Origin of the sequence: Agrobacterium salinitolerans (assembly GCF_002008225.1) — a bacterium.
In the GTDB taxonomy this organism is placed as follows: Bacteria; Pseudomonadota; Alphaproteobacteria; order Rhizobiales; family Rhizobiaceae; genus Agrobacterium; species Agrobacterium salinitolerans.
The window spans coordinates 228,767-286,437 of the sequence record NZ_MRDH01000037.1; the positions used below are offsets into that span (position 1 = coordinate 228,767).

Here is a 57,671-nt window from a genome sequence, read left to right on the forward strand (position 1 = left end):
GTGACGATCCTGACACGCGGATCGGTCATGGCTTGCAGCAGCCGCTCCGGATCCTCAGGAGCGACGATGGTCTCGAGGATGGAACCGACAATCCGCAGCGTCTCGTTCTCACCGTCACGCAGGCAGAATGTATAGAGATTGTCCTGTGGCGCGATGGCATCGCGCGTATCGGGGCTGCGCAGCGAGGCAGCAACAATGCCCCAGCCGGTTTCGCCCCGCGCCAGGCAATCATCGATGAACACGGCCTGATGGGCGCGGTGAAAAGCGCCAACGCCGAGATGCACGATGCCCGGTGTCACCGCTTTGCGATCATAGGCGGGCAAAAGGACGTCGTTTGGCAGATGCGGCAACGCAAGGGACGAGAGGCGTTCTGTCATGATCATTTATCTCCGTATCTCAGCCGAATTGCAGGCCGCCATTCATGTCAACGACAGTGCCGGTCATGAAGCCGGACAGCGGCGAGGCGAGGAAACGTACGGTATGGGCCACCTCTTCCGGCTGGCAGAACCGCCCGACGGGAATGGCTGCGAGTTGCCGCTGACGGTCTTCCTCAGACAATTGCTCCATGATCATCGGCGAAACCACATAGGCCGGCGCGACCGCATTGGCGGTAACGCCGAAGGGCGCAAGTTCGCGGGCGGAGGAATAGGTAAGACCGACCATCGCCGATTTCGACACCGAATAGGCCGTGCCCGCCGTCAGTCCGCCGGACTTCCAGGCATAAGACGAGATGTTGATCAGCCGCCCCCAGCGGTTTTCCTTCATGGCGGGAACGACGGCCTGCGTCAGCAGCAGGGCGGCATCAAGATTGACGGCCATCAGCTTGTGCCATTCGTCAAGCGTGGTCGCGGCCAGTTTGTGCGGCGACAGTACGCCAGCATTGTTGACGAGAATGTCGATGACCTCGAAACGATTGGCGACATCTTTCATGACGGCCTGGAGTGCCGCCGCATCACCGAGATCGACGGCAATGGGGTCACAGGCGTTGCCAAACCCCTCCGCGAGCGCTGTAACAGCCTCAATATCGCGATCGAAGGCGAGCACCCTTGCCCCTTGCGCCACCAGCGCCGCAACCACGGCGCGGCCGATGCCGCCGCACGCGCCCGTCACGAGCGCGGTCTTGTGTTTCAGTTCCATTCCGTCTCCTCCACGTCCACTATCAAATGGACAAATGCTTGCGCTCTTCTTCGGGCAACTGTTCGTAGATCACGAAAACCATATCCAGATGCGTCACCAGCGCCCTTTCCGCGGCGCCGGCATCGCCCTGGTCGAGGGCGTCGACGACCGCCAGGTGCTCCTCGATCACGGCGGGCAGGCGCTCCGGTTTCGCCCAGTAGCGATGGAACCGCGACAGCGTCACCTTGGCGGCAAGGATTGCCTGCCATACGCCCTCGCGGCCGGAGAATGTGCCGAGCAGCCGGTGAAACGCCTCGTCGGCGTGGAAAAAGCCGTTGGCGTCGTTGGCGGCGATGACCCTTTCCTGCTCGGCGATGACATCCCGCATCGTCCGGCTCATCTCTTTCGTCCATTTCGGCGCAACTTCGCGCAGCAGCGCCACTTCCAGCGAACGGCGGATAAAATGGCTGTCCTGGATTTCACCGAGCCTGATCGGTGCGACGAAGCTGCCGAGCTGGGGATAGACATCCACAAGCCCCTCTTCAGACAGGCGCTGGATGGCGGCGCGCACCGGTGTGCGCGACACGGAAAACTGACGGCAGATCGAGTTCTCGCTGATCGGCGCACCCGGCGCCAGCCGCACTTCGACAATGGCCTGACGCAGGGCCGCATGAACCTGATCGGCCACGGATCCATAGCGGTTAACCACAAGCTCCACGCTTTCGATTCCAGGGCCCGAGGCCTCCTGATGGCCCCCGCGTCCGGCAAAGCCGGCATTGGTGTTTTTCGTCATGAACGCTCCCCCTTTTGAAAGGCCGTCGTGAAAATCTGATTGCAACTTGGATACAAGTATACTAGTGTCCATGGTGCTTACGCAAGTCGGCTGTTGGGAGAAAAAGCGATTAAGGGAGGTTCCAGTCGCTTTTTTTAAAGAAACAGGCCGTTTCATGGAGGAGAAAAACATGACGCATTTCATGCGCAGCCTCGTCGCTGCCGCAATCATCGGCGCTGGAGCCTGCGGTGTTGCGCAGGCGGCGGACGCCAGCAAGGTCGCCCTCGTTCCAGGCGGTCCGCACCCTTACTTCGCCGCCTGGGAGCAGGCCGGTAAGGACGCCGCCAAGGACTTCGGTCTGGCGGGCGCCGACTATAAGGTGCCGCAGAAATGGGAACTGGCACAGCAGAACCAGCTTCTAGAAAGCCTTCTGAGCCAGGGTTATAACGGCTTCCTGATTTTCCCCGGCGATCCCGTCGGCGCGGTCTCCACAGCCGAGGAACTGACCGGCAACGGCGCAAACGTGATTGCCGGCGCCGGCTGCTTCAAGGACCCTTCGCCTGCCGCTTTCTGCCTCGGCACCGATACCGGCAATTCGGCCTATCTCGGCACCAAGGAACTCATCAAGGCAATGGGAACGGGCAAAAAACGCATCGCCCATTTCACCGGCTTCCTTGTTGACCCCAACACCCAGCTTCGTATCGATGCCGTGAAGAAGGCGGCTGACGAAGGCGGTGCCGAGGTCGTTCAGGTCATCGCCGATATCGACGCGCCGGAACCGGCCGAGGAAAAGATCAATGCCTACCTCGCCGCCCATGCCTCGGAAGTGGACGGCATCGTTACCACGGCCTGGGTTCCGGCGGTCGTTGCTTCCAACGCGCTGCGCAAGATCGGCGACAAACGCATCCACATGGTCGGCATCGACCACGACGAAGTGGTGCTGAAAGCGATCAAGGATGGTTTCGTTGATGGTACGATGCTGCAGAACCCCTATGGCCAGGGTTATGTCGGCTCCTTCGCTTTGAGCAAATTGCAGTCCGGCTGCAAGGTGAAGGCGGACGCGCCGTTCAAGTCCAACGCACTGACGACCAAGTTCATCGATTCCGGCACGGCGTATGTCGATGCCAGCAAGGTCGATAACTATGTCGATGCCATGCGCGCCGAGACCAAAAAGCTGCTTGCGAACTTCGATGCGACGTATCTGAGCTGCAAATAATCAGGCTTTTTAACACCTGCCGGGCGGGCCGCGATCACGCCCGGCAATCCCGCACCGCCGAAAGCACGCCTTCCGGCGGCGGCGCAACGTCAAGGCGGACCGCCGAGGTCTGCGGGCCAAACAAATACCGGAACATTCTCATGACCGTGAACGATAGTTTGCTTACAAAAGGCGTGCAGGAGACAGAGGAACGCATGGGCTCGCGCATTTTGCAAAGCCGTTTTTTCCTCACCAATGAATTCGGCCTCATTCTGCTGATCGTCGTTTTCGCCATCATTTTTGGCGTGGCAGCCAGCGGCTTCCTTTCGCCTTTCAACCTGTTCACGCTCGGACGCAGTGCCGCAATCAACATCATGATCGGCCTGTCGATGATGGCGGTGATCGTGACCGGCGGCCTCAATCTTGCCGTTGGAGCGATCGGCGTCTCGGCAGCCATGGCCTGCGGTTATCTGATCGAGGTGCTTGGCATGCCATGGCCGCTCGCTGTCATTGGCGGTCTCGCCACAGGTGCAGCGCTCGGCTTCATCAACGGCTGGACCGTCATTCGCACGGGGCTGCACAGCTTCATCATCACGCTTGCCACCATGAGCATCTTTTTCGGGGTGATGATCTTCCTGACGCGGGCCGAGGCCTATCGCGGCCTGCCGCCGATCTTCGCAGCCTTCGGAAAGATGAAGCTCGCGACCTATTTCTCGCCGCTGCTTCTCGTCACGCTCGCAACTGCCCTCGCCCTGTCCTTTCTCTACCGGCGCACCGTTCTTGGCCGCGAAATGCTGGCGGCAGGCGCACGCCCGGAAGCGGCGGAACTTTCCGGCATCCGCGTCGACCGCATCTTTATTGCGTGTCACATGCTGTCGGGCCTGCTTGCCGCACTTGCTGCCCTGATGCTGGTGACGCGCACGGGCGCCGCCATTCCTTCCATGGCCGGCCAACTCGGGCAGGACTGGCTGTTGCCGGCCTTCCTGGGGCCTGTCCTCGGTGGCACGCTGTTGCAGGGCGGCAAGGTTTCGGTTCTAGGCACCTGTCTCGGCGCACTTTTGGTCACCATGCTGACCAGCGGCCTGCTGCTGCTCCAGCTCGGTGAATTCTGGGTCCAGACATTTCTTGGCCTGCTGCTGTTGCTGGCGGTTTTGATGGACAAGGCGCGGCGAAGCTATCTCGCCCGGCGCAATCTGGCTTGAGGACTGGACGATGACGACCGACAACACCCTTCTACGCCTTGCCAGAACCGACTGGTTCGGCCCCCTGCTTGTCACGGTGCTGGCAATTGTGCTGATCCGTGGCTTCAGCCCCAACTTCCTGTCTTCCTTCAACATCCAGATCCTGCTTCTGGCCATTTCGGTCAATGCGCTCATCGCCTTTTCACAGATGATCATCATCGCCATCGGCCAGATGAACCTCTCCGTCGGCGCAATCGGCGGCCTTGCGGCAATCTCCTTTGCAGGACTGATGGAGGTCTGGGGGCTTCCGGCACCGGTGGCTGCCATTGCCGCCGTGCTGATCGGCATTGTCTGCGGCATGCTCAACGGCCTGCTGATCGCCATCACCGGCATTTCCGCCTTCGTCATAACGCTGGCGACCCTGTCGATCTACAAGGGCATCAACCTCGGCATTACGCGGGCGGAGCCTTTCTATGGCATACCCGAGTCGGTGAAAGACTTCGGTTCGGCCCTCATTGCCGGGCCTATTCCGTGGCTCGCAGTCCCGACCATCGCCATCGCTTTCGCCCTGTGGTTCATGCTGCGACGCCAGCCGATAGGCCGCTTCATCCTTGCCATCGGCGGCAACAGCCATGCGGCGGAGCTTTCCGGCATTTCGGTGCGCATGACGGTGATCGTGGCGCATGGTATTTCCGGCCTTCTGGCATCGGTAGCGGGCATTCTGCTCGTTTCCCGTCTGCAGATCGGCCAGCCTTCGATCGGCGATGACTGGCTCATCCTGTCCTTTGCCGCCCCCGTCATCGGCGGCGCCGTGCTGGCCGGCGGGCATGTCAGCGTCGGGGCGACCCTGCTCGGCGTCGTCATCGTCGCCATCATCACGCAGGCACTGGTGTTGTTCTCCATCGATCCGTTCCTCGTGCAGGTGGTGCTGGGCGCACTGATCCTCGCCGCCGTCGGCATCAACCGCCTGCGCGAAACGCATCTCGGCAAAAAGACAGGGAAGGCCTGACATCATGGACAAACAACCCGTTTTTCAGGCGCGAAACGTCGAAAAAGTCTTTCCCGGCGTCAGAGCTCTCAAGGGCGTCAATCTTTCGCTGCAATCTGGCTCGATCCATGCCCTGCTCGGTGAAAATGGTGCCGGGAAGTCCACCCTGATCAAGGTCATCACCGGCGTCCATCATCAAAGCAGCGGCCAGATTCTCATCGATGGGCAGGAAGTGCGCTTCGGTAATCCGCGCGAGGCGATTGCCCGCGGCATCGGTGTCGTCCATCAGGAACGTAACCTCATTCCGCGCTTCTCGATTGCCGAAAATATCCACATGGAAAAGCTCGGCGCGCATTATCTCAAACCCATCGACTATGCCGCCCTGAACCGCGACGCGCGCCGCTGGCTTGAGGCACTCAATCTGGAAATCGATCCGGCAACACCGGTATCCGAGCTTTCCGTTGCGCAGATGCAGCTGGTGGAAATCGCCAAGGCGCTTTCACTGCAAAGCCGTGTGCTCCTCCTCGATGAGCCGACGACATCGCTGACGCCGAGCGAAACGGACAATCTCTTCCGCATTCTGCGACGCCTGCGCGACGATGGCGCAAGCCTCGTCTTCGTCAGCCACAAGCTGGAGGAGGTTCTCGACATCTGCGACCGGGTGACGGTGCTGCGGGATGGCGAAAACGCCTGCGAAAGCCGCTCGATGGAAGGGCTTGGACGTCAAGATCTCGTGCGACTGATGATCGGGCGCGCCGAAAGCGGCGGCGGCTGGTGCAAACGCACGGTCGAACACCATCCCATGGTGCTGGAACTTGAGGGCGTATCGACCGCGATCGGTCACCGCGATGTCAGCCTGTCCGTGCGCAAGGGCGAGATCGTCGGCCTTTACGGGCTGGTCGGCGCCGGTCGCACTGAACTCGCAAAATCGATCATGGGCAAATTCGCGGTCACGGCCGGCGACCTGCGTATTTCGGGCCGGCCGGCACGCATCCGCTCCGTTGCCGAAGCGATCCACGACTACGGTGTCGGTTATGTCAGCGAAGACCGCAAGGGCGATGGCCTCATTCTCCAGCACTCCGTTCTTGCCAATGCAGGCGTTCCCATCTGGCGCAAGCTCGCGAATGCGCTCGGCGTGCTGTCGGATGGGCGCATCCGCTCGGCGGTGACGCCTTTCCTGAAAAAGCTCGAAGTAAAGACCCCAAGCCTCAGCCAAACGGTCGGCAATCTATCGGGCGGCAACCAGCAAAAAATCAGTGTCGCCAAATGGCTCGCCGCCGACGTCAAACTGCTGATCGTCGATGAACCCTCCGTTGGTATCGACATCAAGACCAAGGCCTATCTGCATGATCTGCTGCGCGAGCTGGCAGATAGCGGCACCGCCATTCTCATCATTACCAGCGACATGCCGGAAATGGTGGCACTGGCGGATCGCATCGTCGTGATGGACCGTTACAGGGTGAAGGGCATCGTCGAAAACAACGGCATCTATGCCGATATGAGCCAGCACATCATGGCACACATTCACCATCCGCAGGAGAGCGAGGCCGGCCTCCTCACGGCATAGACGCTTCGCCGAAGACTTACGGTCGGCCCTGTGTTTCAGCCCCCGGAGGTGGGCGGCTGCGGTGCGCGCCCGCTTTGTGTAACGACGCGGACCTCGATCGCTTTACGAAGCCCTTGAAAAGGCGCTGTCATGACAGCCGCGATCGCAACCCTCACAAAACTTTGCTTGTTCATCCCGCCAATAGTGCCGGGCTTTCATTTGCCAGACGCAGCGGACTGGATTAGACGAATCCCGTTACACCGTGGAAACCGGCGACTTAATTTCGCCATCACGCCCGCCTTTTTGAAAGCCCGTTCGGGATATCTGCTTCTTTTCGAAGTTTGAGGAAAACAACATGGCCAATGCGACCACCGCCGACAACAGCCGCACGCTCGCCGCTCTCGGCGTCACGGCGGGAATGATCTTCACCGTCGGCTCCGCCCTCGGTTTTCAGCATATTGGCGGTTATACGCCCTGCGCGCTGTGCCTGCTGCAGCGCGATCCCTATTATTACGCCATTCCGCTGGGTATCTTGGCCATTGCGACCAGCATCTTCAAATTGCCGGTTCAGATCACCCGGTTGCTGCTTGCCCTTATCGGTGTGGCGATGCTGATCGGCGCCGGGCTCGGCGTTTATCACGCCGGTGTGGAATGGGGTTTCTGGGAAGGACCGATCACCTGCGCCACCGGGGCGCCTTCCATCACCACCAATGCCGGCGATTTACTGGGCAATCTGAACGCCATCAAGGCGCCTTCCTGCAACGACGCCGCCTTGCGGGTGCTCGGCCTTTCTTTTGCGGGCTGGAATGTCATCGCAAGCGTTGCACTTGCGGCAGTCGCCTTTTTTGGCGCGAGCCGTAAAAGCCGGTAAACGGAAAACCGCGTTGCAGTCCTTAAAAGATCAGGGCTGCAGCTCGGTATCCCAGTAAAGATAGTCCATCCAGCTTTCGTGCAGATAATTGGGCGGGAACAGTCGCCCGTTATTGTGCAAATCCTGAACCGTGGGCTGGAAGGGCTTCTGCGCCGGGAACATGCCCGCCTGCTTGGGAAGCTTGCTGCCTTTTTTAAGGTTGCAGGGAGAGCACGCCGCAACGACATTGTGCCACGTCGTTTCACCGCCGTGCGCGCGGGGAATGACGTGGTCGAAGGTCAATTCGTCCCGCGTGCCGCAATACTGGCATTCGAACTTGTCCCGAAGGAAAACATTGAAGCGTGTAAAAGCGGGGTTGCGGGTGGGCTGCACATAGGTCTTGAGGCTGACGACGCTCGGCAGCCGCATGGAAAAGCTGGGGGACGACACCGCATGATCATATTCTGCAATGATGTTCACACGGTCTAGAAAGACGGCCTTGATCGCGTCCTGCCAGGACCATAACGACAAGGGATAATAACTCAGTGGCCTGTAGTCTGCGTTCAGAACGAGCGCCGGCAGGGCCTGTGGTGAAACTGCAATCGTCAAGGGCTTCTCCTGAGCGATTCGGCATCTGCACTTGTATATTAGGTCCGTTGTTACAGGATTGTGAAGCCTATAAATGCAGCGGCGAAGAGCTTAATTTTTGAGCCCTGAAATGGCGTTTTTCGCATTCCTGACGATCAAGCGGCACGGTGGAGCCTCCTGGCCAGGGACACCGCGGGCCGATGCGGCAGGGAGGCGATTCGGGCCTTTGCCAGACACAAATCCTTCTCACACCGGACGCACTATCGGTGATATGATTACCCCCGACGGACCAATGGAACATCAATGCGCGCCCGGCATGGCAAATGTGCGGCGGCGTCCGTCATTTCGTCAATGGAGGAACGGTCATGAGGTTGGGCAGGCGGCAAGCGGCAGCATTGCGGGGCAGCCTCGCGGCCGGCGTGCTCGTCGCCGTGATCGGTCTCTTCGCGTGCGCCCATGCCCAGCAGTACCAGAATTACGAAGTGACGCCGGATGGCCGCGGCGGAGCGCAGGGAACGATCGGCGGGCGCAATTTCGAAATTTACCGAAATTACGACCGGCCGCCGGTAAACCGCGCCTCCCCCGATACACGGCGTGAACTCAGGCGCGCTGTCCCGCAGCAAACCTGTATCATCGACACCGAGGGTAGAACCCGCTGCAGGTGAGCGCGAGCCCAATTTTCCGACTGTTTCTAGCACGCTGCAACAAAATTAGATTTCGTTAAAATGCAATCTATCGACTTAAACGGCCCGCAAGAATGGGTCGCTATGGTGCCAGGCATAAGAGACGACAATTGTGCAGGGGCAAGGACATGGCGAAGAAAACAATCCGTCTGGCAAAGATCTTTGCCGTCGCTGCCAGCGTGGCGGCAAGTATTGCGACAACGGCATCGGCCGTCCAGCTCGGCGGCCTCACCCAGAAACCCGGCGCATCGCGGCCTGGCCAGTTCATGACCACGAGCCGCCCGACCATCGCGCCCATTGCCTTTGCGAAATTCTGCGAGAGCGCCGCCGACCAGTGCCTCCGGATCGGCGACCGCGATATGGTGGAACTGAGCAAACAGAAGCGCGCGGAACTCCAGCGCATCAACGCCGAGATCAACACGTCGATAATCTATGCCAGCGAACAGGACGGCGACGACGACTGGAAACTGAACCCGGCAAGCGGCGACTGTGAAGATTTCGCGGTGACCAAGCGGCAACGCCTCCTGCGCGCCGGCTGGCCCTCAGGCGCGTTGCGCATCGCAACGGCGCGCACGACGGATGGCACAGGACACGCCGTTCTGGTCGTCAGCACCAGCCAGGGCGATCTGGTGCTTGATAACCGCACCAATGTCGTCAAGCCATGGAAAGCGGTGGATCTGAAATGGATCAAGATCCAGTCGCATGAGAACCCGCGCATCTGGCTGAAACTCTAGACCGTCAGTCCTGCACTCGTGGGCTTCCTTCGTGGGGGCTTCGACACGGGCTTTGACGCAGGATGCGACAGCCGTTTCCAACGCCCTTGACCTTGTGCGGCAGAGACAGTATCGGCAGCTATGCCCAAGGTATTCAACTGGATTCGCGGTCGTAAGCAACCAGCCCCCCGCGACGACCGGAGGCGGCGTAGAATAGACCTTGGCGACAAGCCGGCCACTTTCCCTATTTACGCCATTGGCGACGTGCACGGCTGCCTCGATCTGCTTTTGCAGGCGGAGCGGAAAATCCTCGCCGATCTGGGACCCGAGCCCGCACCCGCGCTGGTCGTTCTCCTCGGCGACTATGTCGATCGCGGACGGGACTCCCGTGGCGTTCTCGAACATTTGCTGCAGCCCCCGCCCGCGCCGCTGCGCCGTATTGCGCTTTGCGGCAACCATGAGCAGCTCTTCCATGATTTTCTCGAAAGTCCGCAGCAGAATATGCACTGGCTGGACTTCGGCGGCCGCCAGACACTTCTGTCCTACGGGGTCGATATCGACTATTTCATGAATAAAGGCCGTCTCAGGCTACAGCCTTTCAGGGATGCGCTGCTAGGCGCGATCCCGCAGCCGCATCGCCAGCTTTTATCCAGCCTGCCCGTCTATGCCCGCATCGGCTCCTATATCTTCGTGCATGCCGGCTTGAGACCGGGATTGCCGCTTGATGCGCAGACCGATGAGGACATGCTCTGGATCCGTGAGCCTTTCCTCTCACAGGGAGCCGGACTCGACCTGCTCGTCGTCCATGGACACACACCAGTGGAGCAACCGGAGACCGGCCCGCAGCGCATCGGCATCGACACCGGCGCTTACACCACGGGCAGGCTCACCATTCTCAGGCTCTCGGATGCGGGCCTGCACCTGATCGGCTAAGCCTCGGTCAGATTTTCACCAGCGGCTCGCGCTCGTAGGTCTGGTGGAGCATTTTCACGAAAGAAGGCGCCACGGGCACGCGATGCGGCCCCAGAGCTTCGACCGGAATGCCAGGTGTCAGGGAATTCATCACGACCGCGCCCTTGATATCGCCGAGATCGGCGGGACGGATCAGTTGCTCGCGCTGAGCGATGCCGAGCGCGTCGAGCTGGCGGCGAATGATGCTCATCGTGATACCAGCAAGGAAGGCGGCCCTTGGCCAGACCACCGCCTCGCCATCCCAAAAGGCCATATTCCAGATGGTTGCTTCGCTCAGATATCCCCGCGCGTCAACAAAGGCCGCATCGTCATATCCACCCTCGACGGCCTTGCGAAGGAAATAGGTTTTTGATGCTTCACCCACATGTTTGATCGTTGCGAAGGGGCGTTCATGGTTGACGAGTGCCAGACGCAGGGATTGTTTCGGATCATCAAAGGCAGGCGTTGTGCGAACGAGAATGGCGGGGTCGTTCTCTGCTCCCGTCCGAGTGAATTCCCCACTGCGCGAAAACAGGGTAGCCGTCAGGGACAGGGCCGGCGGGCCTGCATGGATCGCTGTCCGCAACCGGTCGCGCACCAGATCATCCGGCAGGGCTCTGCCGAAAAACTCTTGCGACGCCGATTTCAGTCGGGCGAGATGCAAATCCAGCCCGCGCGCGGCGCCGTCCCGCACCTGCATGGCGGTGAAATGCGCAAAACCTGCGAAGGCCAGAGGTGATAAGTCTTGTGCGGTCGCCGTCCGGCCATCGAGTTCGGTACGAAAGTGGGATTTTCCAGTCATTTTCAAGCTCCTGAAGCGTGTTTACATATTGGAGCGTCTTCCCTACAGTCTGACAGCGCTGTCAGAGTCAAGGGCTGAAAATGAAGATCGGCGAACTCTCCCTGAAAACAGGTGTAAGCATTAGAATGCTCCGCTATTACGAGGCCGAAGGCCTTCTCACGCCCGGCCGCACGAAGGCCGGATATCGGGACTACAGTGTCGCCGACGTCGATACCGTCGAGCGCATCCTTCTGCTCGGCAATGCCGGCATGACCCTCGCCAATGTCAGGGAGTTCCTGCCCTGCTCCCTTGATCAGCGGCAAGCCTTCCAGCCATGCGACGAATTGAAATCAAAACTGCGGATGCAGATCGGCAGGGTTGAAGAACAGATGAACGGACTTTCCAGGAGCCGGAAGCTGCTCACAGACATTCTGGCAACCTTCGAAAAATCCACTCCGGCTTCAGGCCGCCGGTAAGTCTCTGTGTCAGCGATGGCCATCCCCGCTTTACGGAGCGGGCGGCGGACAGTCATCTCCACCGCCACATCAGTTAACCGGGGATAAGGCCGATCCTCAGACACCATTAATAGCTTCGAGCCAGATACCGACGGCGACCGCGCCCCTATCGAGATGACCGACCACCCACTCACCGAGGTAACTTGCGCGCCCGAGCCGTGGCTTCATCGAGGCTGCCGCCTCTGCGCGCTGCATCGTCGACTTGCAAGACCGACAACGAAAAACCCGGCATATCGAGGGCCGAAGGAAGGTGCCGGCCCAGGCGCGTTCCACGACGACACCTTTCGCCTCCAGCAGCACGACCGCCGACCGTGCCCACGATAGCGAGTTCCATCGGCGGCGTTGCCCCTAGGCCATTGACCAGCAGCGCGACGCGATCGCCGCCAGCGAGCTTGCCGTCGGCCTCGATCGTTTCGATCACCAACTTCACGAGCGCGTCAGCCGAGGCGATGGGCATCCGCTGCACGCCCTGTTCACCATGGATTCCGAGCCCGACTTCAATCTCGGTCTTACCCAGCACGAAGCCCGGCTTGCCGACAGCCGGCGGCGTGCAGGAGCCCAGCGAGACACCCATCGAAGAGAGCTTGGGCCGGCGTCCCGGGCGATGCCGGCCACCTCTTCAAGAGCAAGCCCCTTTTCCGCTGCGGCCCCGGCGAGCTTGTGGACGAGCACCGTTCCCGCAATCCCGCGGCGGCGATCGACGGGAACCGTATCCTTCAAGGCAACGTCGTCGGCGACGACAACGATCTCGACAGGGATTCCTTCGGCTCTCGCCAGCTCCGCCGCCAAGCCGAAATTCAGCCGGTCGCCGGTATAGTTCTTGACGATGACCAGCGCACCGACATAACCGGCATGGGCAGGCTCATGTCCGCTGCCGCCGCCCGAAAGCACCGCCACCCTGCGCTTCTCCGCCTCGGGCAGCCCGGATCGAATGACCACGTTCCCATCCGGAAGCAGAATGGTTTGCGGGCTGAGCGCCACGACGCCCTCCAGCATGTCCCGGACAACGGTGGATGGATCGTTGATAAGCTTCTTCATGCCTTACTCCTCGATGCAGTGCGTCGGCGGGCGGGCGGTATTCTGGCATTTACGCGCGCTGGAAAACGCGTAGATGCGGTTTGAACAGTGAACAAGCATGGTCTCCTCGCCGATTGCAAGCGTCGGAAATGCACGGCAAAGCTTCAAGCACGAAACAGGACTGGCCTCCTCACTGAGGTAATTGTCGGCAGACTTGTGGTCAGCCCGCTTCCGACATTGTATAGAATGCCGGTGATCCCTTTTGTTCCCGCCGGGCTTCCCGAACGCGAAGACAACACTGAAATAACCAGACGCAACCCACCACCTGATCAACCTCAACAACCAGCATCAAGGAAACACATGAGCGCTGCGTATTATACGTCGGCCATTGCGGTCGCTGCTGCGGCAGGGGTGGTTATCAGGCCGTTCCGGTGGCCCGAGGCCGTATGGGCCGTCGCAGGAGCGCTGCTGATCCTCGCGCTGGGCATTTTGACTCCTGCGGAAGTCTGGTCAGGGGTGATCAAGGGTCTCGACGTTTACCTGTTCCTGACCGGCATGATGTTGCTGTCTGAGCTTGCCCGGCGTGAAGGTCTGTTCGACTGGGTCGCCGCCGTTGCGATCTCTTACGCCAGAGGGTCGGCGCGGCGCCTCTTCGTGCTGATCTACCTGATCGGCGTCGTCGTGACCGCGCTTCTCTCCAACGACGCAACCGCCGTCGTCCTGACGCCTGCCGTTTATGCGGCCTGCCGTGCCGCCAGGGTCAAGGATCCGCTTCCTTACCTTTATATCTGCGCCTTCATTGCCAATGCGGCGAGTTTTGTGCTGCCGATCTCCAACCCTGCCAACCTCGTCATTTTTGCCGGCGGCGAGATGCCGCCGCTGTCCCGCTGGCTGGACACGTTCCTGCTTCCGTCGATTGCGGCAATTCTTGTCACCTTTCTTGCGCTTTACTGGTCGCAGCGCCGTGTTCTCGCGGAAGACACCGTCGCGGATCGGGTGGAACGCCCGACCCTCAGCCTGCCGGCGAAACTGGCGGGCGTCGGCCTGCTGGCAACCGCCGCCGTGCTGCTGTCAGCCTCTGCATTCCACATGGATCTCGGCCTTCCGACGTTCCTCGCTGGCGTAATCACGACTATCCTCGTTCTTGCCATCGTGCGGCAGAACCCGGTGGAGATCATCAAGGATGTGAGCTGGGGTGTGCTGCCGCTCGTTGCGGGCCTGTTCGTCATCGTCGAAGCCGTTAGCCATACGGGCATCACCGCCGTGGTCGCCGAGCAATTGAAGGCGCTGAGTGAACATTCGCAGGCACAGGCCATTGGGATCGGCGGCGTCGCCGTCGCGCTTTTTTCCAACCTCGTCAACAACCTACCGGCTGGTCTTTTCGCCGCAAGTGCCGTTCAGGCTGCACAGGTGCCGGACAATGTCACTGCCGCTGTTCTGATCGGGGTCGATCTGGGACCGAACCTGTCGGTCACGGGCTCGCTTGCAACCATCCTTTGGCTGTCAGCACTCCGGCGCGAAGGCCTGCATGTGCGCGCGCTGGACTTCCTCAAACTGGGCGCCCTTGTCATGACGCCGGCCTTGCTGGCGTCGCTTGCAACGTTGCTGCTCTGACACGCGCATGAGGACGCCGTGAGAGGGCGTGAAGCGGCGCCGTAACGCCGCTTCCGGTCTCCTATCGGACTCCTCGTTGATCTTGTCGATCAGCTGCATGAGGATGTCCGAGCACGCCTTCATCGGCTCGTCATCGGCACATTTGACATCGATCTTGCTATCGCCCTGCTCGAGGCGGAAATTCGCGCCCTTTGACGGCGGTTGTGGAGGCGACGCATCGGGGCGACCCATACCATCCGCCGGACCGGGCGGCGGCGGCTGTTGGGCAAAAGCGATGAAGGTGGATGCGCCCGACGAAAGCGAGGGCGCGGCTGGCAAGAGGGTTAAGGCCACCATCAATCGTATCGACATGCAGATGGACAGCCGCAAACTCGATTTCGGCATAAACGGCATGCCGGTCGAAAATGGCGACAACTCGATCAAGGTCGATGAGGCAAGCCTCAAGGGCTTTGACTGGAGTTCGTCGATCAAGGCAATTTCCGAGCTCGCCGGGCTCGATGATACCGAGATCGAGACCTTTCCGTTCAACCGTCTGACACCGGAACTCGGAACGATCCGTGTTGGCGGCATCAATGTCGATGTGGCCGCGCCCGAAAAATCGGACGAGGAGGCAAACGAGGAAACGAAAGGCACGCCGGAGCGCGTCAAGTTCACACTCAAGAAATGGGGCTGACAAAACCCTTCAACGGCATTCCGACCGACATTACGATCCGGCAGGACGATCTGACTCTTCCCATCCCGGCGGACTCGTCGGAGGAGGTTCTTGTTGAAGCGCGCAAGCTGGGCATCGAGTCGTTCACCCTGTCTTATGGCCTTTCCGCGGGTTGGGACGAACCGAACAACAATCTGATGATCCGGGAAATCTGCTTCAGCGGCAAGGATATTGGCAGCGTCAATTTCTCCGGTCTCGCGAACGGGTTTACGGAAGAATTCTTCTCCTTCGACATCGGTCGCGCCCAGGCCGCACTCTTCGGGCTTGCCGGCAGCGAGGTGAAACTCACGATCAAGGACGAAGGTTTGAGGGCCAAGGCGATCAAGCTTTATTCTTTGGAAAACCACATGAGCGAGGCAGAGGTTCGCGCCAACCTGACATTGGTGGCAAGTGCCCTGCTGCAACAGGTCGCGGCTGAACAGCCGAAACTGCAAAATGCGGTGGAGGCGCTCGGCCGCTTCATCAGCACACCGGGAACGCTGACGGTCACGGTCAAATCGACAGGTGCAAATGGCCTCGGGCTTCCGGTTTATGGGACGCGCCGTTTCGTGTCAGGTTGCCGGTTGCCGCCATCTCTGCAGGGCTTCCTGCCCGGCCTCGGTCAGGCCGTAGACTCCCCGATCGAGCCGTTCGAACCAGCCATAGACATTCGCGAGCAGGATTTTGCCGGCATCCGGGACGCTGGACCTGATCTGGCGTACGCGCAAGGGGCCTGATGCCAACGCCTCTGCGCAGCCGAGTGCCTGCTGGCGATAGGCGGTCATGATCGGCGCGCGTGTGCTGCCGCCCACTGCCGGATCGCCACGCCGCCTCTGGTGTTCGCGCATCAGCCGGGAGCGCCGTTTCGGATTGGTGCGCGGCATGGGGGTCACGGAGCCGACGAGAATGCTGACATCGCCGGCATCGGAAATACCGAGCATGCCGATCCCGAGCCTGCGGCAGAGATCCCGGTAACGTTTGTCAGCCTCACGGCCCCTGCCCTTGGCCGAGACCCGCGCCGCGATCCAGACCTCATCTGCGACAGCCGCCCGATCGACAGCCTGCAGGATAAGTTCCAGATTAAAGCTCAGTTTCAGCTCACAGATCACGACAACAGCCGGGTCGTCGTCGCTCAGACCCACAAGGTCACAACCACCAACTTCACCCTTGACGGTGTAACCAGCCTTTTCAAGAAAGCCTTTGACGGGCAGATAAAGCGACGTTTCCATATACCAGCGGGTTCAAGTGACGATCCGGCCCCTGAATACATCGATCCGCCCACCAAGAACAACCCTTTGACGGGCGCAGCGACGGACATCACGGATTATCGGTCCCCTCGGCGGGAGACGGCATCCAGCGGAAAACTCATACCTTATTCAGGCTTCCTGCCGGTCAGAATATTATTCAGCACCGTCATTTGCTGGCGGTTCCACTCAATCGCGTCCTCGAAGGCTTTGTTTCCCAGTTCCTGGCGCTGTTCCTGGCTCGCGGCCAGTTGCAGGATTGCGTCGGCAAAAGCCTGATGATCGCCATCGCCGACAATGACCACGCCGCGCCGGTATCGTTCCGAAAGTCCCCTCGCACCTGTCCGGGTGCTGATCGTGGGAACACCTGCGGCGAGAGCGTCGAGCAATTTTATGTTGATGCCCGTTCCAAGCGTGATGGGATTGATCGAGAGTGGCGCACGGGTGAAAGCTTCTTTCAGGCTGTCCACACGGCCAAGTTTGACAACACCGTCCCTATCCCCGATCTTGCCGCATATGCTGCCAGCCACGACCAGGCGAATATCCGGCCGTGTCGCCCTGACGATCGGCAGGACGTTGTCAATGAAGCCCGTCAGGGAAATGATGTTGGCGTCATTGCTGGAACCAAGAAATAGGAAGTCGCTCGAACTGAGGTCTTCCACTCGTCCGTCAAGATCGAGAATATGGCTGACGGTTGCAACAGCTGGCGGCTCTTTGCCGAGCCGCTGCCTGAACGTCCGCTCCTCCTCTTCCTGGATGGCGATAACCACATCTGCACGGCGGAAAGCCTTGCATTCCTTCTCCGGCGGAACCGAGAACCAATAGCCGTATTTGTTGGCCGTGTTGATGAAGGCCTTATGTCGGTCCGCGAAGGAATCATGGGTGTCGAGAATTCGCAGCACATCGTCCGGCAAACCAACAAACGCCCGCGAATGAAAGGCATATTCGACAATGACGGCATCGATGCCAAGTCGACGCTGAATATCCCTCACCTGCCGGCCGATTTCCGGGTAATAGAACTCGTCGAGATAATTGTAAAAACCGCTATCGCGGCCCAGAAGCCGATGAACCTTTCGGACCGCCCGGAAGGCTTTATGGCTGAACTTGAAACCAAAATCCGCGACAAATCGGGTTTTCCAGCCTTCGCGACGCCGGGTTATCTTGTGGAAACATGCGGGGGTAAATTCGGTGGCATGGGCCTCTTCCTCAAAATCCAGCACCATCGGTGTGTCGACATAAACGAAATGAACCTCGTGACCAAGCGCCCGCACGGAGCGAGTCAACTGGAGTATTCTGCTGCGATTTCCCTCGCTGGCAGGTACCGCCGGAATGGCTGAGATGAAAGCGATTTTCATACGTTGATCAACGTTCTCTGGAAAAGGTTTCGAATAATCTGAAGTTGTTTTTTGACAGGCCGAGTACGTCAGGCAATTTCTGTCGTACCCGTTCACCAATGTTGTCAACCTGATCGACGAATTGCAGCAAGGCGTCTCTGAGACCCTGATCCGTGTAGAAGGCGGACGGTGACAGCAATTCGGATGTCGCCAAACCAAAATGCTGATATAGCCCTTCGAATTTCCCCTGATATGCGACGCATATCACAGGGACGCCTTTCCCCAGCCCGGCTATGGCCAGATGCATTCGGCCACTGACAATTCCATCAAGCTTGCCAGCGATGCCTTTCAGGACCGGGGCTGACCACTCGCCGTCCAGATATCGAACCCGATCTGCCAGTGAATCAGGCACGAGAGCGGCGACCCCCTGAAGACACAACTGATCACCAAAACCCTCACGGTAATCATGTGGAATAAGCAACCAGCACACTGGCCGCTCATCAGCGACAAACCGCAGCGCCTCCGCTCCGCGTCTGATGATCGTATCGATCTGGCTCCGGTCCGCATCCTTGAAGAGCATGGGATGAAGGTTGAAACCCATCACCCTGTAGCCCTCGGCACGCTTTCGCGCGATCCAGCTGCTCGTCTCTTCATCAGGCTCCGACGAAACGAGACTGAACGCCGAATCAGCCACCAGCGCCGCATTTGTCGTCGCGAAGGATTGCAGGCGGGCAAGGGAGACGGGGTCACGCACATTGATCGAAACACGCGGATGAAGCGCGCTGTAAAACATCGAAAGAGCAGGATGGGGCGTTTCGTTAAAGCTGAAGCCAAGGATTACATTTTTGATTCCAGCCGCTGCCGCCAAGTCCGCAGCAGCCAGCAGTTTTGCGCTGACCAAGGCGTTGTAGTAGCCGTCCATAACGTCAGCGCCAACGACAACCACACAATCGTATTTTCGCGTTTTGAATTGATGCTGCAACGCACTGACAAAATCAGGCCTTCCAAAAATATCGACAGGAAAAAAGCCGCGCGCTTTTAAAATATCTGCGCATTCCAACCCGTTAACCATAACATCGACGTCGACATCTTCGTTTATTGCGCGGGCGTGTTGCGCAACCGCGGTAATCATCGCATCATCACCGATGGAGCCAAAAACCGTCTTGGGATCGCAGGCCACGATTAGAAGACGCCTAAGAACAATGCTCTCGGGCCGCGCGAATCGCAGCTTACGCTTCTCCTTCTGCAAAGCCCGAAAGAACTCGTCCATAGTGGGTTCCCTGTTGCGGCGCTCGTTATATTTGACCCATTCCCGATGCAGCGGTGCGGGGATTATCTTTTTGACGAGCTTACGCATGCGCTTCCTTTCGTGAGAGCACTTTGCTCATGACGAATATCAGGGCTGATCGAGCCTGTGTCCGGGCGAACAGCGCCATGAGTGAGAGGTAAGTGACAATAAACGTGGACCCCAGCAGGAGGCCGGACATGAAATCGCCCAGACCCAAACCGGCGACTTCAGGGCGCATCCATTGAATCAGCACAAAGCACAGGCCGCTGGAGGCAAAACTCGGCAGCAGCACAAGTGCTATGCGCCGGAGTGGGACGTTGAGCTCGCGGGAAACAAAAAAGAAGGTGAAGGGCGTGGACGCGAGTTGTCCGAAAACATAGACCATCACGAGTTCGCCGATATTGTGTGTCGGTATCAGGAGAATCATGAGAATTGTTGCAATCGATTTGACGGTGCCGGCAATCAGCACCTTGTTCGGGCTGCCGCGCGCGGAGAGAAACGGACCATTTTGAAACTGCACGCATTGCAGGGCGCCAAGAAGAAGCAGGGGCCGCGCGATCTCATCTGCCCCTTGCCATTGTACCCCGAACAGAACGCGGCAAATCTCCGGCGCCACCGCGGCTAAAAGCACGAAGGCCGGTGTCGAGACAATTGCAGATATCGCAATCAGTTGCTTGTAGAGTTCCGCCATGCGCTCGCGCTCATGCGAGACGCGGGACAGGACCGTCAACGAAACGTCATAAAGCGCCGATTGAAGCAGCTGCATCATGAGCTGGTAGAGGCGGCTACCAACAGTGTAAAGCCCGAACACGGCGACGCCATAACGTCCCAGAATGATAAAATCGATCAGGCGCGTTGAAGCGAATTCCACAATACGCAGGCTCAGCGCCGAGGAACCGAAACGAATCAACTGGATAAAAGTGTCGAGTTTAAGGGTCGTTCCCGGAAGCCAGTGCGGCTTTCGCCATAGCCAGACGAGATTGACGACGGTCGCGACATAGCCCTGAACCACCAGGCTCCAGACGCCCATGCCCGTGATCGCGAAAACAATCGCCACCCCACCGCCGACGATGTTCGAGATGAAGGTTCTGATTGCCAGCGGTTTGAAAGCCAAAGCACGGCGATAATTCACCTCCTGAAACATCGAAGCCGTGTTCAGCGGCAGCAATATGCAGATCGCCACGATGACCGGCGCCAGCCCTTCGACCTCGAACCAGCGTTCCAGTTCCGGTGAAAACACGCAGACGGCGATAGCCAGCAGCGTTGCGACCGTGACCGAGGCATAAAAGGGCAGATTGACGTCGCCGGGTTCCAGGTTGCGTTTCTGCACGATCGCGTCCGCGAATCCGAACTCCGACACCATCTGGATCAACATCAGCACCAGCCCGGCGGTGGCGACCATGCCATAATCGGTAGGGCTGAGAAAACGGGCCAGAACGATGAAGAGAATGGAGGTGAAAAGCTTACCGCCCCAGTTCTGGACGATGGACCAGAAGACACCCGTAACGGCGGCGTTGCCTATCGACGTAGCTTCGGACATCAATCCACCATCCGTAAACCCGGCCGAGTCGACGCACCATGCGCAACCGCCGCAAAACAGTCGACGCCCAGGCCGTGAAAGCGGAGGCTGCCCTTATTGCTTCCCGCCATATGCCCTCTCCTTCAAAGAAAACCGCGGCAACGGACCGGGTCCGTTGCCGGTTAAGATGCACGCAGGGTTCGGCTTTGCCTGCTGCTCGTCAGGACGTCCTCATAGAGTTTCACATAATTTTCGCCGACCCGACGCGAGGTGGATTCCTCGACGATGTTTCCGAAATCCGCCTCCGTCGGCAATTCTTCGCGCGAGAGCGTCAGCACGCGGCGGATACGGGCGGCAAGGTCGGTGGCGTTGCCCGGTTCGAACAGCCAGTCATGGTTGGTCTCGCCGATCAGCTCCGGAATGCCGCCGGAGGCTGCGCCGATGACCGGCACGCCCATGGCATAAGCCTCGTAGATCGTGCGTGGCGAAGGCTCGGCCCAGAAGGAAGGGACGATGAGCACATCGATCTCTTCGAGAAACTCCTTCGGTTTCGCCCAGCCGACGAATTCGATCGGCAGATCGCCGGCCTGAGCCGTGAAACGCTCGATCGAATCGTCCATCGCATGGCCGGCGACCAGACAGCGCCAGTTCCCGTGACCGATTTCCCTGAAGGCATCGACCATGTTGCCGACGCCTTTTTCCGTATTGATACGGCCGATATAACCGAAAGTCAGCGGCCGGCCAGTGCGGTCGATCTGCCGGCGGGCGACCGGATCGCCCTCCGGAACCGTGCAGGAATAAAAGATAACGCGGCGCAGGTTTTCCGGGATGTGACGGAAAAGCCCGTGATTGACATGCGTCTTGAGGATTTCAGTGCCGACGCTTGCGACAGCGCTGATATAACGCTGGGTGAATTTCTTGGTGAAATTCACCGCCTGACAGCCGAGATGGATGTGCTCGCAGGGCTTACCGCCCTTGAACATGGCGGCATTGCCGCACAGGAGATCATATTCGCAGATCGTGTGAACGATCGGAATGCCGCGCTTATGCGCCGCCCGCCACACCAGCGTCGTCACATCCAGCAGCGAATGGGTGTTGAGAACGTCAGGCTTGAAATCGTCGAGGACGGCCTCGAACTGTTTTTCGACGTCGAAATTCCACTGCTGCTTGAGCTTCTGCATGCGCCGCTGCTGCGGCGAATATTGCGGCCAGTCCTCAAGCCAGAAATCGTTATTATGGAACATGCGGTAGACGGAGACGCCGTTGCGCATGGTTTTCGGTTCGGCCTGCCGCTCGATACAAGCGGCGCCGACCGTATGTCCCATGGAGACGAGTTCCTCGGCGAGATGTTCGACCGAACGCTCGCATCCACCAACGATATGCGGCGGATAAAGGCTGCTAAGATGGAGAATTCTCATGCGGATACGCTCTGTTTTCCTTCATCGAAAATCTATGGCGTCCATCCCGGGCTCGTTTGTCTCCCTTCATTCCAGGAGACTAGTGAGACATCTGCAAAAATATAAAGAGCCGGAGCAGAACTAATGTTTGAAAATATGAATTACCAAAATCTACTTTTCAAAAAGCACGGGAATCGACGCTATTTCAAGTGATTTTTTTTGCGGCGCGGCAAAAGCCATGCGGTGTTGCGAAAAGAACCGACCTCGTGTTACGGTTTAGCCACTTTAAAGTGCAGGCAATCGGCAATCGGTTGCGTTGCAGGCAATGATTTAACTGAAATTCATAATATCATTTTATTTCAAAGAGATGGATTTTGGGCGGCCGCAAATGCCAAGATTTCCGGACCATTTTGATATCGAGACCGGGCAACCGTGACCGCCATTCAAACGGCGACGCCCATGTGACGGCGTCTGTCTTATCGTTTCTCAAGGAGGCGCAGATGAATGGAAGAACGCCAGCCACGATGGGTGGCCTGACGCGGCGCAACCTGCTTTCAGCAGCACCCCTTGCATTGGTCGCCGCCTCGGGTCTTAGCGCTACTTCGGCAAGGGCGCAGAGACTTGCTTCGGCCGGTACCGAAGCCTTTCTCGACAGTGTCGGGGTGTGCGGTCACTTCACCCGCCCCACGGGCGTCTATCCGGAACGGTTCGACCGGATCGTGCCCGAGCTCGAAGCGCTGGGCGTCCGGCATCTGCGTGACGACGGGCTCATCGCCGCGAGAGACAGTCGCGACAGCCCCGTCTTTCGGCGGCTGCGACGGATCGTGGCGGCTGGCGTTCGCCTCACCGTCATCTGTTACGACAATCTCAACCCTTACGTTTCCACGCCGCTCGACAGACTCACGGATTTTTACGATTGGTGCGATGCGGGTATCGATATTTTCGAAGGCAGCAATGAACCCAACCTGACGAAGGACCCGCAAAATGCTCCGCGCATTTCGGCGGAGCATCAGGCGGCGCTGCACGACACCATCCGCTCGGTTCCGCGCCTGAGTGCGGTGCCCGTTGCGGCGCCAAGTTATGTCCTGTCGAACAGAGCGCTGGCGCTGGACCTGAAAAATGCCTGCGATTACGGCAATATCCACCCTTATGCCGGGATGGAGCATCCCGAAACCACCGGTCCGGGGGCGCTCTCTAAATCCGTCGCCGCTTCGGCGCATATAGCGGCCGGCAGGCCGGTGCTCGCCACGGAAATGGGTTACCATACCTCTCTGCAGACCAGGACATTTCATTTCCCCGTCACCGAAGGCATCAAGGCGCGCTATATGCCGCGCATGCTGCTCTGGTGTTTCATCAGCGGCATCCGCCGGTCCTACATCTATGAAATGGTTTCAAGCTTCGCCGCCGATGAGACAAACCCGGAATCCTCCTTCGGCCTGCTGCGCCATGATCTAAGCCGCACCCCCGCTTACGGGGCCGTTCGCAGCCTTCTTTCCCTTTGCAGGGCGGAACGGCAGACCGGACCGGCGGAACGACAGCTCGATTTCCTTACCGCCGATTCCCAAAGGTTGACCCTGCACCTTACAAGACCGGACGGTGCTCTGCTCGTGCCTGTCTGGCTTGGAATTTCCGGCTGGCAGTGGCCAGCCCGCATCGAAAACCCGCCCGCCGAACGGGTTGCCACATTTTCGGTGGCCGGCCAGCATAGTCACGTTATCGCACACCGTTTCCGCGATGACGGCTCCGTGAGCCAGCAGACAATGACGCAGGAAAGCGGGCAATACCGGCTTTCCGTCAGCGACCAGCTTACGGTTCTGGAAGTCTTCTGACTGATGCGGAGGAAATGCCGCATCGCAAAATTGTGTGTATCGCGTCGCGCCATTGCATGATAGCCTGCTTGAATACTGGACTTCCGCCCCGCAGAAGCGGGTGCGATATAATACTAAATATATCTTTATTTTTATAGATTGACGATGATGAAAAATTTTAAGAAAGCGCCCGCTGCCGGCGCGCAGCGTCTCGATGTCCTTCAGCTAATGCGCGCCGTTGCGGCAACCATGGTCGTTGCGCTGCACGCGGACGTGAACTGGCCATTCACACTTTTTCCATTGCATCTGCTGAGGCTGGGAGGCGGTGTCGACCTGTTTTTTGTCATTTCCGGCTTCGTCATCGTTTATGCATCCCGGCCCTATTTTGCCGCGACGGGCGGTCGTTCCGCATTTCTGCTGCGCCGGTTCCTCCGCATCGTCCCGCTTTACTGGTTTGTGCTGACCCTGCGGCTCGCCATGGCCGCCAGCGTGACCATTATCAGCGCAAAGGCCTTTCCGCCACTACAGTCGATCCTCACCTCCTACCTGTTTATTCCCTATGACAGCATGGGTTATGGCGACGCCTATCCGTTTCCGCTGATCGATCTCGGCTGGACGCTGAATTACGAGATGTTCTTTTACATCGTTTTCGCAGCGTTCATCTTCCTGCCGCTGGAGCGCGCGGTTTTCACGACAGCCGGCGTGTTGTTTGCCGCCGTCATGATCGGCTCCGCATTCGATCTCGGCCTGCCGTTCAGCTTCTGGTTCCAGCCGATCATTCTCGAATTTGTCGCCGGCATGTTCATCGCGGTCCTCTTCCTGCGAGGCGTTCGCCTGCCGCCCCTGCTCGGACTTGCAACGGCCCTGTGCGGCATGGCAATCTGGATGCTCACCGATCTGAACAGGATAGGGTTCAAGTGCGATCCGGGCTGTTATTCGTTTTCGCGGCTGCTGGTTTTCGGCGGCGGCGCGATTTTGCTGATGTCGGCGGCGACCTTGACCAGAAACATCTCCCTGCCCCGTTTCGCCCAGCCGCTGGCGAAACTCGGCGATTCATCCTATGCGCTTTACCTGCTACACCCCTTTATCTTCCGGGGTTTCAAGATCGCGCTCGGCGGCGTGACGTTCCCGCCCGAATGGGGCAACCTCGTTTATCTCGTCATTGTCGTCAGCACCGTCGCCATAGCCCATGTCTTTCACGTCCTTGTCGAGACGCCGGCCAATATCTGGCTGCGTGACCGGCTGATAACGTCACCACGGAAAGTCGCCGTGTCATGAACAAACCGAAACAAGGCAAGGGCAACTGTTAACAATAGCTGAGGGTTTCCGCAGCAAGTTTATTTAGTGCTTGATCCTTTGCTTGGGCTGTGCGATTTAGAAGGAAATTTTAGATGTTGGGTAAACTTGCCTGGCATTGGATGTATTTAAAGTCGTATTTTAAAAGATTTGGAGAGTTGGATGCCCCGCATTCGTAACGGCTCGATGCTCGTTGGTGCGATGTTCATCGCCAACATGGGTCTGTTTTCCGTTGTCGCCAACGCACAGAACGTGGAAACTGCACCGCAGCAGACGCCCTCCGTTGAGAGCGGGGCAACAGGCGGGCCCGTCAAGGCCGCCGATGAAACCACCGCCGCATTTCTGAACCGCGTCAACACCAGCAATCCGGACACGGTTTCGATTGCTACGGCGGAACTGTTCAAGCAGTCTCCGACGCAGGGGATGATCAGTGATCTGATCACCATCGCCTCCAGCACGGATGCGGCAACGGCCGATGTAACCGGAAAAGTGACGAGCGGATTTCCGATCATCGCCGTGTCCACCAGCGCAGCGCAGTTCTCCGAACAGCTTTCCGGCCTCATCCTGAGTGACTCCGGCCAGCTGCCCACCATCGTCGCACTGGCCCAAAAGGTCGGTAACAAGGACTTCTCCGAAGTCGTCGGCGAAGGCTTGGCGCTTGCCCATGCTACCGCAATGAGGAACGGCAATACGATACTGGCAGCCGCCATTCAGTTGCAGACAAAGGGCGCAAACGTGCCCGCCGATCTTCTGATCGCCTTTAGCGAGAATATCCAAGGAACGGCTGCCGGTCCGGCCGCCCCTGCGGCTGCCGCGGCGACGGCATCGCCGATCGGCGGAGCCGGTTCCTCGCCGGCAAGCGCCAACAGCATCGGCGGTTCGGGAACGGCGGGCGCCGCAGATGGCACCGCACAGGCGGGCGGCGGAAGCGCACCTGTCGGCGGCGGCGGTAGTGGCGGAACGACAGGCAGCACCGGCACGTCCTTTTTCACCACGATCAACAATTTCTTCTCGACCGGCAGCACCACCACGCCTGTCAGCACAAGTCCCGTTTGAGTTTGGCTTTGTCGCCTTTCCCGCGGGGAAGGCTGCCGCCAGTTCTGTGATGCAACCGTGACTTGGCGGGCGCTGCGCCCGCCGAAAAGAGCGAGGCTGACAGTTGTTGCAAAGGCACGATCCCCTGACGATGGCTGACTACGATAAAGGCGGGCTGACGTCCGAGTTTATCGATATCGACGCCGTTCTTGCAATGATCCGCCGACAATGGCGCATCGTGCTTGCCGCGGTCGCAGTCGCCGGGGCAATCGGCCTCGCTTTTGCGGCAACGGCCGTTCCGATCTATTCGGCGACGGCGACGCTGCTGATCGACCGCAATAACAGCCAGATTGTCGAACAGCTTTCGACGATTGGCGGCGTCATAGAGGATGAAGCTTCCATTCTCAGCCAGGTCGAGGTTCTGCAATCGGAAACCATCGGGCTTGCCGTCGTCGATAGTCTCAACCTCACCGAAAACCAGGAATTCAGGGCAACACGCGCATCACTTCTAGGCTCGATATTCGGCACCATCCGCTCACTCGTCAATGTTTCCCAATGGTTCTCGCCAGCGAAGAAAAAAGAGGCGGTGGTTGACGATGGAACCCTGAAGAGAGCGCTGTCGGACCAGCTGCTCAACGGCCTCAGTGTCAAGCGCATCGGCCGGACCTACGCGCTGGAACTCACCTATAATTCGACATCGCCGGTTCTCGCCGCGCAGATCGTCAATGCCGTGGCCTCGGCCTATCTGCTGGACAAGCTGAATTCCAAATACGAGGCGACGAGGCGCGCCAGCGACTGGTTGTCCGACCGTATTTCGGAGCTGCGCCAGCGGGCGCTCGAAACCGATCTGGCCGTGCAGAAGTTTCGCGCCGAACATAATCTGATCTCGACCGGCGTTAACGGCCTGCTCTCCGATCAGCAGCTGGCGGAATCCAACAGCGCGCTGATCCTGGCGCAGTCGGAAACGGCCAGGGCGCGGGCGCGGGTGCAACGCATCGAACATATTCTCGCCACCGACGATGTCGATGCGGTCGTTACCGATATTCTCGACAGCTCGGTCGCCAACGATCTGCGCAAAAAATATCTCGAAGCCTCCAAGACTGAGGCGGAAATTACCAGCAGGCTCGGCAGCAACCACATTCAGGCGGTACGTCTGCGCAATGAAATGCAGGAATACCGCCGGCTGATGTTCCAGGAAATCAGCCGCATCGCGCAAAGTTACAAAAGCGATCTGGAAGTCTCGGAAGCGAGGGAAAAGTCGCTCGCCGAAAGTGTCGCCAAGGCGACCGACATCAGCAACTCCGCCAGCGAGACACAGGTTCAGCTGCGCGAATTGCAGCGTGAAGCCGAAACCTACAAGAACATGTACCAGACCTTCCTGCAGCGATATCAGGAAGCGATGCAGCAGCAATCCTTCCCCGTGACGGAGGCGCGGGTGATTTCCAAGGCGATGCCGCCCAGAATCCCGAGCAAGCCGAACAAAACCATGATCTTGGCGCTGTTCATGATCATGGGCGCCGCAGCAGGCGGCGGCATTGCCGTGTTCCGCGAATTCCGGGATCGTTTTTTCCGCACCGGGGAACAGGTCCGTGATGTTCTTGGGCTGGAATTCCTCGGCAATACCCCGCTCATCCAGAACAACAAGGCCATAATAGAAGATCAGGAAGGCGGCCATCCGGCCCTGACGCGCCCCACCAGCGTTGCGCGCTATGCGGTCGACCATCCGCTCTCCTCTTTCGCCGAAACCCTGCGCAGCACCAGGCTTGCCATCGATCTCGGCGTTCCCGCCAAAAGCGGGGCCCGGATTGTCGGCGTCGTCTCGGCCTTACCGAGCGAAGGGAAATCCACGATCTCCATCAACCTTGCGCAGCTGCTCGCCGGGCAGGGTGCGCGGGTCCTCTTGCTGGACGCCGACATTCGCAATCCCGGCGCAACGCGCGCCATGGCGCGTCACGCGAGTGAGGGCCTGCTCGAAGTCCTGCTGGAAGGCCGCAGCGTGCAGGACGTGCTGCTTCATGACGAAAAGACGCGTCTCGCTTTCCTGCCCACGGTGGTCAAACAGCGTGTCCCTCATTCTTCCGAACTGCTGACCTCGGCGCAAATGCACAAGCTGCTGGCCGAAGCGAGCACGGCTTTCGACTATATCATCGTCGACCTGCCGCCGCTCGGGCCGGTGGTCGACGCCCGCGCCATGGCGGGCCGGATCGACGGTTTCATCTTCGTCACGGAATGGGGCAGAACCGCCCGCCGGGCGGTGCGGAACACGGTGGAGAATGAGGTTCATATCCGCAAGAAGTGCCTCGGGGTCATCCTCAACAAGGTGGACACCGAAAAGCTGAAGCTTTACCGCGCCTATGGTTCAAGCGAATATTATCATTCGCGCTATACACGATATTACCATGATCAGGCGTAACGGCGTGACGCGCCTGCGGAAAGCCCTCGCGGTCGTACCGGTTCTCGTCATTTCCATCTTTGTCCTGTCCGTCGCCGCCCAGGCCTTTTCGCAAAGCCGGCGTTTTTCCGATATTGTCGCATTGGCGCGGATCGCCGACGACAATAATGGCCTTGCGCCTGATCTCCTTGCGGAAACAATCCCTGAACTTCAGCCCATCGTCACCGAAAAAATCTGCCGTTCGGATATCGTCAAAGCCGGTCTAAGGCTCGTTCTGGCCGATCTCGATGCGAATGGCGTCGATCCGGCATCCGATTCCGGCGCGGCGCGTCTCGGCTTTGCCGAGACCTTTATTCGCCATTCGCTCTTTTGTTTTCCCGCAAATGGCGATGTCTGGCTGCGTCTTGCCATGGTTCGCTCGCTGCGCAACGCCTCACCCATGGAAGTCACCGTGCTGATGAACTTCTCCCAGCTCTACGGGCCTGCCGATGCCAATCTGATCCGTGGGCGTTTCGTGATGTGGCGGCAATTTCCGAAGAACACCTTGCCCGAGGCCGAGGCGGCCCGCGAGGCGGATACGGCCGTCGTCTGCGGCAAACAGGGGGAAATCCTGCGATGGACCCTGGCGGAGGTTTGTCCAAAGCCAGTACCAGCGGACACAAGACGCCCCGCGCCGCCGTCATGATCTGAAACGATGAAACGGCTGAGCCTCGTCGATATTCGCGGCATAGTTACCACAAACAATTCCGACAAAGCCCAAAGATATGTCGCTCACCGAATCCCGATCAGAACCGCTCCCCTCCTTGCAGACCCCACCGGTGGCGGTTCGGGACTATGTCCGGCCGGTCGCAATAATCGCGTTCTGGGCAATATTTCTGTTGGCGCTTCTCAATCGCGGCGCAACGGAAATCGAAAGTCGCATCGTTGTCACGATGGCGATCTATCTCCTGCTGGCGCCGGCAATCCTGCTGTTCGGGCCGCCAAAGGGCGGTGCAGGCAAAGTACTTACGGCGGCCTGTCTTTTATTGGGAGCGCTTATCGTTCAGGTGCTGTTGCAAGCCTCCTCCATGCCTGGCATCGCGCGCCCCAACCCGGCATGGTCCATCGCTGCCATGTTCATGCAGAATGCGCCAGCCGCCACAATCTCACTGACACCGGCGGATGACCGGATCGGCCTCATGAGCGCCGCCCTGCCCTTCGGCGTCTTCATGACGGGCCTCGTGATTTTCGATAGCGACGAGCGCGCGGCGAAGACGCTGCGATGGTTCGCAATCGCCGGTGGCTGGCTCGCGCTGTTTTCCATCGTGCAATTCGTGCTTTTCCCCGAAGCTCTCGGCTTCATCCAGAAGCGTTTCTATCTCGGCAGCCTCACCGGCCTTTTTGTCAATCGCAATACCGCCGCGACCTTTTTCGGCCTCATCCTTATCACGCTCGCCGCATTGTTACATAAAAGCCTCCTCGCTCCGGATTGGGTCAGGGTAAAGGCGCTCGTGGCAAATCGCCTGACCGTGCCGGTGGAGCAAAAACAGCTCATCCGCAGGGCCGCATTTCTCGGTGTCCTCGCAGGCTTTTGTTTCATCGCATTGATGTTGACGGGATCGCGTGCGGGGATCGGCTCAAGCCTCGCAGCGCTGATTTTACTGATCCTGCTGATTGTGTTCAACTCTCCGGCCAGAACCGGGCGCAATGGGGCCTCCAGCCGGCGCAGGCAGCGCGGGACGAGACGTCGCGCCGCGCTGCTGATTGCTGTCGCCATCGCCCTCTTCGCGCTTTTCGCCAACCGGGTGGCGCTTCGCATGGAAATGCGTTTGGAAGACGATATGCGCTTTTGCTACATGCCGGGCATCGCACGCGTCATCGCCGACAATTGGCCACAAGGATCAGGTCTGGCAAGCTTTACGGAAATCTATGCGCCCTATCATGTGGCGCGATGCGGGGTGGACGCCGTCGTCACCCATGCCCACAATGTCTACGCCGAGGGATTGCTGACACTCGGCGCAGCCTTCCCGTTTTATCTCGCTTTTTTTGTGCTCATCCAACTGGTGATTTTCATTCGCGGGGCGCTGAAACGCAGAAATTATCGTTATGCCTCTCATCTCGGCCTTGCCGCACTGCTGCTCGTCCTGCTGCATTCAACGCTGGATTTTTCGCTGCAAGTTCCGGGCTTTGCCATGGCCTATGCCGTTTTCCTCGCCCCGGTCGTCACGCTTTGCCTGAACCCGCCCGGAATGGAGCGGGAAGGCCGCAAAAGGCGCAGACAATTTCCAGACGATGCCGCAATGCCGGCGCCGGACCGTTCAGGTCCGACAGTACAAACGCCGCTTCGTCTGCAATAACGGATTTAACGAATGCAAAACAGGTTTCGTGATCTTAAAGGCGCAGGAAATTGAGCATGCGGATATTGCAGATAACCTCGCTATTTTCTCCGGATCGGGTGGGCGGTGCGGAAATATTCGTGGAAGACCTTGCGCGTGGACTTGTGGATAAGGGGCACACGGTCGCGGTGGCCGCCATCTCACGTGAAGAGCAGGCAGGGGAACAACGCGATGGTTTCACCATTCACCGCCTCGGGCATACCACGCCGTTCTTTATCGGCGACTGGGGGCAGCAACCGGAATGGAAACGAAAATATTATAAGATCGCCGTTCAACTGGATCTGCGCCTCGTTCGCAGGCTTGCGCGTGTCATCGATGATTTCCGGCCGGACGTGGTCAATACGCATTCGCTGTCTGAACTGACGCCGCTGATCTGGCCGATGATCCGCAGGCGTAGCGTTCCGCTGGTTCATTCGCTGCATGATTTCACGAGCATGTGCACCAATGGCTCCCTGTTTCATGACGGGCATATCTGCGACGGCGGCAGCAAAAAATGCCGTGCGTTTTCTTACCTACACCGGCGTTGCCAATGCGCGGTCGATGCTGTCGCCGGCGTTGGTCGCGATATCGTCGAACGCCACATGCGGGCCGGTTTTTTCACCCATATACGGGAAAACCGCCGCGCGGTGATCTGGAACGCCATCTCACCGCCAGATTCGCCGGAACCGCGCATTGCCCGCACACCCGGCAACCCTCTGGTTTTCGGCTATCTGGGCCGCATCGAAGCACCGAAAGGGGCTGACTTGCTGATAGAAGCGTTGCGGCTTTTGCCGCCGCAGGGCTGGCGCGCGGTCATGGCAGGGCGCGCGCCGGAAGGTATCGAGATCTATCAACAAAAGGCAGCCGGCCTACCGGTCGAATTTCCGGGCTATGTGGAGGCCGATCATTTCTTCGCCGGCATAGATTGCCTCATCGTACCGCCCCTATGGCCGGAGGCCTTTGGCCGCACCGTCGCTGAAGCCATTCTGCGCGGCGTACCCGTCATCGGCGCAAATCTTGCGGGTGTCGCCGAACAGATCGGCGCGGACAGGCCGGAACGCCTGTTCACCCCAGGTAATGCCACCGAACTGGCCGCGCGCTTGGCGGAGGCTATACGCAATCCCGCCATGCTTGCGGAAACGCTTGAGACCCGGGAACGAATTCGCCAAGGCGTTGAGCCACGTGGGGTCGTCGCGGCCTATGAAAAGCTCTATGCGGATGTGTGCAAAACCGCATGATCGTGACGACGGCGTCCCTCCTCAGGCGGCTTCTTGCTTGAAGAGTTGCGCGTAGCTCTCCGCAGCCTTCTGCCACGAATATGATTTGCGGTTTTCATAACCCGCCTGACGGAGATTTTCTGCCAGCTCCGGATTATCCAAAAGTCGCTCAAGCGCGATGACGAGGCTTTGAGCATCCGACGGATCGAAAGTCAGGGCGCCTTCGCCGGCAATCTCCGGTGTTGCCGAACGATTGGAGCAGACGACCGGGCATCCCAGCTGCTGCGCCTCCAGCACCGGCAGACAGAAGCCTTCATAGGTGGAGGGGACGCAAAGGCAGGCTGCGTGACGGTAAAGTTCGGTCAGTTGCCGGTCATCTATACCGGAAAGCCGGATCAGCCGGGCCTGCAACTGCGGATCGTCCAGCGCGCCGGCGATTTCCTCCGCCTCGTCACGGCCAACATGCACGATGCGCAAATCCGGCCATTTTTTGCCTAGTATGGCAAAGGCTTTGCCCAGGAGAGCGAAATTCTTATTGGACGTCGCGTTTCCGACCGCCAGTATGTAGCGTCCGGGAACAGGCGGCACCGTGTCGAAAGCCCCGGGATCGACATTTAGCGTGCTGTCGGAATGAATGGTGATGCTCTTACCGACAGCGGCGGGATAGAAACGCCCGAGATCCTTCCGCGTCGCTTCGGATACGCAGACGATCCGATCCGAACCGGCCATCATCAGCTTGAAGATGAAATCAGTCGTCAGGGTCGCCCGCCAGCCGATCTGTTCCGGAATGGTTTTGAAATAAAGATCATGAACAAGGGTGAGACGCCGTTTGCCGCCGAGGGGACTTCCGAAAGGATCGGCATTAAAAAGCACATCGATGCCATGCCGGCGGCAGAGCGCGGGCAGCGTCACGGCCTGACGCACCACATCGAAAACCATGACGCGCGGCCGTGGGGTCTCGATGAGCTGCAACCGGCTGTCGCGCAGGTTTTCAGGCAGTTGCGCCCGCATCCAGGGAGAGCGCAGAACATAGTCATCGGTCGTCTGTTCCAGCAGCCGCTCCAGCAGACTGAAGGTCACGCGGGCCACACCGGAGGCCTTGCCGCCATATTGGCTCGGCATGTTTATGAGAATGCGCATCCTGGCCCTTCCGCCTGCCGGCATTGCCTGTTCCTGTCGATCGCCGCGCGAAACCTCACGCCGCCTCCGTCAGCAGCGCTGAAACGGAGCGGCAGGTTTCCTCCAGTGAGAAACGCTGGCTCACATCCTCCCGCCCCTTTCGCGCCAGCCTTTCCGCCAGAGCCGGTTGCGACAGTATGCGGCCGATCGCCGCTGCCAGCGCCGACGCATTCCCCGGCGGCACAAGAAGGCCGGTTTCGCCGTCACGGATGATTTCGGTAACACCGCCGCCGCGCGTGGCGACAACCGGACGCCCGCACATCATCGCCTCCACCACCACCCGGCCGAAGGGCTCGGCAACAATCGAGGTATGAGCAACCACATCCATTGCCGCCATCAATTCCGGCACATCCGGGCGGAAACCGAGGAAACGGACGCGGCCTTCGAGACCGAGACGGGACGCCTGTTCGCGGATTCGCGCTTCATACGCTTCCTGCCCGAAAAGCGCACCGCCGACGATGACCGCCTGTACGCCCTCCATCGCCGCAATCGCGTCCAGAAACACATGTTGTCCCTTCCATTCGCTCAGCCGGCCAAAAAGGCCGACAAGCGGTTGCGGACCAAGGCCCAGTTCCGCACGCAGCCGCGCGGCCGCGCCGGGCTCATAAATCCTTGCTTTCGCGGGGTCGAAGCCGTTGTAGACGATGCGAACCTTATCCGCCTCGCCGCCGGCCTCGATGAAAGCCCGGCCCGTCTCCTCGGAGTTGACAGCAACCAGCCTGGCGAAAAGGCGCGCAAATGCCAGCGAGGCCCGGCGATTGGCGGCGCTGAAAGCGGGATCGGTGACAATATCGTGTAAAATCCAGACGAGCGGCCGACGGCTGAACGTCGCGGCCAGCGCACAGACAAAAAGCGCCTTTTGCGAGTTGGCGCAGATCACATCATAGCGCCTCGCCTCCCGGCTCAATTGCCAGGCAACCGCCACCACGTCGGCCGCTCCGCGCAACAGCGCGCCGAAAGACGCATCGCGGCGTATAGACAGCATTTTTTCTCCAGCGGACAGCATGACCGGAGTCCGCCCCGCATCAATGAGATCATCTGCGGCCGCACCGCCACTGAGAAAACAGGCGCGCCAGGAGTGCGGGCCCGCCTTGACGAGGTCCGTCAGAAAAAGTTCGGCGCCACCCTTCTCTCCGGTATGGCTGACGAAAAGAGCCGATGTCATGGCGTCTCCCCCGCCGGATGGGAGGACCCATGACGCATCCGCCTGTAATTGCGGGCACGAACTGACGACCGGCAAAAACAACGAACCTGCCCGAAAGCAACAGGAATATCCTCACCGAAATCTGCGGAAAAACGCATACCGATAGTTAAAAACAACTGAATCAAAGCCCATTTTATTAATAAAATTCAATAATACCAATAGTAATTAGAATAATATTCTATTTCTATATTTCGAGCCAAATCAAAGAAAAATTTACGACGCTCTTTTTCATGCGCTGTTTTCTGTTTCGCCCCCCGCATTTTTCCCCGGGTCTCGCAGCGGGATTATTCTAAGGCCAGACCAGGAGAGCGAACAATGACACCGCCCGGATACAACATATGCATATATATGGCGCGAACGGAAGAGGTGGCCGCATGATCGGCTTAACGCTCGGCATAGGTTCCCGAAACATGGGCGACGCCGGTCTTTCCCTGACCGCGTTCTCGCCCTTGCGGGCCCGTCTGGCGGTCGGCCAGAATGCCGCGATCTTCGTGAACGGCGACAGCACCGCCCATGCCGAAGCCGGACCATTTCAGCAATTTGCGATGATGCTCGGCGATCTGCACGATACGACTGTTGTGTTATACCGCTGGGCGGAATGGGAGACGAGCGCCGCCACCGGACCAAAAACCTATGCGGCCCCGGTTACGCTGCGCGCCGGCAAGGGAGCGACGCTGACGCTCCATCTTGCGACGCTGCCCGGCGGCATGGCGGGGTACATGCTTGCGGAACAACGCTCGGCAGCGCTGGAGATTCCCCGTCCCGACCTCTGCATCATGCATCATGGCCACAATATGCAAACTTTCGAAATGCCGGGCAGCATTTTGAGCTCCGGACGAGCCGCATTGTTCGGACCACTGGGAATGACCGAATGGAAATGGCCAAATGCTCCTCAACTCATCACCACGCAGAACCCGTGGCGTGATGGCACGGGTTACGACAAGGTCTATCAGGCGATCCTCGACCTGGCCCGTTCCCATCCGAATCTCACGCTGGTGGATACGCATGCCGTATTTATGGCGAAGGGCAAGGACGCCGCCCTTTATCGGGACAATATTCACCCCAACGAGGCGGGTTCCTGCCTGGTAGCCCAGGCCCTGCTCGATTCCTATCTGAGGTCGGCACGCGATAACAGCTTCCAGACACCTTGCTGGCCAAGGCTGCCCGCCGCCAATCTCATCGGCAATGGTGATTTCACCGATTGGACTGGTTCCGTCCCGACGGGCTGGGGCATGACTTCGCCAGGTTCCGCCACCCAAACCACCGAAATCGTCTTCTCCCCGTCCTTTGCAAGCAGCCTCGCCCTCTATGCAAATGGCAGCCAGACGGCAGGGCTCACACGTTATTTCCGCAATGCGGAGGCCGTCGCGATGATCGGCAGGACCGTTTCCTTCGCCGTACTTTATAAAAACAACGGAAAGCAGCGTCTGCCCTACATAACGCTGGTTGCAAAAAGCGGCGGCGCAGTCCGGACGATCGTTTGCTCCGCCCTGCAATTTGGAGGGGCCAACATCTCCGGCAATAGCGGCTGGATGTGGGCGATCGCCAACGGGATTGCCATAGACCCCGACATCAACCCGTCGGGGTATGCTTTTTATCTGCGAATCCTTCCGGCATTCGGCACCGGCGCGCCCGGCTCGAATGAGCCACTTCATATTCAGCGCATCATCGCCGTCGAAGGGGATTTGCCGAAAGGCAATCTGATCTCATGACGAAACGATAAAATGTCTTGCGTGGCGGCGCCATCCAGCCCACTAATAGTCGTTATATTATATTCATTGCCAGGCGGTAGAGCTCTCCTATGGACAGTCGAAATCCGCTCACAAAAGATAGAGACTGCTGATGAGAAGACCAGCAAATCATGCGGCGTCGCGCCAGCCCTCTATACCGGGTTTTGTTTTGGCAATGCCGCTTTACCCGTCAAAAACGATCAATATTCCCGGCGTCTGTCTCGCGATATTCGTATTTTCCATCGGTTTCTTCATTCAATGCAATGTGTTGACCAGCAATCTCGGCCTGCGTTTCCTCAATATTACCGACATGCTGGTGCTGATGACGCTGCCCGTCCTCGCCCTGCTTTACATTCGCTGCCTGACGCTGTCGATTATCCTGTTTTATCTTGTTCCGCTGACGATGCTGTTTGTCCTCACGACGCTGTTTGCCGACGCGCGCGGCGATGGCGAGTTTTATACAACGGCGATGACCTATTTTTATGCCGTCTATTTTCTGTTCTTTGCCTATATGCTGTTCAAGGAAAACCTCCTCGAACTGTTCTGCTGGGGCATATTTGCGGGGTTCATAGCGGTGACGATCCTGCTTTTCCTGGACACCGTCATCCATGACCAGCTCGCCTCGCTCGGATTGTCCTTCATGTTCGATGAGGCAGGCGTCCTGGAGCTTGCGGCAAAAGGTGAAGTGACACCGTTGCTTTTGCGCGTCGAAAAGGCAGGCGGCATCTGGCCCGTCGGCAATACAGCTGGACCGGCCTTCGCGCTGGCCGGAGCAGCGGCGGCCTATCTCGCCGAACGCCACAAACGCCCCGCACTGTTTGCCGTGTTTCTGCTCGTATATCTCGCCAGCTTCACCCTCACGCTCAACCGCTCGGGGGTGTTTGCCGTCCTCGCTATCGGGCTCTATTTCTACGTTCGGAATTTTTCGATCAAAATGCTGCTCAGCACCTATTTCGGGTTTGCCTTGTGCGCGCTCGTCATCGCCGCCGTTTTGCCGCTCGGTGCTTTCGACTTTGCGGAACAGGCCTTTACGAAACGTTTTCTTGAGGACAGCAACAGCAGCAACAATTTGCATGAGCGGTGGGAGACGATCACCGGCGGTTTTCAGGTCATGTTCCAGCATCCTGTGGGCATAGGGTTTACCGCGCGATACGAAGAACTTGCGCGGATATCGAGGATCGGCACACCACATAATGGTTTTATGGCCACCGCCTACGCTTCCGGGTTGGGATTTTGCATCATGAGCGCCTTTGCGCTGGTTTATGTAATTTTCCGAAAACGCAAAATCGGCTTTTTCGCCTATTCAGCAATCGGCGTCATTATTGGCTATCAATTTGAAGAGCTGAATTTCAACCCCGTCTTCATGGCTCATGTGGGGCTTGGGCTTGCCTATGCCGCCATTGATCTGGACTTCAGGCTTTTCCTGAGAAACACAATGATGCGGATGCTGGGAACGGCAGACAATGCGCGCAACAGGGGAGAACGAAGCCTCATCAGCGACCCGCCGGGTCTAAGGCCGCCTGTGTTCTGACGGGACGTTCAGGCCACATCGACGATCTCGATCTCCCTCCCGCCCAAACGGACGAGATCGCCAGCCGCTTTTCCCATCAGCACCCTTGCAACCGGGGAGACATAGGACATCGTTCCCGCAGCGGGATCTGCTTCATCTTCACCGACGATCCGGAACCGTTGCGTTCGCCCGTCATCGCGGCTGAACGTCACCAGGCTGCCGAAGACGACGACGCCGTCCGCTGGCGGATCAGGCATCAATTGCGCGGTACGGACCCGCTCGGAGAAATATCGCAGATCGCGAAGCGGGCTGGCGGAAATGCGGCGTCTTTCATTGATGTCTTCAATGGCATTAGCCGCCTCACAGGCTTCGCGCGCCAGCCGCAGCTGCTCTTCCAGGGCCTTCAGCCCGGACCGCGTTACCAAATTCGGATGAGGCGAGATTATCCGGTCCGGCAGAACGGTTTCGGCTGCGGTTTCCGCACTGTCTTCCTTGGTAAAGGCTACGCTCAATCCTGACACTCCATTCCCGAATGCCCCAATCCTGCCATCGCTCGCAGGCGCCCGCAAGAGCACGCTGCGCGGGTTCAAAACGGACATGTAACAGGCGCAAGCGGGTCAGGACAACGTGCTCGTTCAACAGCTCAATGCAACCGCAACGGAACATACCCCTCATATTTCGGCCTAACAGGGGGCTTTTTGCCCTGTTAGAGTGTGCAGCAGGAGGAGTGAGACGCCAACGCTAACGGACAGGAGACGGTTCATGGCCCGGACAGTAGTGAATGCGCTTGGAGACACACTCTATTACAGCGGCAGCTCCACGGGATTTTTCTCCGCCACGGGTTCCGGCCCGCTGCTCACCGGCACGGCAGGCAATGATTCCATGTGGGGAGACAGTTCCGTCAACGTGACCATGGTCGGCGGCACGGGCGACGATATTTATTATCTCTATTCGAGCATCAATCGCGCCGCCGAAAATGCCGGGGAAGGTATCGACACCATCGATACATGGATGAGTTACACCCTGCCCGACAATTTCGAGAATCTGCGGGTAACGGGTGACGGGCGTTATGCCTTCGGCAATTCGCTCGACAATATCATTACCGGCGGGTCGGGCAGTCAGACGATCGATGGCGGGGCCGGCAACGACGTGCTGATCGGCGGCGGCGGGGCCGACACCTTTGTTTTCACGAGCGGCAACGGCACCGATCTCATTACCGATTTCAGCGCCAACGACACGATCCGGCTCAATGGCTACGGCATCACATCTTTCGATCAGCTTGTCGGCAGCGCCACACAGCAAGGTGACGACCTGTGGCTCAATTTTTCGAATGGCGAGGCCATCGTTCTTGCTGGAACGACCGTAAACGACCTTCAGGCCGACCAGTTCGAACTCAGCCTCGACCGCTCGTCACTTACCCAGACCTTTGCCGATGAATTCGATACGCTCTCGCTGCGCAATGGCGATCAGGGTATCTGGGACGCCAAATATTGGTGGGCGCCGGAAAAGGGAAGCTCGCTGACGACGAATGGTGAGGCGCAATGGTATATCAACCCGGCCTATGCCGGCACATCGGAGGTCAATCCTTTCAGCACCGAAAACGGCGTCCTGACCATCACCGCCGAGGAGACCCCGCAGTCGATTGCCGACGAGGTCGAGGGTTATGACTATACCTCGGGGATGCTGAACACCTATTCCTCCTTCAGCCAGACCTATGGTTATTTCGAGATCCGCGCGGATATGCCGACCGACCGGGGCGCCTGGCCTGCCTTCTGGCTGCTGCCCGAAGATGGCTCCTGGCCGCCCGAACTCGATGTCATCGAAATGCGCGGCCAGAACCCCAATACGCTCATCATGTCCGCCCATTCCAACGCCACCGGTGAACAGACCTCGGTGATCAACAATGTCAGTGTACCGAGCACCGACGGGTTTCACACTTATGGCGTGCTGTGGGATGCCGAACACATAACCTGGTATTTCGATGATGTCGCCGTGGCGCAGACGGATACGCCTGACGATATGCATGACCCCATGTACATGGTCGTCAACCTTGCCGTCGGCGGCATGGCGGGAACGCCATCGGCAGCCGATTTCAGCGACGGCTCGCAGATGATGATCGATTACATCAAGGCCTATTCGCTCTCCGACTGGGCCGCATAAATTAAAACACCGGCAGTCGCATCGGGACTGCCGGTGTTTCAAACATCAGCCTCTCGGCTCACGCCTTGTTAGGCCCATCACTCGGCCGCGAGCTGGGTGCGGGCGGCATTCAGCGAAATCAGATGCCGCGCCGTTTCAAGGCTTGCCGGCTGCTCGGCGCGATAACGGCGGCCGATTTCCATCATCAGCACAGTATTTGGCAGGAAGGAAAGTTCCGAGAAAATGTCCTGCCAGTCGATATCGCCCCAGCCGAGCGGCATGTGCAGATCGCCGATGCCGAGCGCTGTGTTTTCCTGAGGAAAATAGGGCTGATAGAAGCCCTGCGGGCGGCCGAAGGAATCATGCACATGCAGATGGCCGGCAACCGGCGCCATGGCGCGAAGTTCATCGCGGAAATCGAGGCCACGATAGGTGGATTCGAGATAGGCATGGCTGAAGTCGATCAGCGCTACGAGATTGTCGTGCCCGACAGCCTTCACGGTTGCGGCCACCTCGGCCGGCGTCTGGCGATATTGGCCGGGCTCGGTGGAGAAGATGTTCTCGAGTGCGATGCGCACGCCATAGGGCCTGCAAAATTCAGCCAGTTCGAAAAGCGCGTCCCGCTCGCGGCTGTCGGCATCGGCCCGTTCGGCGATCTGGTCGGCACGCAGCGCGCCGCCATGCTGGACGAGAATGCCCGCACCGATACGGTCGCATAGAACGGCAAGCGCCTTGGCCGCGTCGATCTGGTAACGGCATGTCACCGGATCCATGAAATTCGAAGAGACGAGACCGTGCACGGTGTAACGGAAGTCGAACCGCTTCGCGAGCGCTACGAAACGATCGGCGCGCTCCTCGATGAGCCGGCCGCCGGCGATCATGTCGAGGCTTGTTGCGGCGATTTCCACGGTATCGCAGCCGATTTCGGCAAGCGCGCGCAGATCGTGTTCGAGGGTGGCCAGTTCGCCGTCATCCGAGTGGGCGTTGAAGCCGGTACCTATAAGATTGCTCACGTCGTCATCTCCAGGGTTAAAAAAGGTCATGGGAGCTCGGGCGCCGTGCATGCGACGCCACTTCCAGCAGGTCCGGGCGGCCGATATTGGCGTCGTCTATCCCGGGCGGTGCGATATCGTAAGAAAGTCCAGGGTCGCCGCCGTTGTGTTGGAAAGCGAACGGGACATTGTGATCCGTTTCCGTTGAAACCGATCCCTCAATTAAGTTTCTTCATTTACAGCTTTATGACATTTCCGCTGGCAAACGGCAGGGAGCGCACGCCGCGCGCCTGGACAAGCAGCGGCATCATGAAGACGGGCGGGGGAAATTGTCGCAAGGTCCGGTTTCGGACACTCGGGTCCGCTCAAAATCGGATTGGTCGCAAATTGCGGCGATGGGTTTTCGCACCGGCGGGTTAAAGCTGCATGTATTCGGACGGAAGGCGCTAACCGAGATTGTACACCATGAAATAAATCAGCCAGCAATGCGCAATGGCCAATATCGCCCAGGCCCATTTGGCGGCCCTGATATCGGCATCGACGATCCTGTTTCGAATCTCGGCCCTGCCCGACGCCTCGTCTCCGGCTCGATCGTCCACGACGACAGATGAAGATAATGTTTGCGAAACAGGTTCGCCGACAACGTAGAGCCTGTCGCCGCGCGGACGCGAATTATCCCCGACGCTCTCCGCATCGGAAAGCGTATCGTCGCCGGAAACGCAATTCACCGCCACAAGCTGCGATGATACCCCCCTGTTACGCACTTTACCTCTATTGGGCATCATAATCTTCCACACAATAAAAATAAAAATATTCACGAGTTACTTCCGGTAAAGCTGCGCTTTACCGGACATGCCGCGATAAGCGCGTCCATGCTTCCCCCGCCGACCCAAAGGCCGCCCCCGTCATCAGGCTACCGGGACCCCCGGCAGATCACGCCTGCCCGCATAAGGTTTCGCCTCCCGCTGGATCAGGAAGACGGATTTTTCCACCGGCAGCGGCTCGATCGTCCGGTAGCGCTGAAATCGCCTGGAATATTCGAATCGGATGAGCCTGTCGTCGAACTTCCCCGCCAGAACGCGATAACCGTTGACGAATTCATTGAGGATTTCCAGTTCCTCTCCCCACACCCAGCCGCCGTAGGACGTTCCTTCATTTGAACGCAGCACAATCTCGAAAAAGTGCCCGCCCGCCACCAGCGGCATGCGAAAGAGAATATCGAGATTATCCTCGTCCTCGTCGTCGCCCTTTTCCGCAGACAGCCTGGCATGCGCGACCTTCGCATGGACGAGCGCCGATACCGGATAGAACGGACGACCCTTGAACCACATGAATTCACTGACCGCATATCCGACATCGTCGGCACGCTGGTAAGGCTCGATACGCGGCTCGAAGGCCATGTAGCTTCCGTTGAACGCTATCACTGTCGAAAATTCCCGATGCCTGCCCGTCGCATGTCCGCTGTTTTCCACCCGTCATTCATGCTTCTGTCTGCGACAATACCCAAGCCGCGTCACACCAGCGTCAAATGGAACGCTATGATGACTTTCAATTTCCCGGACACGTTGTTAGATGATGGTTCATGAGGGGACGAAAGTGGCTGGGAACGCTGAACTGATACCGATCCGGCTTTTTGGCACCCCGCGCTGTGATGCGGTGCGGGAGGCATTTTTTCCGTCCAAGGGCTTCGCGCTGACCGCCGCCCTCATCCTTGCGCCGAACCAGTCCCTTTCCCGCCAGTACGCCGCATCGCTGCTGTGGGAAAATGTCGAGCAGAAGAGGGCTCTCGGCAATTTGCGGCAGTTGATTTTGCGCCTGCAGAAACTGCCCAATGAGGACGACGCCATCCTTCTGACCGAAGGAAACGACCTGAAGGCCGGCAGACTGGCGCAGCGCACCGACCTTGCCCTCTTCCTTGCCGGCGCAAGGGCCGAAGACCCGATGCGGCGGCTCAATGCGCTGCTGGAATTCGGCGGCGAGTTGCTGGAGGGGCTGGAGGCCGGGCAGGACCATCTCTATCTCTGGCTGCTTTCTGAGCGCCGCCGCCTCAGGGACCTGTTCTTTTCGAGCTATACCCAGCTTCTGGAGGAATTGACGCGGTTTGGCCGCGCCAGTTCGAACGACATCTCCAGGCTTGCCGAATGCGCTTGCAAGCTCGAACCGGAACGCGAAGAAACCTACCGCGCCGCCATGGCGGCCTATGCGCGGATCGGAAATATCAGCGCCTGTGAGGGCATGCACCAGCTTCTGATGGAGCAGCTTCGTCAGGAAGGTCGTTCCCCGGAAGCGGAAACCGTGGCGCTGCGACGGCGAATACAAAGCCTGGCCGCCACGATAGCGGCCCCCGCCGAGGCGGAAGAGGGCATTCGCCGGAAATCCCAGACGAAACCGCGCATCGCATTCGTTCGTCCGGCAAGGGTCGACGGGCAGCCGGTCTCGCCGGTCATGCAGGCCTTTGTCGAGGATGTCGCCAACAGCCTTGTCCGATACCGCACCTTCACCGTGCTTTCGCCGCACAGCACCTTTGCACTGGCGCATGACCGGGCCGATGACGGCTACGCCATGCTGCGGGCGGATTACCGCATCATTTCGACCGTGTTCGACGAAACCCGCATGTCGGTTGCGCTGATCGAGGACGCCAGCGGTGAAATCGTCTGGTCGCTGGAGGCGGTCCTGACCGAACGACATATTCACGCCGCTTTCCGCCTGCTCTCCAAACAGGTGGCCGCAGCGCTTGCCCGCGAAATCGAGCGGCTTCAGGTGGAGCCCGACCGCAACCACAGCGGCGAGGCCTACCGGCAATTGCTGGAGGGCCAGCAGCTTCTGCGCGGCAAATGCGATCTGCCGCTTCTCAGAAGAGCCCGCTCGATGTTCCGCAAGGCGGTCGATCTCGACCACGGCATGGCGGTTGCCCGCGCCCGCGTGGCGCAGAGCCTGCAACTGGAATGGCTGATGCTGGGCGGCAACGACCCCCATCTCCTGCATCGCGCCAAGGCGGAAGCAGACTCCTCCGTCGAAATCGACCCCGCCCTTGGGGTGGGCCACTGGATGTGCGCGGTGGTGGCGCTCTACCAGCGGGATTTCGATGTCTCAGCCGAAAAATTCTTCGAGGCGGAGGCGTTGGCGCCCAACTCGGCCGACCTCCTGCTCCAGCATGCCGACGCGCTTGCTCATTTCGGCGATGCGGAAATCGCCTGGGAGAAATTTCAGCAGGCCATCGATCTCAATCCTCTGGCGCCCGACATCTACTGGTGGGCCGGCGCCAGCATCGCGTTCAAGCGCGAGGATTACGGCATGGCGGTGGAACTGTGCGGGCGAATGGAAAATGACGAGCCTGCGTTGCGCGTCCTGACCGCAAGCCACGCCCTGCATGGCGATCTGGCCGCCGCTCTGGAAACCGGCAACAGGCTTCAGGAAAACTATCCGGGTATGACGGCGAGGGAGATCAGCAGTCTGTCTCCGGACCGGGACCCGGTAGCGAATGAAAAATTCTATCACGCACTTCGATTAGCTGGGATTAAATAGGAGATATTATGTCCTCGCATTTCTTCATTGTCGGAAAAAAGGGTTTTGGCGTTCTCTTCATTCGCACGGCGCCGCTTCGGGTTGCGTCCGTCTCGCATGAGACGATTGCCGCGTATGAAACCAGCCATCCGGGCGTGGATGGCTATGCCCGTGTGGCCGCGGCCGCAAAGTCCATGCTCGTTCGCCAGGACGGCCAGCCGGAAGCGGAACTGGATCAGGTGCAGATCCAGGGCATCGAAGCCCTCGTCGCCGGCGGCGCCGTGGTTTCCGAAGCCGATTTCGCCTTTATCGGCGAAGTGGTCGACGCCGGCTGGGATTTCAACCGCATGGTGCAGGCGCCGATCGAAGCGGCCCTGAAGGCTGTCGGCCCGGCCGGCGCCGTCACCGGCGAGCTGTTCGACGCGATTCTTGCCGACGACAGCAACACCGCGCCCTGATCGGGGTCGCGCAGCCTTGGCCCGCGCCGATGCTCCCATATCAGCGACAGCGGCTTCAAGGCATGCCGACGCTTCGTTCTTCGATCCCGGACTGCTTCGGCGGTTCGGGATTACCCGTGTCGGTGATGTAACCGGTCTCGATATTATCGGTACTCCCGTCTGGTTCGCGGCCCGGCCCAATTCGCGCGGGCTGTCGGTCTCGCAGGGCAAGGGGCTTGTCCCGGAACAGGCCCGGCTATCGGCGATCATGGAAGCGATCGAAGGTGCAGTTGCCGAAGAAACCCGCAAACATATCGCCGCCTTCAGCTCCGTTCAGCAGATGCGGGAGAAGGGAACTCCCATCATTCCCTTCGAAACCGTCGGCAGGGTCGATTGCGACGCGCTCGATCCGCGAAAAGAACGCGCCTGGGTGAAGGGAACGTCCATTCGCCGGCAACAGGAGGTTTTTGCGCCTTACGAACTTGTCGGCATGGATTTCCGCGTGGATTTCCCATGGGACCGGCGGGCCTTCCGCATGAGTTCGCAAGGGCTCGCGGCCGGGTTCAACCATGACCATGCGGTTCTCCATGCCCTGCTCGAACTCATTGAAAACGACGCCTGCTTTCTCGTCGACACTTTCGAGACGCGCGCCGTCGCACCGCAGCCGATCCTCATTCCGGCCGGCGTCGATCCTTCGTTTGACCGTCTTGTCCAACATCTGTCGGACATCGGCCTGCCGCCGTCCTTCTTCGACCTGACGAATGGGCTTGGCGTGCCGGTGGCGATGGCGAGCCTGCCCCGGTCGCTGCAGGCGCAGGATGGGCCTGCCACCCGCAGCGCCGCGGGGGCCGCTTGCCGGCCTGATATTCATGGCGCTGCGATTGCAGCGCTGCTGGAGGCGATCCAGTCGCGATTGACCGATATCAGTGGCGCGAGGGACGATCTTTCTCCTCTCCGCTACCAGCGGGATATGGTTGCGGCCGGGTCTTCGGCCGCCGGCGTGCAGCCGATGGAAAGGGCGTCGGCCAATCTCGATTTTATACATGACGCCGCGTCTTCGCCGCCATGGCGTCAACTTGCGACGCACCTGTTCGCCGGCGGCATTGAGGATATCTATGTCTTTCCACTGGAAACGGAGGTATCCGGCCTGCATGTGGTGCGGGTTCTGGCAAGCGGCCTTGCCCCGGCCGGCGGCGGCCTGCAACACATCTCGCAGCGCACTCTCGATCGCATGCTGACTGTCGGGGGCCTCGAATGAAGCCGGTGGTTTTTGCAGGCCCGTCCATCCACGGCATCGCAGGCGAATATACTGCCGGTCTCGATCTTTGCGGTCCGGCCGCCTGCGGCGATATTTTCGATGCGGTTCGGCACGGTGTCGGCACAATCGGACTGATAGACGGGCTTTACGGCGATTGCGCCGCCGTCTGGCACAAGGAAATCCTCTATGCGCTTTCGAACGGCGTTATCGTTATCGGCGCTGCCAGCATGGGTGCGCTCAGGGCGGCGGAATGCGCGCCCTTCGGCATGATCGGCATCGGCGAGATTTTCGAGGCTTATCGGGATGGGCGGCGTGTTTCCGATGCCGATGTAGCGGTGAGCCACGCGCCGGGTGCGCTCGATTACCGCCCGCTGACGGTTGCGCTGGTAGACGCCGAGGCGACGCTTGCGGCCTGCCGCGAGACGCTCACCCCGGAGCAATCTGGCGCGCTCGCGCGTGCCGCCAGCAACCTGCATTTTGCCGGCAGGACATGGCGCTCCATCGCTGCCGAAGCCGGTCTCGGCACCGCGACGGCAGATTTGCTCGCGGCCAATGCGGTTTCCGTCAAGAGAAACGATGCGACGAGGCTTCTGACAATGCTCACGGGAGAAACATTGCCATCGCCACCGTCGCCATCATGGAAACTCCAGAATACGATGTTTTTCCAGCAATTGGCGGCAAGGCGGCCGGCAGGGAACAAAACGTCTTGAGCGCCATCCAGCCCTTGTCTCTGATCCCCGATTGCGGCGGGCTGATCCGCACGATTGCGCTTGCACTGCCCGCCTCTTTATTTGCGAAAAACAGGACCGCTGACTGTGTTTCACCGCTCATTCCGATCGGAAACCTGCTCTCGGCCCTGCCTGTAGATATCACCGCCGTTATCGTGATTGATCACGCCTGTCTCCAGTCGGCACGAGCCTGGCTCGGCAGCCTGCCAACACGCTGCAGCACGAATCTGATACCCCTTGCCGGAAACGACAGTGTTTCCCATCCATGGATACAGGATATGTTCCATGTACGTGCGGCGGATATTACGGCGGAATTCGTGCTGTTGGCAGAGAATGCCGTTGGCGCCAGCCTCGCCGAATATATGGGAGCGGCGACAACCCATTCCGATGTCGCCCTGGCAGGGGGCAACCAGCTTGTCGGCCCGGATTTTCGGCTGGTGGGCCATTCCAGCCTACGGGATGACAGGGGAATCGGAAGGAATGCGCCCATCCCTTCGCAGCGGTTGCGAAAGATTGAGGCTCTCGACGGCAGCAGCATTTTCAGTTTCGGATATCGGCCGGGCGATCTCGGTCAAATTCCGGCTTCTTCCGATTTTTCCGCGATGGAAACATGCGGAGCGGAGGTTGCCGATAAAAAAATGCACCAATGCGGCTTTCACGTTGACCAGTTCGTTTCCGTCACTGGTCTGAGAAGCGGCGGCCGGCCGCTATTGCTCCTCGCCGACCCCCTCGCCCATGGCGGATGCGATGCCCGCGCCGCAACGGAGCTTAAACGAAAACTGGACGCCTCGGCGCTTTGGCTCGCGCGGCAGGGCTTTGCGATCGAGCGCAATCCCATCCCGATTTCGCCGGCCATCGACACCAACAAATGCCTGCCCAGACTTTACAACAATGTATTTCTTGAAAATGTCATACGTTCCGGTCAGAAACGGCCATTCGTCTGGATTCCGCATTTCGGCGATACCGAACCGCTTGAGGAATTCGATGCAATGAACCGAAGAATTTGGGATGGATTCGGCTTTCAAACCATCGGCGTGAGCGGATGGAGCCACCTTTCCAGCCGCAACGGTGCGTTGCGTTGTGCGACAAAAATAATAAATCGCGGCCCGGACACGCGATTATGAACAAAAAACCGTGCAATTTTGTCAATAAAGCTTCATAATACCCGTGGAAATTGTGTTGAATGTATACCTTCAACAATATTAATTGATAATCATCGGATTTAAGAACCTCAAGCGGAGGAATTTGTAATGCACGCCAAACTACCCAGCCCGATCGACGTCCATGTCGGCGCACAAATCAGAATGCGCCGCAAGTCGCTCGGCATGAGCCAGAGTGCGCTGGCCGGGCGATTGGGCATCACCTTCCAGCAGGTCCAGAAGTATGAAAAGGGCGCCAATCGTGTCGGTGCGTCCCGTCTGCAGGCCATCGCGTCGATTCTCGGCGTTGAGGTCAGTTCCCTGTTCGCCAACGCCACGCCCGATGGCGATCCGGCCAACCCGGCTCTTGGTACGATCAATGCCATGCAGACCTTCGTGGCCTCGAATGAAGGCTTTTCGCTCAACCAGGCCTTTTCGCGTATCAAGAGCGCCGCCGTGCGCAGAAGCATCGTCGCTCTCGTGACATCGCTTGCCGCCACTGAAGCGGCGGAAAACGCCGCCGCGCCGGCGGACAAAAACGGCGATTGACACAGGTGTGACGCTCGCGTGACGCTCGATGTGGTCGAAAATGAACAACGCAACATCATCGCGTTTTCATAGTGTCGACTGTCGAGAGGGAATCATGGCGGCGTCTACCACGGCTATACTTGAACAGGACAATGCGGACGAGATTCTGGCGCTCGGGCGGATGGTTTCCTATCTCTGCCAGCGCTCGAAATCTCTGGAACTGGGCATGTCGACCTATTTCCTGGAAATGGCGCTGTTGTCGCTGGCGCAGGACATAAATCAGCATGGCTTGCCGAACGCAGCTGCAGAGATGAACGGCAGCGGTTTGGCACACGCCGAACTACATTAAACAACCGCATTTAAAAGACCGCGTCTGCAATTGCGCAGAGCTGCAGACATTTTTCGTCTGCGGTTCCGGCTGGGCTGAAACACACCGGACGCACCTATTTTATAAAATTTGTTCCTAGCGTTTGTCGAGGCCCGGTTTTTACCGGGCCTCGATTTATATCAAAGGTAAAGACTGGCAAATCCTGTTGTCAGACGACGACGGCGCCTGGACCCGCCACTGCGCCCGGCGGCACCTTGCCCAGAATGATCATGCCGAGAACCTCATCCTTGGTGACATCCTCGGTCCGCGCGTGGCCGACCACTCTGCCGTTCTTCATCACGAAGACCCTGTCGGCCAGATCGAAAACATCGTGAATATCGTGGCTGATGAGGAAGATGCCGATGCCCTGCCGTTTCAGCTCCTTGACGAGATCGCCCACCTGCGCCGTTTCCTGCGGCCCGAGTGCGGCCGTCGGCTCGTCCATGATGAGGATTCGGGCATCGAACAGAATGGCGCGGGCGATGGCGACGGATTGCCGCTGGCCGCCCGACAACGCCTTCACCGGCTCCTTGAACCGCCGGAAATTGGGGTTGAGCCGCCCCATCACCTCGCGGGCCGAGGCTTCCATGGCGACATCATCGAGCGTGCCCCATTTCGTCTTCAGCTCGCGGCCGAGATAAAGATTGGCCGCCGCATCGACATTATCCGCCACCGCCAGCGTCTGGTAGATGGTCTCGATACCGTATTTCTTGGCGTCGCGGGGATTGCGGATATCGGCATCCTCGCCATTGATGAGAATATCGCCGCCATCGCGCCGGTATGCGCCGGAGAGTATCTTGATAAGGGTCGATTTGCCCGCGCCGTTGTGGCCGAGAAGGGCGACCACCTCACCGGGGAAAAGATCGACAGAGGCGTTTTCCACCGCATGGATACCGCCGAAGGAAATGGAAATATTGCGCATTTCCACGAGGGGCGTGACTTGGTCCGTCATAGGAGTTCTCCTCGGTTCTTACTTGGCGCGGGCGCGGTAGATGGTGTCGAGCCAGACGGCGACGACCAGGACCACACCGACAACGATGCGCTGGAAGGGCGTATCGATGCCCACCAGCACCATGCCGGATTGCAGCGACTGCATGACGAGCGCGCCGAGCATCGCGCCCGCTACGGTTCCGACACCGCCGGCAAGCGAGGTGCCGCCGATGACGGCCGCCGCGATGGTGTAGAGCTCGTCCAGCTCGCCCTGGGCATTGGTGGCCGCGTTGAGGCGGGCGGTCGAGATGGCCGCGGCGATGGCGCACAGAACGCCCATCAGCGTGAAGATTTTCACCGTCACCCAGCGGGTCTTGATGCCGGCGAGTTCGGCTGCTTCCGGATTGCCGCCGATGGCGAAGACATAACGTCCGAAACGCAACCTTGTGGCGATGAAGGTCATGACCGCACCGACGGCAAGCGCCATCAGTACCGGAATGGCGATACCGTGCGAAATGAACAGGCCGCCTTCAGGCCAGGCGATGCCATTGGCATCGGCATAGTTGCGGGCGATGTTGATTGGCCATGGATAGCTGTTGACCACCGCCACGAAACCGATGACGACGACGCAGCCGAGAGCTGCCAGAAAATATTCCGCCCAGACGGGCCGCAGCGGAAAACCGAAGCGGCGGCGTTGGTGGCGGGAATTGAGGATTGCCGCGATGATGGCGACGCAGGCTATGATCGCAGCGATCCAGCTCCATGTCGCGCCAATCGAGCCGCTGGTGCCGCCGCCCATCAGGCGGAAGGTGGAATCCATCGGCGCCACGGTGCGGCCGCTGGTGATGAACCATGTGCCGCCGCGCCAGACCAGCAGGCCGCCAAGCGTAACGATGAAGGACGGCACGTTCAGGAAAGCGATGATGGAGCCCTGCAGCATGCCGATGGCGCCGCCGACGAGAATCCCGACTAGAAGCGTGACGATCCAGGTAGCCCAATGTTCGAAACCGAGGATTTGCGGCAGGATTTCCGCCTGTGTGACGCCCATGATCATGCCGGAGAAACCGAGGATCGACCCGACCGACAGGTCGATATTGCGGGTGACGATAACGAGCACCATGCCGGTCGCCATGACAGCCACGGACGCGGTCTGCACGGAAAGGTTCCAGAGGTTTCGCGGCGTCAGAAACAATCCGCCCGACAGGATATGAAATCCGATCCAGATCAGAAGAAGTGCACCCACCATGCCGAGCAGCCTGGTATCCAGCTCGGTGGCGTTGATGAAGCGCGTTATCGAGCCTGCTTTTTCCGTCTTTTGCGACGTTGTGGAATTGGATTGGGTCGTATCGGCCATGAACTGCCGGTGCTCCTTACATCTTAGACCGTTTTCGTTTTTCCCTGAATCGCGAAAACGCTCCAACGCTTTTTTCTGGCGCATCTCCGGACGGAAAACCGGGGCCCACTTTTCCTGGAAATGCTCTAAAAGGCGCTGCGCCATGAGCCATGGCGCAGCGCCCGAACCGGGACGTATTCGATCAATCGCAGGCTTTGACGGTTCCGGCCTTCACACCCTGGCAGGCCGTTTCCTTTTTGATCCAGCCGGCATCGATGACGACGTTCAGATTGTCCTTGGTGATGGCGATCGGCTTCAGGAAGACCGACTGCATCGTGACCTTCTTCGGGCCACCGTCAAAGGCCGTGACGCCCTTGATCTCCGTCATCTTCTTGCCGCCGGCCAGTTCCAGCGCGATGCCTGCCGCTTCCTTGCCGAGTTCACGGCTGTCCTTCCAGACCGAGACCGTCTGCGTGCCGAGCGCAACGCGGTTCAGTGCGGCGAAATCGGCATCCTGACCGGAAACGGGAACCGAACCGGCCATGCCCTGCGCGGCGAGAGCGGCGATTGCACCGCCGGCTGTGCCATCGTTCGAGGCGACGACCGCATCGACCTTGTTGTTATTCTTGGTCAGGAACTGTTCCATGTTCTTCTGGGCATTTTCCGGCTTCCAGCCATCGGTATAGGCTTCGCCGACATTCTTGATCTTGCCGCCGTCAATGGCAGCCTTCAGCACTTCCTGCTGACCGGCGAACAGGAAGTCCGCATTCGGATCGGAAGAAGAGCCCTTGATGAAGACGTAATTGCCTTCGGGCTTCACCTTGAAGACTTCGGCAGCCTGAAGACGCCCGACTTCCTTGTTATCGAAGGTAATGTAGAAGGCGTTCTGGTTTTCGATCAAGCGGTCGTAACCCACGACCGGAATGCCTTCGGCAACGGCCTTTTCAACAGCCGGGCCAATCGCGTCGCTGTCCTGCGCCAGGATGATCAGCGCGTTGGCGCCCTGCGCGATCAGCGATTCCACGTCGGTCAACTGCTTTGCGGCGGATGATTGCGCGTCGGCGGAGATGTATTTCGCGCCGGCCTTGTCAAGCGCCGCCTTGATGGCCGCCTCATCCGTTTTCCAGCGTTCTTCCTGGAAATTCGACCAGGAAACGCCGACGACGAGATCGGCCGCGATAGCCGCGGTATGCAGGGAAACGAGTACGGCTGTACCCGCCAAAAGCTTGGCAAAAGAATTCATGATGTCCTCCCGGTAAGGGCGACGCCCCACACCTCCATGCAGGAAAATCGCCCGGAAAAAGCTGCCGGTCTCTGTGGTTTCACAATTTTCTCGACAGTCGAGAAAATTAATGTCAGAGATTCCCCATGCTGTCAACAACGGCTGCGGGCAGCATCCGGGTGCCTTGATCTTCGCTTTGGCATGCGCCATCAGAGCAGATCAGCACAACAGGAAAAAGGCCGTTCAGGGAGCATGCCCCAGCCCATGTCCGCCATTGCAAGTACGGAACTGGTGCGCCAGAAAAACAGCCTGTCGGTGATGGCGGCGCTGCGCCTGCACGGCAGCCTTTCCCATACCGACATGTCGTCTTCCACCGGGCTTGCCTCCGCAACCGTGTCCGCCATCACCACCGAGCTTGAGCGGGCCGGTCTCATCCTGCGAAAAGAGCAACTCGCCGCCGCCGGCCGCGGCCGGCCGCGCATTCTCTTCGGCCCGCGCGGCGCTTTCTGCCATGTCGCCATCATCATCATCTCTTCCGACAGCGTGCAATATTCGCTGGTCGATTATGCCGGCAAGCTGGTGGACCGTTTCACCGAACAAAGGATTGCCGCTGAAAAAGGCACATTCGGCGGCGCGATCCTCGCCGGTCTCGCAAGACTTGCCGATCGCTCACGCATTGACCGGCACGATATCCTCCAGGTCTCGATCAGCAGCAAGGGGCTGGTGGATACGGCCACGGCAACACTCGTCTGGTCGCCGGTTCTCGGTGACGAAAGGATTGATTTCCAGCGGCTGGTATCCGGGGACGGCCGCATTCGCGTGACGCTGAACAACGAAACGCTGCTGGCCGCAAAAGCCATCTGGATGCGGGAGCAGGCAAAAGAAAACCCGGCGCCGGAGGCCCTCGTCACCCTCTCCCTCGGCCACAGCATCGGCCTTGGCATCGCCCGCGCGGCGCGCGGCGCAATCGAGGTCAGCGCCCCCAATTTCGGCCATATGCTGCATCTGGCCGACGGCGCGCTGTGCCGTTGCGGCACCAAAGGCTGCATTGAGGCCTATTCCGGGTTTTACGCCATACTGCGTTCTGCTTTCGAAGCCCCGCCGCAGGCGGAACCGGCGAAATTCGTGCCGATTGCGGAGGTGGACAAGATCGCCGCCTCGGCCCGCACCGGCGCCCGCATGGCGCGGTTCGCCTTTCGCACCGCCGGACTTGCGCTCGGCAACGGTCTTTCACGCCTCTTCAGTCTGCATGGCCATATGCCGGTTTTCATCACCGGCCCGGGCACCCGCTATTTCGATCTTCTGGAAAGCGGCCTGCGCGACGGTCTGGCGCAATCGCAGGCGGTGCGTTTCGGCGGCATGCCGAAAATTGCCATAGCGCCCAACGAACCGGAACTGGTGTTTGAAGGGCATATGGAACACGCGCTTTCAGCCGCAGACGACTACATCCTGAGCGCCGACGGCCCGGAGAGACCGGTGAAGAGTTCAGGGAGCTGACAGGGCGGCTGGCGGATTTTCAGGCGCGCTCCGCCACGGCTTCGGCCTTTTGCTCGCCGCCCGTCAGCATGGCCACGAATTCATCGAGACCGGCAGCCTCTTCCTTGCTCAGGCGCAGGCCCTGTTTCGTGCGTCGCCAGAGAATGTCCTCGGCCGCGGAGGCCCATTCGTGTTCAACCAGCCAGCGCACCTCGCATTCATAAAGCGTGCCGCCAAAATGCCGGCCGAGGCCGGAGACATCGGTGGCGCCTCCCAACAGTTCTGCAGCCTTCGTACCGTAGTTTCTGACAAGCCGCTCGGCATGGCGTCCATCAAGGAAAGGGTATCGGGAGACGAGCGCCCGAACCTGCGCCTCATATCTCTCAGCGCCGAAATCGCCACCCGGCAGGTGGGAGCCCGCCGTCCACGGCTTGCCCTTTTCGCCAATTGCCGCGCCGATCTTTTCCAGCGCATGTTCCGCCAGCCGCCGATAGGTGGTGAGCTTGCCGCCGAAAATATTGAGGAGTGGAGCTTCACCCTCGGCCTCTTCAACCTTCAGCACGTAATCGCGTGTGGCTTCCTGCGCTTTCGAAGCGCCGTCATCAAAGAGCGGCCGTACGCCGGAATAAGTCCAGACAATGTCTTCCGGCCGAACGGGTTCGCTGAAATAGTCGCTGGCCGCGTTGCAGAGATAGGAAATTTCGTCTTCGGAAATGCGAACCCTGGCCGGATCGCCCTTGTAGTCGCGATCCGTGGTGCCAATCAGCGTGAAATCGCGCTCATAGGGAATGGCGAAGATGATGCGGTTATCAGGGTTCTGGAAGAAATAGGCGCGCGGATCGGAAAACTTCTTGCGCACAACGATGTGGCTGCCCTGCACGAGCCGGACATTGTGCACGTCGTTGCGCCCGAAGACGCCGGAAAGCACAGTATCCACCCAGGGACCGGCAGCATTGACCAGCATGCGCGCTTTATGCGTGGCCGAACGACCGGTTTTTTCGTCCAGCGTCTCGATGAGCCACAGCCCGCCTTCGCGCCGTGCGGAAACGACGCGCGTGCGGTTCATGATGGTCGCGCCGCGATCCGCCGCATCGCGTGCGTTGAGAACCACGAAGCGGGCATCATCCACCCAGCCGTCGGAATATTCGAAAGCCCTGGCGAAAGCCGGTTTCAGAGGCTTGCCCGCCGGGTCCTTGCGAAGATCGAGCGTGCGGGTCGCCGGCAAAAGTTTGCGGCCGCCGAGATTGTCATAAAGAAACAGGCCGAGCCGGACCATCCAGGCCGGGCGCACGCCGCCTTTTTGGATTGGCAGGACGAAACGCATGGGCCAGATGACATGCGGGGCCATGGCCCAGAGGATTTCCCGCTCCATCAGCGCTTCGCGGACGAGGCGAAACTCGTAATGTTCGAGATAACGCAAACCGCCATGGATGAGCTTGGTGGCCGCGGAAGACGTGCCGGAAGCGAAATCGCCCTTTTCCGCAAGCGCCACAGAATAGCCCCTGCCCACGGCATCGCGGGCAATGCCGCAGCCATTGATGCCGCCACCGATGACAAAAAGATCGAAAATATTCTCGCCGGACATAGAGCCTCCACGACAGCGTCGGGGGGACCTCGTCCCCATCGTTGAAAGACAATTGCCATAAAAACGAAAACAAAACGAATGTCAAAAGAAAACAAACGAAACACGTTCCGGCAAAGGCGAACGGCCGCTGCGCGCCATCCACCGTATGGTCAGCCTCTTACGGGGTCTGTGTTTCAGCCATGTGTCCGAGAAACCTGTTCAAGCTCATAGAGCACGCCGCCCATATCCTTTGGGTGCAGGAAAAGAACGGGATTGCCATGCGCGCCGATCTTCGGCTCGCCGTCACCCAGAATTCGAACGCCTTTTTTGACGAGATCGTCGCGCGCCGCGACAATGTCAGGCACTTCGAAGCAAAGATGGTGCGTGCCGCCGCCCGGATTTCTCTCGAGAAAAGCGGCAATCGGCGAATTTTCGCCGAGCGGATAAAGAAGCTCGATCTTGGTATTTTCAGCCTGAATAAAAACCACCGTCACCCCGTGTTGAGGTAGCGATTGCGGCTCCGAGACCTCTGCGCCAAGTGCGCTGTAGCGGGCAATAGCGGCATCGAGATCGGGCACCGCGATGGCGACGTGATTCAATCTTCCGAACATGGCCGTATTCCCCTCACACGTTCCGCCTGACGCCTTCGAGCAGGTCGAGAACCTTGTTGGCCGCATCCATGACATTGGTGCCAGGTCCGAAAATTGCCGAAACGCCGTGATCGAGCAGAAACTGATAATCCTGCCGTGGAATGACGCCGCCGACCACGACGATGATGTCTTCCGCGCCCTTCTGTTTCAGCGCCTCAACCAGCTGCGGCGCCAGCGTCTTATGACCGGCGGCGAGCGACGACATGCCCACCACATGCACCCTGTTCTGAACGGCGATATCCGCCGCTTCAACGGGCGTCTGGAACAAAGGGCCGGCCAGCACATCGAAACCGATATCGCCGAAGGCGGAGGCTATGACTTTCGCGCCGCGATCATGTCCGTCCTGCCCGAGTTTGGCGACCATGATGCGCGGCTTGGTGCCGATCCTCTCAGCAACACCGGAAAGCCGGGCGGAGAGCGTGGCAAGTTCAGGCTCATCCCTATAGGCCTCGCCATAAATATCGCTCACCACCTCCGGCACGGCGGCATGGTCACCGAAGACCGCACGCAGTGCATCGGAAATCTCTCCCACCGTGGCGCGGGCGCGGGCGGCGACAACGGCGGCTTCGAGAATATTGCCCTTGCCGCTGCGGGCGATCTCGGAAAGTGCCGCCAAGGCGGAGGTCACATCCTTGACATCGCGGCGGCGGCGCGTCTCCTCAATTCGGCGGATCTGCGCGGCGCGAACGGCGGCATTGTCGATATCGAGAACATCGATATCTTCCTCGTTTTCGAGACGATAACGGTTGACCCCGACGATGACCTCCTCGCCCTTGTCCACCGCCGCCTGGCGGCGTGTTGCCGCCTCTTCGATCAGCCGTTTCGGCAGGCCTTCCGCCACCGCCCTGGTCATGCCGCCAAGCGCCTCCACCTCCTCGATCAGCGCCCAGGCCTTCTCTGCCAGTTCATCGGTCAGGCTCTCGACATAATAGGAACCGGCCAGCGGATCGACGACCTTGGTGACACCGGTTTCATGCTGGAGGATAAGCTGCGTATTGCGGGCGATGCGGGCGGAAAACTCCGTCGGCAGGGCAATCGCCTCATCGAAGGAATTGGTGTGCAGCGACTGCGTACCGCCAAGCACGGCGGACATGGCCTCAAACGCGGTGCGGACGATGTTGTTATAGGGGTCCTGCTCCTGAAGCGAGACACCTGACGTCTGGCAATGGGTGCGCAGCATCAGCGATGACGCTTTTTGCGGCTTGAATTCCTGCATGATGCGCGACCAGAGCAGGCGCGCGGCGCGCAGCTTCGCCGCCTCCATGAAGAAATTCATGCCGATGGCGAAAAAGAACGACAGACGCCCGGCAAAATCATCGACATTCAGCCCCTTGGCAAGGGCCGCGCGCACATATTCGCGGCCATCCGCCAGCGTGAAGGCAAGCTCCTGCACCAGCGTCGCCCCCGCTTCCTGCATGTGATAGCCGGAAATGGAGATGGAGTTGAATTTCGGCATCTCCTTCGCCGTATATTCGATGATATCGGCAATGATCCGCATCGAGGGTTCCGGCGGATATATATAGGTGTTGCGAACCATGAACTCCTTGAGAATGTCATTCTGGATGGTGCCCGAAAGGGCGGCACGAGGCACCCCCTGCTCTTCCCCCGCAACGATGAAACTGGCGAGCACCGGAATAACCGCGCCATTCATGGTCATCGACACCGAGACTTTTTCGAGCGGGATGCCGTCGAACAG

General features: G+C 59.3%; 52 protein-coding genes and 2 pseudogenes (2 of these 54 running past the window's edge). 29 read left to right on the forward strand and 25 right to left on the reverse strand.

All coding sequences use genetic code 11. The features are described from left to right. The 3 genes in view from BS627_RS21400 to BS627_RS21410 are tightly spaced (at most 22 nt apart) and all read right to left on the reverse strand, a layout consistent with a single transcriptional unit that may run on beyond the window. Positions 1-377: the 5' end (the start) of a mannitol dehydrogenase family protein gene (locus BS627_RS21400; protein WP_077985323.1), read on the reverse strand. Its footprint begins 1,096 nt before the window's first position; 377 of the gene's 1,473 nt are visible here — the first part of the coding sequence; it begins with the start codon at positions 375-377; its stop codon lies beyond the left edge, outside the window. Positions 378-396: 19 nt separating this feature from the next. Continuing rightward, on the reverse strand, positions 397-1,137 hold the full coding sequence (locus BS627_RS21405; protein WP_077985161.1) for an SDR family NAD(P)-dependent oxidoreductase: 741 nt from the start codon (positions 1,135-1,137) through the stop codon (positions 397-399). Positions 1,138-1,159: 22 nt separating this feature from the next. Further along, positions 1,160-1,909, reverse strand: coding sequence for a GntR family transcriptional regulator (locus BS627_RS21410; protein WP_077985162.1), 750 nt, complete (start codon positions 1,907-1,909; stop codon positions 1,160-1,162). Positions 1,910-2,063: 154 nt separating this feature from the next. Between BS627_RS21410 and BS627_RS21415 the strand changes: the two genes are divergently transcribed. The 5 genes from BS627_RS21415 to BS627_RS21435 all read left to right on the forward strand — a co-directional run bounded on the left by BS627_RS21415 (position 2,064) and on the right by BS627_RS21435 (position 7,669). Next, positions 2,064-3,104 (forward strand): sugar ABC transporter substrate-binding protein, encoded by a 1,041-nt coding sequence (locus BS627_RS21415; RefSeq protein ID WP_077985163.1) that lies wholly within the window; start codon positions 2,064-2,066, stop codon positions 3,102-3,104. Positions 3,105-3,244: 140 nt separating this feature from the next. Then, positions 3,245-4,285 (forward strand): ABC transporter permease, encoded by a 1,041-nt coding sequence (locus BS627_RS21420; protein WP_077985164.1) that lies wholly within the window; start codon positions 3,245-3,247, stop codon positions 4,283-4,285. A gap of 10 nt (positions 4,286-4,295) precedes the next feature. After that, a complete protein-coding gene (locus tag BS627_RS21425) occupies positions 4,296-5,273 on the forward strand; it encodes an ABC transporter permease (protein WP_077985165.1) in 978 nt (325 codons plus the stop codon). 4 nt (positions 5,274-5,277) lie between these two features. Continuing rightward, on the forward strand, positions 5,278-6,819 hold the full coding sequence (locus BS627_RS21430; RefSeq protein WP_077985166.1) for a sugar ABC transporter ATP-binding protein: 1,542 nt from the start codon (positions 5,278-5,280) through the stop codon (positions 6,817-6,819). Between the two features lie 334 nt (positions 6,820-7,153). Beyond that, positions 7,154-7,669, forward strand: coding sequence for a disulfide bond formation protein B (locus BS627_RS21435; protein ID WP_035264342.1), 516 nt, complete (start codon positions 7,154-7,156; stop codon positions 7,667-7,669). A 30-nt stretch (positions 7,670-7,699) separates the two neighbouring features. Here the strand turns inward: BS627_RS21435 and BS627_RS21440 are convergent, their stop codons facing one another. Further along, complete coding sequence (locus BS627_RS21440) at positions 7,700-8,257, reverse strand: HNH endonuclease (protein WP_003585610.1); 558 nt, start codon at positions 8,255-8,257, stop codon at positions 7,700-7,702. Positions 8,258-8,601: 344 nt separating this feature from the next. Between BS627_RS21440 and BS627_RS21445 the strand changes: the two genes are divergently transcribed. From BS627_RS21445 to BS627_RS21455, 3 genes are all read left to right on the forward strand, one after another. Then, positions 8,602-8,901 (forward strand): hypothetical protein, encoded by a 300-nt coding sequence (locus tag BS627_RS21445; protein WP_077985324.1) that lies wholly within the window; start codon positions 8,602-8,604, stop codon positions 8,899-8,901. Between the two features lie 146 nt (positions 8,902-9,047). Continuing rightward, positions 9,048-9,653 carry a transglutaminase-like cysteine peptidase gene (locus tag BS627_RS21450; protein ID WP_077985167.1) on the forward strand — a complete coding sequence of 202 codons (606 nt, stop codon included), beginning with the start codon at positions 9,048-9,050 and terminating at the stop codon, positions 9,651-9,653. Positions 9,654-9,773: 120 nt separating this feature from the next. Further along, positions 9,774-10,565 (forward strand): metallophosphoesterase family protein, encoded by a 792-nt coding sequence (locus tag BS627_RS21455; protein ID WP_077985168.1) that lies wholly within the window; start codon positions 9,774-9,776, stop codon positions 10,563-10,565. Between the two features lie 7 nt (positions 10,566-10,572). On the opposite strand, the gene BS627_RS21460 is transcribed toward BS627_RS21455, so the two are convergent. Then, positions 10,573-11,385, reverse strand: a complete 813-nt coding sequence (locus tag BS627_RS21460; protein ID WP_077985169.1) for an aminotransferase class IV family protein — start codon at positions 11,383-11,385, stop codon at positions 10,573-10,575. A gap of 80 nt (positions 11,386-11,465) precedes the next feature. Between BS627_RS21460 and BS627_RS21465 the strand changes: the two genes are divergently transcribed. Beyond that, positions 11,466-11,840 (forward strand): MerR family transcriptional regulator, encoded by a 375-nt coding sequence (locus BS627_RS21465; RefSeq protein ID WP_077985170.1) that lies wholly within the window; start codon positions 11,466-11,468, stop codon positions 11,838-11,840. Between the two features lie 96 nt (positions 11,841-11,936). On the opposite strand, the gene BS627_RS25105 is transcribed toward BS627_RS21465, so the two are convergent. The 3 genes and pseudogenes from BS627_RS25105 to BS627_RS24975 form a co-directional block, all read right to left on the reverse strand. Continuing rightward, a complete protein-coding gene (locus tag BS627_RS25105) occupies positions 11,937-12,074 on the reverse strand; it encodes a DAK2 domain-containing protein (RefSeq protein WP_077985171.1) in 138 nt (45 codons plus the stop codon). Continuing rightward, positions 12,010-12,453, reverse strand: a complete 444-nt coding sequence (locus BS627_RS24970; protein WP_276327109.1) for a dihydroxyacetone kinase subunit DhaK — start codon at positions 12,451-12,453, stop codon at positions 12,010-12,012. The genes BS627_RS25105 and BS627_RS24970 overlap by 65 nt, the downstream gene beginning before the upstream one ends. Before the next feature lie 77 nt (positions 12,454-12,530). Then, positions 12,531-12,917, reverse strand: a pseudogene (locus BS627_RS24975) (dihydroxyacetone kinase subunit DhaK); the annotation flags it as partial. Between the two features lie 339 nt (positions 12,918-13,256). On the opposite strand from BS627_RS24975, the gene BS627_RS21480 reads away from it, so the two are divergent. After that, complete coding sequence (locus BS627_RS21480; protein ID WP_077985172.1) at positions 13,257-14,510, forward strand: arsenic transporter; 1,254 nt, start codon at positions 13,257-13,259, stop codon at positions 14,508-14,510. A 277-nt stretch (positions 14,511-14,787) separates the two neighbouring features. Further along, positions 14,788-15,746, forward strand: a pseudogene (locus tag BS627_RS25030) (hypothetical protein); the annotation flags it as partial. Between the two features lie 27 nt (positions 15,747-15,773). On the opposite strand, the gene BS627_RS21490 reads toward BS627_RS25030, so the two are convergent. From BS627_RS21490 to BS627_RS21510, 5 genes are all read right to left on the reverse strand, one after another. After that, positions 15,774-16,430, reverse strand: coding sequence for a DUF2161 domain-containing phosphodiesterase (locus BS627_RS21490; RefSeq protein WP_077985173.1), 657 nt, complete (start codon positions 16,428-16,430; stop codon positions 15,774-15,776). Positions 16,431-16,573: 143 nt separating this feature from the next. After that, the gene (locus BS627_RS21495) at positions 16,574-17,800 is read right to left on the reverse strand and encodes a glycosyltransferase family 4 protein (protein WP_077985174.1); all 1,227 of its coding nucleotides are present in this window, start codon (positions 17,798-17,800) and stop codon (positions 16,574-16,576) included. A gap of 7 nt (positions 17,801-17,807) precedes the next feature. Beyond that, entirely contained in the window at positions 17,808-19,136 is a 1,329-nt protein-coding gene (locus BS627_RS21500; RefSeq protein WP_077985175.1) for a polysaccharide pyruvyl transferase family protein, read from the reverse strand. Then, complete coding sequence (locus tag BS627_RS21505) at positions 19,129-20,607, reverse strand: lipopolysaccharide biosynthesis protein (RefSeq protein WP_077985176.1); 1,479 nt, start codon at positions 20,605-20,607, stop codon at positions 19,129-19,131. Before BS627_RS21505 ends, BS627_RS21500 begins: the two co-directional genes overlap by 8 nt. 161 nt (positions 20,608-20,768) lie before the next feature. Then, on the reverse strand, positions 20,769-22,004 hold the full coding sequence (locus tag BS627_RS21510) for a glycosyltransferase family 4 protein (RefSeq protein WP_077985177.1): 1,236 nt from the start codon (positions 22,002-22,004) through the stop codon (positions 20,769-20,771). 479 nt (positions 22,005-22,483) lie between these two features. Here BS627_RS21510 and BS627_RS21515 point away from each other — a divergent pair, with 479 nt between their 5' ends. The 7 genes from BS627_RS21515 to BS627_RS21545 all read left to right on the forward strand — a co-directional run bounded on the left by BS627_RS21515 (position 22,484) and on the right by BS627_RS21545 (position 32,106). After that, complete coding sequence (locus BS627_RS21515; RefSeq protein WP_077985325.1) at positions 22,484-23,812, forward strand: hypothetical protein; 1,329 nt, start codon at positions 22,484-22,486, stop codon at positions 23,810-23,812. Between the two features lie 144 nt (positions 23,813-23,956). Next, entirely contained in the window at positions 23,957-25,069 is a 1,113-nt protein-coding gene (locus BS627_RS21520) for an acyltransferase family protein (RefSeq protein WP_077985178.1), read from the forward strand. 180 nt (positions 25,070-25,249) lie between these two features. Next, positions 25,250-26,143 (forward strand): hypothetical protein, encoded by an 894-nt coding sequence (locus tag BS627_RS21525; protein ID WP_077985179.1) that lies wholly within the window; start codon positions 25,250-25,252, stop codon positions 26,141-26,143. A gap of 130 nt (positions 26,144-26,273) precedes the next feature. Then, positions 26,274-28,535: a polysaccharide biosynthesis tyrosine autokinase gene (locus BS627_RS21530; RefSeq protein WP_077985180.1), complete on the forward strand. Its 2,262-nt coding sequence runs from the start codon at positions 26,274-26,276 to the stop codon at positions 28,533-28,535. Then, positions 28,522-29,199, forward strand: a complete 678-nt coding sequence (locus BS627_RS21535) for a hypothetical protein (RefSeq protein ID WP_077985181.1) — start codon at positions 28,522-28,524, stop codon at positions 29,197-29,199. Before BS627_RS21530 ends, BS627_RS21535 begins: the two co-directional genes overlap by 14 nt. Positions 29,200-29,278: 79 nt before the next feature. Next, positions 29,279-30,850: an O-antigen ligase family protein gene (locus BS627_RS21540; RefSeq protein ID WP_077985182.1), complete on the forward strand. Its 1,572-nt coding sequence runs from the start codon at positions 29,279-29,281 to the stop codon at positions 30,848-30,850. A 56-nt stretch (positions 30,851-30,906) separates the two neighbouring features. Further along, positions 30,907-32,106, forward strand: coding sequence for a glycosyltransferase family 4 protein (locus tag BS627_RS21545; RefSeq protein WP_077985183.1), 1,200 nt, complete (start codon positions 30,907-30,909; stop codon positions 32,104-32,106). Between the two features lie 21 nt (positions 32,107-32,127). Here BS627_RS21545 and BS627_RS21550 read toward each other — a convergent pair whose 3' ends face one another. Both BS627_RS21550 and BS627_RS21555 read right to left on the reverse strand, forming a co-directional pair. After that, complete coding sequence (locus tag BS627_RS21550) at positions 32,128-33,225, reverse strand: glycosyltransferase family 4 protein (protein ID WP_077985326.1); 1,098 nt, start codon at positions 33,223-33,225, stop codon at positions 32,128-32,130. Positions 33,226-33,280: 55 nt separating this feature from the next. Beyond that, positions 33,281-34,429, reverse strand: coding sequence for a glycosyltransferase family 4 protein (locus BS627_RS21555; RefSeq protein ID WP_077985184.1), 1,149 nt, complete (start codon positions 34,427-34,429; stop codon positions 33,281-33,283). Positions 34,430-34,842: 413 nt separating this feature from the next. Here BS627_RS21555 and BS627_RS21560 point away from each other — a divergent pair, with 413 nt between their 5' ends. Together BS627_RS21560 and BS627_RS24660 are read left to right on the forward strand one after the other, a co-directional pair. Further along, a complete protein-coding gene (locus tag BS627_RS21560) occupies positions 34,843-36,180 on the forward strand; it encodes an SGNH/GDSL hydrolase family protein (RefSeq protein ID WP_165691346.1) in 1,338 nt (445 codons plus the stop codon). 130 nt (positions 36,181-36,310) lie between these two features. Continuing rightward, complete coding sequence (locus BS627_RS24660; protein WP_165691347.1) at positions 36,311-37,729, forward strand: O-antigen ligase family protein; 1,419 nt, start codon at positions 36,311-36,313, stop codon at positions 37,727-37,729. Positions 37,730-37,737: 8 nt separating this feature from the next. Here BS627_RS24660 and greA read toward each other — a convergent pair whose 3' ends face one another. Then, positions 37,738-38,220: a transcription elongation factor GreA gene (greA, locus tag BS627_RS21570; protein ID WP_077985186.1), complete on the reverse strand. Its 483-nt coding sequence runs from the start codon at positions 38,218-38,220 to the stop codon at positions 37,738-37,740. 250 nt (positions 38,221-38,470) lie between these two features. Between greA and eglC the strand changes: the two genes are divergently transcribed. Further along, positions 38,471-39,868 carry an endo-1,3-1,4-beta-glycanase EglC gene (gene eglC, locus BS627_RS21575; RefSeq protein ID WP_077985187.1) on the forward strand — a complete coding sequence of 466 codons (1,398 nt, stop codon included), beginning with the start codon at positions 38,471-38,473 and terminating at the stop codon, positions 39,866-39,868. Positions 39,869-39,945: 77 nt separating this feature from the next. Here eglC and BS627_RS21580 read toward each other — a convergent pair whose 3' ends face one another. The 3 genes from BS627_RS21580 to BS627_RS21590 all read right to left on the reverse strand — a co-directional run bounded on the left by BS627_RS21580 (position 39,946) and on the right by BS627_RS21590 (position 42,239). Then, entirely contained in the window at positions 39,946-40,860 is a 915-nt protein-coding gene (locus tag BS627_RS21580; protein WP_165691348.1) for a TIM barrel protein, read from the reverse strand. Positions 40,861-41,285: 425 nt separating this feature from the next. Continuing rightward, positions 41,286-41,657 (reverse strand): hypothetical protein, encoded by a 372-nt coding sequence (locus BS627_RS21585; protein WP_245307239.1) that lies wholly within the window; start codon positions 41,655-41,657, stop codon positions 41,286-41,288. Positions 41,658-41,747: 90 nt separating this feature from the next. Next, positions 41,748-42,239, reverse strand: coding sequence for a hypothetical protein (locus BS627_RS21590; RefSeq protein WP_077985189.1), 492 nt, complete (start codon positions 42,237-42,239; stop codon positions 41,748-41,750). Positions 42,240-42,411: 172 nt separating this feature from the next. Between BS627_RS21590 and BS627_RS21595 the strand changes: the two genes are divergently transcribed. From BS627_RS21595 to BS627_RS21625, 7 genes are all read left to right on the forward strand, one after another. Then, positions 42,412-44,364, forward strand: coding sequence for an AfsR/SARP family transcriptional regulator (locus tag BS627_RS21595; protein WP_165691349.1), 1,953 nt, complete (start codon positions 42,412-42,414; stop codon positions 44,362-44,364). Between the two features lie 8 nt (positions 44,365-44,372). After that, entirely contained in the window at positions 44,373-44,801 is a 429-nt protein-coding gene (locus BS627_RS21600; RefSeq protein WP_077985190.1) for a hypothetical protein, read from the forward strand. 16 nt (positions 44,802-44,817) lie between these two features. After that, entirely contained in the window at positions 44,818-46,038 is a 1,221-nt protein-coding gene (locus tag BS627_RS21605) for a YcaO-like family protein (protein WP_245307241.1), read from the forward strand. Next, the gene (locus tag BS627_RS21610; RefSeq protein WP_077985191.1) at positions 46,035-46,748 is read left to right on the forward strand and encodes a TfuA-like protein; all 714 of its coding nucleotides are present in this window, start codon (positions 46,035-46,037) and stop codon (positions 46,746-46,748) included. The genes BS627_RS21605 and BS627_RS21610 overlap by 4 nt, the downstream gene beginning before the upstream one ends. Beyond that, positions 46,745-47,890 carry a hypothetical protein gene (locus BS627_RS21615; RefSeq protein WP_077985192.1) on the forward strand — a complete coding sequence of 382 codons (1,146 nt, stop codon included), beginning with the start codon at positions 46,745-46,747 and terminating at the stop codon, positions 47,888-47,890. The genes BS627_RS21610 and BS627_RS21615 overlap by 4 nt, the downstream gene beginning before the upstream one ends. A gap of 126 nt (positions 47,891-48,016) precedes the next feature. Next, positions 48,017-48,454 (forward strand): helix-turn-helix domain-containing protein, encoded by a 438-nt coding sequence (locus BS627_RS21620; RefSeq protein ID WP_077985193.1) that lies wholly within the window; start codon positions 48,017-48,019, stop codon positions 48,452-48,454. Between the two features lie 94 nt (positions 48,455-48,548). Further along, a complete protein-coding gene (locus tag BS627_RS21625; RefSeq protein WP_162520348.1) occupies positions 48,549-48,782 on the forward strand; it encodes a hypothetical protein in 234 nt (77 codons plus the stop codon). A gap of 187 nt (positions 48,783-48,969) precedes the next feature. Here the strand turns inward: BS627_RS21625 and BS627_RS21630 are convergent, their stop codons facing one another. The 3 genes from BS627_RS21630 to xylF form a co-directional block, all read right to left on the reverse strand. Next, positions 48,970-49,752 (reverse strand): ATP-binding cassette domain-containing protein, encoded by a 783-nt coding sequence (locus BS627_RS21630; protein WP_077985195.1) that lies wholly within the window; start codon positions 49,750-49,752, stop codon positions 48,970-48,972. A gap of 18 nt (positions 49,753-49,770) precedes the next feature. Continuing rightward, positions 49,771-51,084 (reverse strand): sugar ABC transporter permease, encoded by a 1,314-nt coding sequence (locus BS627_RS21635; protein ID WP_077985331.1) that lies wholly within the window; start codon positions 51,082-51,084, stop codon positions 49,771-49,773. 181 nt (positions 51,085-51,265) lie between these two features. Then, a complete protein-coding gene (gene xylF, locus BS627_RS21640) occupies positions 51,266-52,306 on the reverse strand; it encodes a D-xylose ABC transporter substrate-binding protein (protein WP_077985196.1) in 1,041 nt (346 codons plus the stop codon). Positions 52,307-52,549: 243 nt separating this feature from the next. On the opposite strand from xylF, the gene BS627_RS21645 reads away from it, so the two are divergent. Next, a complete protein-coding gene (locus BS627_RS21645; protein ID WP_165691350.1) occupies positions 52,550-53,782 on the forward strand; it encodes an ROK family transcriptional regulator in 1,233 nt (410 codons plus the stop codon). A 19-nt stretch (positions 53,783-53,801) separates the two neighbouring features. Here the strand turns inward: BS627_RS21645 and BS627_RS21650 are convergent, their stop codons facing one another. The 3 genes from BS627_RS21650 to scpA form a co-directional block, all read right to left on the reverse strand. Further along, entirely contained in the window at positions 53,802-55,346 is a 1,545-nt protein-coding gene (locus BS627_RS21650; protein WP_077985198.1) for a glycerol-3-phosphate dehydrogenase, read from the reverse strand. A gap of 173 nt (positions 55,347-55,519) precedes the next feature. Then, complete coding sequence (gene mce / locus BS627_RS21655) at positions 55,520-55,936, reverse strand: methylmalonyl-CoA epimerase (RefSeq protein ID WP_077985199.1); 417 nt, start codon at positions 55,934-55,936, stop codon at positions 55,520-55,522. 13 nt (positions 55,937-55,949) lie between these two features. After that, positions 55,950-57,671, reverse strand: partial view of a methylmalonyl-CoA mutase gene (gene scpA, locus BS627_RS21660; RefSeq protein ID WP_077985200.1) — the 3' portion only. The gene runs 420 nt beyond the window's last position; the window shows 1,722 of its 2,142 coding nt (coding positions 421-2,142); its start codon lies beyond the right edge, outside the window; its stop codon occupies positions 55,950-55,952.

Coding starts and splice junctions, on each gene's coding strand:
- BS627_RS21405 (WP_077985161.1), bottom strand. CDS start 1,137: ATGGAACTGAAACACAAGACCGCGCTCGTGACGGGCGCGTGCGGCGGC.
- BS627_RS21410 (WP_077985162.1), bottom strand. CDS start 1,909: ATGACGAAAAACACCAATGCCGGCTTTGCCGGACGCGGGGGCCATCAG.
- BS627_RS21415 (WP_077985163.1), top strand. CDS start 2,064: ATGGAGGAGAAAAACATGACGCATTTCATGCGCAGCCTCGTCGCTGCC.
- BS627_RS21420 (WP_077985164.1), top strand. CDS start 3,245: ATGACCGTGAACGATAGTTTGCTTACAAAAGGCGTGCAGGAGACAGAG.
- BS627_RS21425 (WP_077985165.1), top strand. CDS start 4,296: ATGACGACCGACAACACCCTTCTACGCCTTGCCAGAACCGACTGGTTC.
- BS627_RS21430 (WP_077985166.1), top strand. CDS start 5,278: ATGGACAAACAACCCGTTTTTCAGGCGCGAAACGTCGAAAAAGTCTTT.
- BS627_RS21435 (WP_035264342.1), top strand. CDS start 7,154: ATGGCCAATGCGACCACCGCCGACAACAGCCGCACGCTCGCCGCTCTC.
- BS627_RS21445 (WP_077985324.1), top strand. CDS start 8,602: ATGAGGTTGGGCAGGCGGCAAGCGGCAGCATTGCGGGGCAGCCTCGCG.
- BS627_RS21450 (WP_077985167.1), top strand. CDS start 9,048: ATGGCGAAGAAAACAATCCGTCTGGCAAAGATCTTTGCCGTCGCTGCC.
- BS627_RS21455 (WP_077985168.1), top strand. CDS start 9,774: ATGCCCAAGGTATTCAACTGGATTCGCGGTCGTAAGCAACCAGCCCCC.
- BS627_RS21460 (WP_077985169.1), bottom strand. CDS start 11,385: ATGACTGGAAAATCCCACTTTCGTACCGAACTCGATGGCCGGACGGCG.
- BS627_RS21465 (WP_077985170.1), top strand. CDS start 11,466: ATGAAGATCGGCGAACTCTCCCTGAAAACAGGTGTAAGCATTAGAATG.
- BS627_RS25105 (WP_077985171.1), bottom strand. CDS start 12,074: ATGCAGCGCGCAGAGGCGGCAGCCTCGATGAAGCCACGGCTCGGGCGC.
- BS627_RS24970 (WP_276327109.1), bottom strand. CDS start 12,453: ATGGGTGTCTCGCTGGGCTCCTGCACGCCGCCGGCTGTCGGCAAGCCG.
- BS627_RS21480 (WP_077985172.1), top strand. CDS start 13,257: ATGAGCGCTGCGTATTATACGTCGGCCATTGCGGTCGCTGCTGCGGCA.
- BS627_RS21490 (WP_077985173.1), bottom strand. CDS start 16,430: ATGGAAACGTCGCTTTATCTGCCCGTCAAAGGCTTTCTTGAAAAGGCT.
- BS627_RS21495 (WP_077985174.1), bottom strand. CDS start 17,800: ATGAAAATCGCTTTCATCTCAGCCATTCCGGCGGTACCTGCCAGCGAG.
- BS627_RS21500 (WP_077985175.1), bottom strand. CDS start 19,136: ATGCGTAAGCTCGTCAAAAAGATAATCCCCGCACCGCTGCATCGGGAA.
- BS627_RS21505 (WP_077985176.1), bottom strand. CDS start 20,607: ATGTCCGAAGCTACGTCGATAGGCAACGCCGCCGTTACGGGTGTCTTC.
- BS627_RS21510 (WP_077985177.1), bottom strand. CDS start 22,004: ATGAGAATTCTCCATCTTAGCAGCCTTTATCCGCCGCATATCGTTGGT.
- BS627_RS21515 (WP_077985325.1), top strand. CDS start 22,484: ATGAATGGAAGAACGCCAGCCACGATGGGTGGCCTGACGCGGCGCAAC.
- BS627_RS21520 (WP_077985178.1), top strand. CDS start 23,957: ATGATGAAAAATTTTAAGAAAGCGCCCGCTGCCGGCGCGCAGCGTCTC.
- BS627_RS21525 (WP_077985179.1), top strand. CDS start 25,250: ATGCCCCGCATTCGTAACGGCTCGATGCTCGTTGGTGCGATGTTCATC.
- BS627_RS21530 (WP_077985180.1), top strand. CDS start 26,274: ATGGCTGACTACGATAAAGGCGGGCTGACGTCCGAGTTTATCGATATC.
- BS627_RS21535 (WP_077985181.1), top strand. CDS start 28,522: ATGATCAGGCGTAACGGCGTGACGCGCCTGCGGAAAGCCCTCGCGGTC.
- BS627_RS21540 (WP_077985182.1), top strand. CDS start 29,279: ATGTCGCTCACCGAATCCCGATCAGAACCGCTCCCCTCCTTGCAGACC.
- BS627_RS21545 (WP_077985183.1), top strand. CDS start 30,907: ATGCGGATATTGCAGATAACCTCGCTATTTTCTCCGGATCGGGTGGGC.
- BS627_RS21550 (WP_077985326.1), bottom strand. CDS start 33,225: ATGCGCATTCTCATAAACATGCCGAGCCAATATGGCGGCAAGGCCTCC.
- BS627_RS21555 (WP_077985184.1), bottom strand. CDS start 34,429: ATGACATCGGCTCTTTTCGTCAGCCATACCGGAGAGAAGGGTGGCGCC.
- BS627_RS21560 (WP_165691346.1), top strand. CDS start 34,843: ATGATCGGCTTAACGCTCGGCATAGGTTCCCGAAACATGGGCGACGCC.
- BS627_RS24660 (WP_165691347.1), top strand. CDS start 36,311: ATGAGAAGACCAGCAAATCATGCGGCGTCGCGCCAGCCCTCTATACCG.
- eglC (WP_077985187.1), top strand. CDS start 38,471: ATGGCCCGGACAGTAGTGAATGCGCTTGGAGACACACTCTATTACAGC.
- BS627_RS21590 (WP_077985189.1), bottom strand. CDS start 42,239: ATGGCCTTCGAGCCGCGTATCGAGCCTTACCAGCGTGCCGACGATGTC.
- BS627_RS21595 (WP_165691349.1), top strand. CDS start 42,412: ATGATGGTTCATGAGGGGACGAAAGTGGCTGGGAACGCTGAACTGATA.
- BS627_RS21600 (WP_077985190.1), top strand. CDS start 44,373: ATGTCCTCGCATTTCTTCATTGTCGGAAAAAAGGGTTTTGGCGTTCTC.
- BS627_RS21610 (WP_077985191.1), top strand. CDS start 46,035: ATGAAGCCGGTGGTTTTTGCAGGCCCGTCCATCCACGGCATCGCAGGC.
- BS627_RS21620 (WP_077985193.1), top strand. CDS start 48,017: ATGCACGCCAAACTACCCAGCCCGATCGACGTCCATGTCGGCGCACAA.
- BS627_RS21625 (WP_162520348.1), top strand. CDS start 48,549: ATGGCGGCGTCTACCACGGCTATACTTGAACAGGACAATGCGGACGAG.
- BS627_RS21630 (WP_077985195.1), bottom strand. CDS start 49,752: ATGACGGACCAAGTCACGCCCCTCGTGGAAATGCGCAATATTTCCATT.
- BS627_RS21635 (WP_077985331.1), bottom strand. CDS start 51,084: ATGGCCGATACGACCCAATCCAATTCCACAACGTCGCAAAAGACGGAA.
- xylF (WP_077985196.1), bottom strand. CDS start 52,306: ATGAATTCTTTTGCCAAGCTTTTGGCGGGTACAGCCGTACTCGTTTCC.
- BS627_RS21645 (WP_165691350.1), top strand. CDS start 52,550: ATGTCCGCCATTGCAAGTACGGAACTGGTGCGCCAGAAAAACAGCCTG.
- BS627_RS21650 (WP_077985198.1), bottom strand. CDS start 55,346: ATGTCCGGCGAGAATATTTTCGATCTTTTTGTCATCGGTGGCGGCATC.
- mce (WP_077985199.1), bottom strand. CDS start 55,936: ATGTTCGGAAGATTGAATCACGTCGCCATCGCGGTGCCCGATCTCGAT.